General features: G+C 71.4%; 45 protein-coding genes. 27 read left to right on the plus strand and 18 right to left on the minus strand.

What is annotated here, in order from left to right; translation table 11 throughout:
* Positions 1-78: 78 nt before the first annotated feature.
* Both AC156L_RS00060 and AC156L_RS00065 read right to left on the minus strand, forming a co-directional pair.
* Complete coding sequence (locus tag AC156L_RS00060) at positions 79-558, minus strand: hypothetical protein (protein WP_330883455.1); 480 nt, start codon at positions 556-558, stop codon at positions 79-81.
* 4 nt (positions 559-562) lie between these two features.
* Complete coding sequence (locus AC156L_RS00065; RefSeq protein ID WP_330883453.1) at positions 563-895, minus strand: hypothetical protein; 333 nt, start codon at positions 893-895, stop codon at positions 563-565.
* Positions 896-1,079: 184 nt separating this feature from the next.
* On the opposite strand from AC156L_RS00065, the gene AC156L_RS00070 reads away from it, so the two are divergent.
* Both AC156L_RS00070 and rfbB read left to right on the plus strand, forming a co-directional pair.
* The gene (locus AC156L_RS00070; RefSeq protein ID WP_330883451.1) at positions 1,080-1,772 is read left to right on the plus strand and encodes an SMI1/KNR4 family protein; all 693 of its coding nucleotides are present in this window, start codon (positions 1,080-1,082) and stop codon (positions 1,770-1,772) included.
* A 10-nt stretch (positions 1,773-1,782) separates the two neighbouring features.
* Positions 1,783-2,778: a dTDP-glucose 4,6-dehydratase gene (rfbB, locus tag AC156L_RS00075; protein WP_330883449.1), complete on the plus strand. Its 996-nt coding sequence runs from the start codon at positions 1,783-1,785 to the stop codon at positions 2,776-2,778.
* 599 nt (positions 2,779-3,377) lie between these two features.
* Here rfbB and AC156L_RS00080 read toward each other — a convergent pair.
* Positions 3,378-5,813, minus strand: a complete 2,436-nt coding sequence (locus AC156L_RS00080; RefSeq protein WP_330883447.1) for a hypothetical protein — start codon at positions 5,811-5,813, stop codon at positions 3,378-3,380.
* Positions 5,814-5,957: 144 nt separating this feature from the next.
* Here AC156L_RS00080 and ahcY point away from each other — a divergent pair, with 144 nt between their 5' ends.
* The gene (gene ahcY / locus AC156L_RS00085; protein ID WP_330883445.1) at positions 5,958-7,430 is read left to right on the plus strand and encodes an adenosylhomocysteinase; all 1,473 of its coding nucleotides are present in this window, start codon (positions 5,958-5,960) and stop codon (positions 7,428-7,430) included.
* A gap of 132 nt (positions 7,431-7,562) precedes the next feature.
* Here ahcY and AC156L_RS00090 read toward each other — a convergent pair whose 3' ends face one another.
* A complete protein-coding gene (locus AC156L_RS00090) occupies positions 7,563-8,549 on the minus strand; it encodes a hypothetical protein (RefSeq protein ID WP_330879572.1) in 987 nt (328 codons plus the stop codon).
* 161 nt (positions 8,550-8,710) lie between these two features.
* Between AC156L_RS00090 and AC156L_RS00095 the strand changes: the two genes are divergently transcribed.
* The 7 genes from AC156L_RS00095 (at position 8,711) to secA (ending at position 19,087) form a co-directional block, all read left to right on the plus strand.
* Complete coding sequence (locus AC156L_RS00095; RefSeq protein ID WP_330879573.1) at positions 8,711-9,355, plus strand: dTMP kinase; 645 nt, start codon at positions 8,711-8,713, stop codon at positions 9,353-9,355.
* Between the two features lie 272 nt (positions 9,356-9,627).
* Positions 9,628-10,305 (plus strand): MtrAB system response regulator MtrA, encoded by a 678-nt coding sequence (mtrA, locus tag AC156L_RS00100; RefSeq protein WP_259627158.1) that lies wholly within the window; start codon positions 9,628-9,630, stop codon positions 10,303-10,305.
* A 19-nt stretch (positions 10,306-10,324) separates the two neighbouring features.
* Positions 10,325-12,238, plus strand: a complete 1,914-nt coding sequence (gene mtrB / locus AC156L_RS00105; RefSeq protein ID WP_330879574.1) for an MtrAB system histidine kinase MtrB — start codon at positions 10,325-10,327, stop codon at positions 12,236-12,238.
* Positions 12,235-13,986, plus strand: coding sequence for an LpqB family beta-propeller domain-containing protein (locus tag AC156L_RS00110; protein WP_330879575.1), 1,752 nt, complete (start codon positions 12,235-12,237; stop codon positions 13,984-13,986). Before mtrB ends, AC156L_RS00110 begins: the two co-directional genes overlap by 4 nt.
* Before the next feature lie 37 nt (positions 13,987-14,023).
* Positions 14,024-14,686 carry a ComF family protein gene (locus AC156L_RS00115; RefSeq protein ID WP_330879576.1) on the plus strand — a complete coding sequence of 221 codons (663 nt, stop codon included), beginning with the start codon at positions 14,024-14,026 and terminating at the stop codon, positions 14,684-14,686.
* Between the two features lie 576 nt (positions 14,687-15,262).
* Entirely contained in the window at positions 15,263-15,949 is a 687-nt protein-coding gene (gene hpf / locus AC156L_RS00120) for a ribosome hibernation-promoting factor, HPF/YfiA family (RefSeq protein WP_330879577.1), read from the plus strand.
* Positions 15,950-16,228: 279 nt separating this feature from the next.
* Complete coding sequence (gene secA / locus AC156L_RS00125) at positions 16,229-19,087, plus strand: preprotein translocase subunit SecA (protein ID WP_330879578.1); 2,859 nt, start codon at positions 16,229-16,231, stop codon at positions 19,085-19,087.
* A gap of 635 nt (positions 19,088-19,722) precedes the next feature.
* On the opposite strand, the gene AC156L_RS00130 is transcribed toward secA, so the two are convergent.
* Positions 19,723-20,151: an Rv3235 family protein gene (locus AC156L_RS00130; RefSeq protein ID WP_414720066.1), complete on the minus strand. Its 429-nt coding sequence runs from the start codon at positions 20,149-20,151 to the stop codon at positions 19,723-19,725.
* Positions 20,152-20,205: 54 nt separating this feature from the next.
* On the opposite strand from AC156L_RS00130, the gene AC156L_RS00135 reads away from it, so the two are divergent.
* Both AC156L_RS00135 and AC156L_RS00140 read left to right on the plus strand, forming a co-directional pair.
* On the plus strand, positions 20,206-20,616 hold the full coding sequence (locus tag AC156L_RS00135) for an HAD-IA family hydrolase (RefSeq protein WP_330879579.1): 411 nt from the start codon (positions 20,206-20,208) through the stop codon (positions 20,614-20,616).
* Between the two features lie 36 nt (positions 20,617-20,652).
* The gene (locus tag AC156L_RS00140) at positions 20,653-21,144 is read left to right on the plus strand and encodes a cysteine hydrolase family protein (protein WP_330879580.1); all 492 of its coding nucleotides are present in this window, start codon (positions 20,653-20,655) and stop codon (positions 21,142-21,144) included.
* Between the two features lie 352 nt (positions 21,145-21,496).
* Here the strand turns inward: AC156L_RS00140 and AC156L_RS00145 are convergent, their stop codons facing one another.
* Positions 21,497-22,255, minus strand: a complete 759-nt coding sequence (locus AC156L_RS00145; RefSeq protein ID WP_330879581.1) for a TrmH family RNA methyltransferase — start codon at positions 22,253-22,255, stop codon at positions 21,497-21,499.
* A gap of 65 nt (positions 22,256-22,320) precedes the next feature.
* On the opposite strand from AC156L_RS00145, the gene AC156L_RS00150 reads away from it, so the two are divergent.
* Genes AC156L_RS00150 through AC156L_RS00160 form a run of 3 tightly spaced genes read left to right on the plus strand, consistent with a single transcriptional unit; the run spans position 22,321 to position 24,935 of the window.
* The gene (locus AC156L_RS00150; protein WP_330879582.1) at positions 22,321-22,998 is read left to right on the plus strand and encodes a phosphotransferase; all 678 of its coding nucleotides are present in this window, start codon (positions 22,321-22,323) and stop codon (positions 22,996-22,998) included.
* A 54-nt stretch (positions 22,999-23,052) separates the two neighbouring features.
* Entirely contained in the window at positions 23,053-24,435 is a 1,383-nt protein-coding gene (locus tag AC156L_RS00155; RefSeq protein WP_330879583.1) for a WS/DGAT/MGAT family O-acyltransferase, read from the plus strand.
* Positions 24,432-24,935: a DUF6912 family protein gene (locus AC156L_RS00160; RefSeq protein ID WP_330879584.1), complete on the plus strand. Its 504-nt coding sequence runs from the start codon at positions 24,432-24,434 to the stop codon at positions 24,933-24,935. The genes AC156L_RS00155 and AC156L_RS00160 overlap by 4 nt, the downstream gene beginning before the upstream one ends.
* A 43-nt stretch (positions 24,936-24,978) precedes the next feature.
* Here AC156L_RS00160 and AC156L_RS00165 read toward each other — a convergent pair whose 3' ends face one another.
* Entirely contained in the window at positions 24,979-25,365 is a 387-nt protein-coding gene (locus tag AC156L_RS00165) for a VOC family protein (protein ID WP_330879585.1), read from the minus strand.
* Positions 25,366-25,516: 151 nt separating this feature from the next.
* Between AC156L_RS00165 and AC156L_RS00170 the strand changes: the two genes are divergently transcribed.
* On the plus strand, positions 25,517-26,437 hold the full coding sequence (locus tag AC156L_RS00170; protein WP_330879586.1) for a sigma-70 family RNA polymerase sigma factor: 921 nt from the start codon (positions 25,517-25,519) through the stop codon (positions 26,435-26,437).
* Entirely contained in the window at positions 26,434-27,006 is a 573-nt protein-coding gene (locus tag AC156L_RS00175; RefSeq protein WP_330879587.1) for a TIGR03086 family metal-binding protein, read from the plus strand. The genes AC156L_RS00170 and AC156L_RS00175 overlap by 4 nt, the downstream gene beginning before the upstream one ends.
* Here AC156L_RS00175 and rsgA read toward each other — a convergent pair.
* Positions 26,969-27,982, minus strand: a complete 1,014-nt coding sequence (rsgA, locus tag AC156L_RS00180; RefSeq protein WP_330879588.1) for a ribosome small subunit-dependent GTPase A — start codon at positions 27,980-27,982, stop codon at positions 26,969-26,971. The two genes, AC156L_RS00175 and rsgA, sit on opposite strands and share 38 nt — an antisense overlap.
* Before the next feature lies 1 nt (position 27,983).
* Positions 27,984-29,252, minus strand: coding sequence for a 3-phosphoshikimate 1-carboxyvinyltransferase (gene aroA, locus AC156L_RS00185; RefSeq protein WP_330879589.1), 1,269 nt, complete (start codon positions 29,250-29,252; stop codon positions 27,984-27,986).
* A 102-nt stretch (positions 29,253-29,354) separates the two neighbouring features.
* On the opposite strand from aroA, the gene AC156L_RS00190 reads away from it, so the two are divergent.
* The gene (locus AC156L_RS00190; RefSeq protein WP_330879590.1) at positions 29,355-30,119 is read left to right on the plus strand and encodes an SOS response-associated peptidase; all 765 of its coding nucleotides are present in this window, start codon (positions 29,355-29,357) and stop codon (positions 30,117-30,119) included.
* On the plus strand, positions 30,116-30,730 hold the full coding sequence (locus AC156L_RS00195) for an alpha/beta hydrolase family protein (protein ID WP_330879591.1): 615 nt from the start codon (positions 30,116-30,118) through the stop codon (positions 30,728-30,730). Before AC156L_RS00190 ends, AC156L_RS00195 begins: the two co-directional genes overlap by 4 nt.
* Before the next feature lie 320 nt (positions 30,731-31,050).
* Here AC156L_RS00195 and ybaK read toward each other — a convergent pair whose 3' ends face one another.
* Entirely contained in the window at positions 31,051-31,527 is a 477-nt protein-coding gene (gene ybaK, locus AC156L_RS00200; protein WP_330879592.1) for a Cys-tRNA(Pro) deacylase, read from the minus strand.
* 179 nt (positions 31,528-31,706) lie between these two features.
* Between ybaK and AC156L_RS00205 the strand changes: the two genes are divergently transcribed.
* Both AC156L_RS00205 and rsrA read left to right on the plus strand, forming a co-directional pair.
* On the plus strand, positions 31,707-32,339 hold the full coding sequence (locus AC156L_RS00205) for a sigma-70 family RNA polymerase sigma factor (protein WP_330879593.1): 633 nt from the start codon (positions 31,707-31,709) through the stop codon (positions 32,337-32,339).
* Positions 32,336-32,641 carry a mycothiol system anti-sigma-R factor gene (gene rsrA / locus AC156L_RS00210; protein ID WP_330879594.1) on the plus strand — a complete coding sequence of 102 codons (306 nt, stop codon included), beginning with the start codon at positions 32,336-32,338 and terminating at the stop codon, positions 32,639-32,641. Before AC156L_RS00205 ends, rsrA begins: the two co-directional genes overlap by 4 nt.
* 96 nt (positions 32,642-32,737) lie before the next feature.
* Here the strand turns inward: rsrA and AC156L_RS00215 are convergent, their stop codons facing one another.
* Positions 32,738-32,812: a 50S ribosomal protein bL37 gene (locus AC156L_RS00215; protein WP_096498094.1), complete on the minus strand. Its 75-nt coding sequence runs from the start codon at positions 32,810-32,812 to the stop codon at positions 32,738-32,740.
* A gap of 96 nt (positions 32,813-32,908) precedes the next feature.
* Here AC156L_RS00215 and AC156L_RS00220 point away from each other — a divergent pair, with 96 nt between their 5' ends.
* A complete protein-coding gene (locus AC156L_RS00220) occupies positions 32,909-34,387 on the plus strand; it encodes a sensor histidine kinase (RefSeq protein ID WP_330879595.1) in 1,479 nt (492 codons plus the stop codon).
* Positions 34,388-34,539: 152 nt separating this feature from the next.
* Here the strand turns inward: AC156L_RS00220 and AC156L_RS00225 are convergent, their stop codons facing one another.
* Together AC156L_RS00225 and AC156L_RS00230 are read right to left on the minus strand one after the other, a co-directional pair.
* Positions 34,540-34,794, minus strand: coding sequence for a WhiB family transcriptional regulator (locus AC156L_RS00225; RefSeq protein ID WP_015104912.1), 255 nt, complete (start codon positions 34,792-34,794; stop codon positions 34,540-34,542).
* A gap of 225 nt (positions 34,795-35,019) precedes the next feature.
* Positions 35,020-35,976 (minus strand): diacylglycerol/lipid kinase family protein, encoded by a 957-nt coding sequence (locus AC156L_RS00230; protein WP_330879596.1) that lies wholly within the window; start codon positions 35,974-35,976, stop codon positions 35,020-35,022.
* A 260-nt stretch (positions 35,977-36,236) separates the two neighbouring features.
* Here AC156L_RS00230 and AC156L_RS00235 point away from each other — a divergent pair, with 260 nt between their 5' ends.
* The 4 genes from AC156L_RS00235 (at position 36,237) to AC156L_RS00250 (ending at position 39,156) form a co-directional block, all read left to right on the plus strand.
* On the plus strand, positions 36,237-36,644 hold the full coding sequence (locus AC156L_RS00235; RefSeq protein WP_330879597.1) for a hypothetical protein: 408 nt from the start codon (positions 36,237-36,239) through the stop codon (positions 36,642-36,644).
* A 174-nt stretch (positions 36,645-36,818) separates the two neighbouring features.
* On the plus strand, positions 36,819-37,562 hold the full coding sequence (locus AC156L_RS00240; RefSeq protein ID WP_330879598.1) for a S1 family peptidase: 744 nt from the start codon (positions 36,819-36,821) through the stop codon (positions 37,560-37,562).
* A gap of 170 nt (positions 37,563-37,732) precedes the next feature.
* The gene (locus AC156L_RS00245; RefSeq protein WP_330879599.1) at positions 37,733-38,533 is read left to right on the plus strand and encodes an SAM-dependent methyltransferase; all 801 of its coding nucleotides are present in this window, start codon (positions 37,733-37,735) and stop codon (positions 38,531-38,533) included.
* A gap of 92 nt (positions 38,534-38,625) precedes the next feature.
* Complete coding sequence (locus AC156L_RS00250) at positions 38,626-39,156, plus strand: DUF4328 domain-containing protein (RefSeq protein ID WP_330879600.1); 531 nt, start codon at positions 38,626-38,628, stop codon at positions 39,154-39,156.
* 51 nt (positions 39,157-39,207) lie between these two features.
* Here AC156L_RS00250 and AC156L_RS00255 read toward each other — a convergent pair whose 3' ends face one another.
* From AC156L_RS00255 to AC156L_RS00265, 3 genes are all read right to left on the minus strand, one after another.
* Positions 39,208-39,594 (minus strand): DUF5684 domain-containing protein, encoded by a 387-nt coding sequence (locus AC156L_RS00255; RefSeq protein WP_330879601.1) that lies wholly within the window; start codon positions 39,592-39,594, stop codon positions 39,208-39,210.
* A 158-nt stretch (positions 39,595-39,752) separates the two neighbouring features.
* A complete protein-coding gene (locus AC156L_RS00260; RefSeq protein WP_330879618.1) occupies positions 39,753-40,238 on the minus strand; it encodes a GNAT family N-acetyltransferase in 486 nt (161 codons plus the stop codon).
* Entirely contained in the window at positions 40,229-40,840 is a 612-nt protein-coding gene (locus AC156L_RS00265) for a histidine phosphatase family protein (protein ID WP_330879602.1), read from the minus strand. Before AC156L_RS00265 ends, AC156L_RS00260 begins: the two co-directional genes overlap by 10 nt.
* 124 nt (positions 40,841-40,964) lie before the next feature.
* Here AC156L_RS00265 and AC156L_RS00270 point away from each other — a divergent pair, with 124 nt between their 5' ends.
* Positions 40,965-41,120, plus strand: a complete 156-nt coding sequence (locus AC156L_RS00270) for a DUF6131 family protein (RefSeq protein WP_330879603.1) — start codon at positions 40,965-40,967, stop codon at positions 41,118-41,120.
* A gap of 63 nt (positions 41,121-41,183) precedes the next feature.
* Here AC156L_RS00270 and AC156L_RS00275 read toward each other — a convergent pair whose 3' ends face one another.
* The gene (locus AC156L_RS00275; protein ID WP_330879604.1) at positions 41,184-41,783 is read right to left on the minus strand and encodes a TetR/AcrR family transcriptional regulator; all 600 of its coding nucleotides are present in this window, start codon (positions 41,781-41,783) and stop codon (positions 41,184-41,186) included.
* Between the two features lie 413 nt (positions 41,784-42,196).
* Positions 42,197-42,698, minus strand: a 502-nt coding sequence (locus AC156L_RS00280; RefSeq protein WP_484406501.1) for a tyrosine-type recombinase/integrase, incomplete at its 5' end; no start/stop codon positions are given.

Genomic DNA, 42,698 nt, shown 5'->3' on the forward strand with positions numbered 1-42,698 from the left:
CGGGGGTGAACCCGCCCGCCGGCTGGTGCCCCGCGGGTGGGGGGGGCTCCCGCGTGGGGGGAGCCGACCACACCGCCGTCAGCCCGTCCTGGCCCTCAGCGCGGTCCACACACCGCTCTCCGGAGCCGGGACGTGCACCAGGATCTCCGCCGCCTGGCCCGGATCCACCCGCGCGACCAGCGCCGCCAGCTCGTCGGGCAGGGCGTCGCCGGGCAGCCAGTGCAGGCCGTGGTCCTCCTTGACCAGCGCCGAGAGGACGGCGGCCTGCGGCAGTTCCGCGGCGTGCCGCAGGTGCACGCCGACCTCCTTGATCAGGTCCGACCCGTGCCGCCGCGGTCGCTTGCCCTCCAGCAGGGCGAGCGCGAGGTAGTAGTGGGCGTGGAGGTTGCGCGGCTCGTTGCGCACCACGTCCTCCAGGCTCCGCCGCGCCTCCGCGTGATCACCTCCGGCCAGCGCCTTCAGCCCGACCGCGAGTCCGTCCCAGTACGGGACACCGATCCGGTCGACCACGCTGTCCGCGTGCCGGAGCAGCCACTGCTCGTCGGGTAACTCGCGCACGCCGTCAGCCGGTCAGCGTCATGACGACGCCCTCGATCACCGCTACCACCGTCGGCGCGCCCGCGGCGATGCCCTTGGCGTCGACCAGGTCGGCCTCGATCCGCTCGACCCGCGGGGTCGGTGCGAGGGCCTCCGCGTTGGCCGAGTCGACCACGGCCGCCAACCTCGATCCGGCGGCCTGGTCGAGGTCGTGCGTCCCCACCGCCCGGTCGACCAGCGACCGCAGGGCGGTGAGTTGTGCGAGCACGCCGGGGTCGAGCTCCCGGCTGTCGGACCGGCTCGGAGCGCCATCCCGGACGTCGTTGTCCTGCTCTGTCCCGATCGTGAATTCGGCCATCCGCTGCCGCACTCCTCGTGCTCTGTGTGTCTGGGCGGTCGGTTCATCGAGCCCGATCGACACCGTGTTACGCCGAGTTCATCGAAACTTCAGAAATTGCCCCGTTCGGGTAAATCCGCCCCGAACGGCGGCATCCGGTGGGGTCACGGCCCGCGCGCCCACCGCGCTTCGTAGGGTTCGGGCCGTGTCGATGGGATCCGCCCTGCTCCGTGCGCTGGACGACCGGGCCGCCGCGTGGACGTTCGTCCGGGACTTCGCGGCCGGGTGGGTGGCGCCGCTGACCGACGCCGACGGGGTCGACGACGCCGAACTCGACGCGGCCGAGGCCCGGCTCGGGCTGCGGTTGCCCGCCGCGCTGCGCGAGGCGTACCGGCTGTTCGGGCGGCGCGAGGACCTGACCGCCAACCAGGACCGGTTGCTGCCGCCGGACGAGCTGTCCGTCGAGCACGGGATGCTGGTGTTCCGCGAGGAGAACCAGTGGGTCGCGCGCTGGGGCGTGCCGGTGGAGGACCTGGAGCGGGACGACCCTCGGGTCGTGGTGCGGGTGAGCCTGGCCGACCCGGACGCGGACCCGATCAGCCCGTGGCTCGACCGGCTGTCGGTGGCGTTCGTGGAACTGGTGCTCAGCGAGTCGCTGTTCGTGCCGGAGGAACTCTCCTGGGGCGACGAGGTGACCGCCGACGAGGTGGCGCTGGTGGAGCGGTGGGCCACGCGGCTGCCCCTGCCGGACTACCCCGCGGACGGGGGCAGCCGGTGGTTCACGGGTCCGGACGTGCTCGTGCGGGTGGACGGAGGGGAGTGGCTCTGGGTCCGCGCCCGCACGGAGGAGGCGCTGGACGGGTTCACCGACGCGCCGGAGGAGTGGCTCCGTCGGTAGCGTCGTCGCCATGACGACCCTCCTCGTGACCGGAGCCGCCGGGTTCATCGGATCGCACTTCGTCCGCCACTGGGTGCGCGAGCACCCCGCCGACCACGTGGTGGCGCTGGACGCGCTGACCTACGCGGGCACCGAGACCAACCTCGCGGACGTGCGCGACCGGATCTCGTTCGTGCACGCGGACATCGCCGACGCGGAGCAGGCCCTGCGGGAGCACGGGGTCGACGTGGTGGTGAACTTCGCGGCCGAGTCGCACAACAGCCTGGCCGTGCTGGACCCGGCGCGGTTCTTCCGCACCAACGTGCTGGGCACGCAGGCGCTGCTGGAGGCCTCGCGGCAGGTCGGCGTCGAGCGGTTCCACCACGTGTCCACGTGCGAGGTCTACGGGGACCTGGCGCTGGACGCGGAGCACGCGTTCACGGAGGAGTCGCCGTACCGGCCGCGCACGCCGTACAACGCCAGCAAGGCAGGCGCCGACCACGCGGTGCGCGCCTACCACGAGACGTTCGAGCTGCCGATCACGATCACCAACTGCGCCAACAACTACGGCTCGCACCAGTTCCCGGAGAAGGTGCTGCCGCTGTTCACGACCCGCGCCCTGGACGGCGATCCGCTGCCCGTCTACGCGTCGAAGGACAACCGCCGCGAGTGGATCCACGCGCTGGACCACGTGCGGGCCATCGAGGCCGTGCTGGACCGGGGCCGCGTCGGCGAGACCTACCACGTCGGCACGGGCGTGGAGGCGAGCGTCGAGGAGCTGGCGGACCTGGTGCTGGACGAGCTGGGCCTGTCACCGGACCTCAAGCGCGAGGTGCCGGACCGGCCGGGCCACGACCGGCGCTACCTGCTCGACTCGACCAAGATCACGCGTGAGCTGGGCTGGGAGCCGCAGGTCCCGTTCGAGCGCGGGATGCGGGACACGGTCCGCTGGTACGCGGAGAACCGGGCCTGGTGGGAGCCGCTGCGCGACCGGTCCCCCGTGGTGGAGAACGCCTGGACGACGTAGTGGCGCAGCGGCCGCACCGGTGTGCGGGGTGTTGCCGGTGCGGCCCGCCGGGCCGGGGTTCCGACGTCGATCGCGGGGGAGTCGCGTACGCCGCGAGCGCCGAGAGCACCACGACCAGGATCGTCGACGGCACGGTGTTGAGGAACGACTTCAGCACCGTCCGGCTGGCCGGCAGGCCCTCGCGGTTCTCCAGGGTCAGCGGCGCGGGCGGCTGGTGGAGACCGTCCACCAGCCGCCCGCGTTGGTGCCGGTCCCGTCGCGCGGCGACGACACAGCAGGCCGAACACCGGCATCGGTCAGAACAGCGCCGCGGGGGGAGCGGCCGTAGCCGGTCGGTCCGAAGTGGACGGTGTCACCAGACCTCGTCCAGCAGCCGGGCGCAGCCGATCAGGCCTGGGGGCGAGTGCACCTGCGGCCGAACAGCTCCGACCTCCGCGCCGGCGCCCGCCGGCCCGGACGGGGAGCGCCCGTCGCCGACGTGCACGACCGCGGTGGTGCCGATGCGCTGGCGCGGCAGGGCGACGGCCCGACGTCGTCCCCTCGCCTCGGGACCGGAACACGGGTCGGGGGAGGCGGCGGTCGCCGCGCACGACCGGACCTCAGGGTGATCGGGGTTCCGAAGGCTGCGGGAGCGGTTTCACCAGGTTGTCGGGGAGCACGGCCCTCCGCGCGACGGGCAGGGCGGGCAGCGAACCGCTCAGCGGCTCGTCGGGGGAGTCGACCCGGCTGAGCCCGGCCGCGATGGCCACGGCCCGGTCCCACTCGGGGTCGGCGGTGTAGTCGGAGTGGCCGCACACCCCGGAAGCCCAGCGCCTGCCGGGGAACGGCCCGCGCGCGGGGTCGGGCAGCCAGTGGTCGCCGCCGAGCACCAGCGCGCCGTTCGGACCGCGCACCGCGGGCGGCAGCGCGCCCTCCGTGCCGTCGGGGAGGTAGCCGACGCCGAGCAGCATCCCGTCGAACACCTGCCTGCCCCACGTCGTCACGGCGCCCCCGAGCGGGTCCGTGCCGCGGCACAGCGCGCGCCACCGGCCGTCGAGACCACCCGCGAGCGCGGCCAGCGAGCTGTGCGGAACGACGGCCGGGAACGCCCTCGGGTACGCCCACTGCAACTGCGACCCCGCGGTCAGCAGGCCGACGCGTTCGCGGTCCTCGGGCGGCAGCACCTCCAGCAGCCGGGCGGCGGCCACGGCGACCAGCAGGCTGCCCTGGCTGTGCCCGGTCAGCACCACGCGGGTGCCCCGGTCCTTGAGGTGCTCACGGGTGCGCGCCACCAGTTCCGGCACGACCTTCAGCGCGTAGCAGGGCGGCACGACGGGGTGCGCCTCGCGCGGCCAGAACGACGCGATGTCCGCGAGGATCCCGAGCCGCCGCCCGGACTGAGGCCTGCGGGCGGCCAGCCAGACCGCGCGCAGCAGCGCGACCGCGAGCAGGCCCAGCACGACGACCCCGAACGCGGAGAGCGGTTTCGTCCACGCGGCGGGCTCGACCCGCCGCAGCCGCAGCGCGATGGCGGGCACGGCGCCCGCGACCAGCACGGCCGCGAGGATCAGCAGCACGTGGTGGCTGTGGTTGCGCTCCCACCGGGCCCACCACCACGCCTTCGACGCCAGCTCCACGTCGCGCGCCCGACCGGAGTGCAGCAGCGACGCCTCGCGCCCCCACTCCCGGTCCCGGCGCAGCGAGTTCCAGCGGACCACGCCGGTGGTCGCGACGACGAGGAGCCCGGCGAGCAGGCCGAGCACGCCCGCGACGCCCCACAGCAGCGAGATGTAGCCGTAGCCGATGGGCAGCGGCAGCCCGCCGCCGAGCAGCCACCGCGCGGTCAGCGCGACCCCGGCGCCGAAGCCGCCGCCCAGCAGTCCCGCCACGGCGAGCACCGGCGCGGCCATCCACCCGCCCGCCCACGGCCGCAGCTCGCGCGGCTGCGCCGACCACGCCGGGCGCGCCAGCAGCGCGGCGGGCACCAGCAGGAGCCCGAACAGCACGCACACCAGCACCAGCAGCGCGGCGAGGACCTGCACGCCGACGTCCACGCCCGGCATCCGCGGCGGCAGGTGCGTGACCAGAGCGCCCGCCACGACCAGCAGCACGCAGGCTCCGAGCACCAGCCCGTGACGGCGGCGGTGTCCCGCGGCGGCGCGCAGCCAGCGGCCACCGCGGTGCGGGGCGCCGCCCGTCGGGTCGTCCAGCAGCATCACGCCGAGCGCGGACACCGCGACCAGCACCAGCCCCAGCACCCACGCGACCGTGATCGCCGCGCCGTGCCCGCCGGGCGCCACCAGCGGGCCGAGCGGACCGCCGAGCACGATCACCACCACCGCCCCGAGCGCGGCGACGACGTGCAGCGACCGCAGCGCCGGGGTGTCCGGGTCGGTGGCGACGTGCGCGCCGGGCAGCACGGACGCCCCCGGCTCGTCGTCGCGCTCCGGCCGGTCGACGCGCCAGTCCACGGTCGACAGCCGGGCCAGCACGAGGACCAGCAGGGCGACGGGCACGAGCCCGACGGCCGTTCGGACCCACGGGACCGTCCGCAGCGACGCGGGCACCGCGTCGGCCAGGCACGCGGAGCCCGGCGCGAGGCACTGCGCGGCCAGCAGGTCCAGCGTCACGACCGCCGTCTGCGCCACCAGCAGCACGGTGAGCAGCAGCGCGGCCAGCCGCAGCAGCGACCGCAGACCGATCCCGAGCAGGTGCGCGGGCGTGCTGCGCTCCGGCACCGGCGGCAGCATCCAGTGCGCCGCGTTCGCCAGGCTGAACGGGAACAGCACCGCCCACGAGGCCCTCGCCCAGCCGCCGGACGTCATCGCGCCCCACACGTAACCCTCGACCACCCGCGTGACCGGACGCCCCTCGGCCTGGAGCACCGGGCCCGGCCCCGGCCTGCGCAACCGGTCGGCGGGCCGCACGATCCGACCCAGCCCGTCACCCGCCACGTCGACCGCGGCCACCGCGTCCACGAGCGAGTGCGGGGTCGTGCCCTGCACGCCGTGGACCCGCAACTCGACGACCCGTGTGTCGGGGCCTGGAATGAGCATCGTCGGTCCTAACTGCAGCTCCGCGTGGTGAGGTCGAAGGGCCATAGTGGGCCATGGGCCACCCGATCACGGCGAACGGACCGGCCCGGCGTGGCGGCGGTAGGGTCGATTGACCCGTTAGTGCTGCTCTGGAGGGAACCGAGGATGACCGCCGACATCGAGGCCGCGAGGCTGCACACCAGCAACGGGCTGGACTTCGCCGTGGCCGATCTGTCGCTCGCCGAGTTCGGCCGCAAGGAGATCCGGCTCGCCGAGCACGAGATGCCCGGCCTGATGGCGCTGCGCCGCGAGTACGCCGAGGTGTACCCCCTCAAGGGAGCCCGTGTGTCCGGCTCCCTGCACATGACCGTGCAGACCGCCGTGCTGATCGAGACGCTCGTGTCGCTGGGCGCCGAGGTCCGCTGGGCGTCCTGCAACATCTTCTCCACCCAGGACCACGCCGCCGCGGCCGTCGTCGTCGGCCCGCACGGCACGCCCGAGGAGCCGAAGGGCGTCCCGGTGTTCGCCTGGAAGGGCGAGACGCTGCCCGAGTACTGGTGGGCCACCGAGAAGATGCTGACCTGGCCCGACGGTGGCCCCAACATGATCCTCGACGACGGCTGCGACGCCACGATGCTCGTCCACAACGGCGTGCAGTACGAGAAGGCGGGCGTCGTCCCGCAGCCTGACGAGAACGACTCCGAGGAGTGGACCGTCGTCCTCGACACGCTGCGCGCCTCGCTCGCGGCGGACTCCTCGAAGTGGACCAAGATCGCCGAGGGCATCCGCGGCGTGACCGAGGAGACCACCACCGGCGTCATGCGGCTCTACCAGCTCGCCGCGGCGGGCACGCTGCTGTTCCCGGCGATCAACGTCAACGACGCGGTCACCAAGTCGAAGTTCGACAACCGCTACGGCATCCGGCACTCGCTGGTCGACGGCATCAACCGCGGCACCGACGTGCTCATCGGCGGCAAGGTGGCCGTGGTCTGCGGCTACGGCGACGTCGGCAAGGGCGCGGCCGAGTCGCTGCGCGGCCAGGGCGCTCGGGTGGTCATCACCGAGATCGACCCGATCTGCGCGTTGCAGGCGGTCATGGACGGCTACGACGTCAAGCGCCTGGAGTCGGTGCTCGACACCGCCGACATCGTCATCACGACGACCGGCAACAAGGACGTCGTGACCGCCGAGCACATGGCGGGCATGAAGCACCAGGCGATCCTGGGCAACATCGGCCACTTCGACAACGAGCTGGACATGGCGGGCCTCGCCCGCTACCCCGGCGTCCAGCGGATCAACATCAAGCCGCAGGTCGACGAGTGGGTCTTCCCGTCCGGCAAGTCGATCATCGTGCTGTCCGAGGGCCGCCTGCTCAACCTGGGCAACGCCACCGGCCACCCGAGCTTCGTCATGTCGAACTCCTTCTCCAACCAGGTGATCGCGCAGATCGAGCTGTTCACCAAGCACGAGGAGTACGACAAGGAGGTCTACCGCCTCCCCAAGGTCCACGACGAGAAGGTGGCGCGCATCCACCTCGCGGCCCTCGGCGGTGAGCTGACCAAGCTCACCAAGGAGCAGGCCGAGTACATCGACGTGGACGTCGAGGGCCCGTACAAGTCGGACCACTACAGGTACTGAGCCGACCGCGGGCCCCCGCGGGGCCGCGTCGGCAGGTCGTTCGAGTCGGGTGGTGACGAGGTCTCCGCCCGACTCGAACGACGTCGGGGCCGAACTGCCCGCTCGCGCCGTCCCCGGAGGAGCGGCCGTGCGTCAGCTCCACTCGACGGAGACACCCGCCGTGCCGGGGCCCACGTCGCTGAAGTAGGCGCTCACCACCCCACCGAGCCCGCACACCAGTTCCTCCACGTCGACCGGCGTCGCCGTCGGTCCGCTGCGGAACTGCTTGGTGCACCGGGCGGGCAGCGCCCGGCGGTGGAAGCCCAGCTGCACGAGGTAGCTGCGGCACGGGTCGCGGAACGTGCGGTGGTGGCCGGGCGTGGGGCCGCCGGTGTCGTCCACGACGGTGTAGCTGAAGACGTGCTCCTCGCCCTCGGCGAGCCGCCGGTCGAACAGCAGTTCCACCGCCAGCCCGCGCGACGCGGCCTGCCTGCGCAGCCGCCCCTGCCGACAACCCTCACCCGGACGGATGGCGGCGCTCTCGATGTGGCTGCCCTCGTCGCCCTGGTGCACGGCCAGGTAGCGGTCGGGTCCGGCGCGCAGCGCCCTGACCACCAGCCGGGTCGTCACGGCGCGCTGCTCGTGCCTGCCGCCGACCAGCACGGCGTCGTGCACGCACAGCACCTCCAGCCCCGCGTTCGACCTCGACGACTCGGGGATGGCGTCGAACTCCGACGGCAGCGGCACGGTGTCCGCCCAGGCCGACGCGAGTTCGGCGAACGCCGAGGGCGTCGGGCGGACGTGCGGTGGGTGGCGGGGGCCGATCAGCGCGGTCAGCGAGTCGGTCGGCAGCTTCAGGACGACCTCCAACGCCCGCACGGTCGGGATCGCCCTGGGCACTTCCGGGTGACGGAGACCCCGTTGCCAGTAGCTGAGCGTCGATTGGCCCACCTGCACGCCGAGCTGCTCGATGTGCGCCCGCAGCCGGGCCAGGGAGAGCCCCCGGTGGGCGATGGCGTCGCGCAGGGCCCGGTGGAACGGCCCGTAGCGGAGCGTTTCGGCAAGTGAGGCGGGCACCTCTCCGGTCGGGAGGCCGGTCGGCTCGTCAGCCGGACCGGCGTGCCCGAAGTCCGCGGTCACCGCGGCACCACCTTCCGCACGCCGAAGTGTTGGTTCACCGTAGTCACTCGATCTGGTGACCGGAAGATCCTGTTTCACCCATGTGGGTTACAGGCTTGGGACGGTTACGGCGTTCGCCTGCGTCCGGCGGTGACGGACCGCCGCACAACTAGGGTGGGCAGGTGGGAAAGCTCGTGGTTATCGAGGGACTTGACGGTGCGGGCAAGCGGACCCTGGCGGGTGCGCTGACCGCGGAGCTGGCCGAGCGCGGCGCGAAGGTGGTGACGGGCGCGTTCCCCCGCTACGAGGAGGACGTGCACGCCGAGCTGGTGCGCGACGCGCTGCACGGCAGGCTCGGCGACCTCACCGACTCCGTGCACGGCATGTCCGTGCTCTACGCGCTGGACCGGCGGGGCGCCGCCGACCGGATCAGGGCCGACCTGGACCAGTACGACGTGGTGCTGCTGGACCGGTACGTCGCGTCGAACGCCGCGTACGGCGCCGCCCGGCTGGGCCAGGGCGCTCGGGGCGAGTTCGTGGAGTGGGTGCGCGCGCTGGAGGTCGACCGGTTCGGGCTGCCGGTCCCGGACCTCCAGCTGCTGCTGAGGGTGCCGACGGCGGTCGCGGCGGACCGCGCGGCCCGGCGCGAGGCGTCCGACGCCGACCGCGCCCGCGACCTCTACGAGTCCGACGACGGGCTCCAGCAGCGCTGCGCCGCGGTCTACGACGACCTGGCCGCCGACGGCTGGCTCGGGCCGTGGGAGGTGCTCGACGGGTCGGCGGACGTGACGATCACCCCTGTCGTGGATCGCCTGTTCGGTCCCTGATCGTCACGCGGTGTTCACCTGCCAGGCCAGCGTTGACCCCGGCCTTCTAGACCGTAAGAGTGGGTTTTCGCGAACGGTTCGGGACCTTCGGTAACGAATAGTGAGCGTGCCGCGTATTAGTCCGAGACAACCGCTCAGCGGCGCTAACAGGGCGAGGTGGCCTGGTGGAACGACGGCACCAGATGGTTACGGATCGAACCCGCGCGACGACCAGCAGCGATGATCGCTGGGCGGTGCGCGAACGGCCGACCGTCAGTGCAACGATGTCGGGCATGAAGGCACGTGTGCTGGTGGTGGACGACGACCCCGCGTTGGCGGAGATGCTGACCATCGTGCTGAGGGGTGAGGGCTTCGACACCGCGGTGGTGGCCGACGGGGCGAGGGCCCTGCCCGCGCTGCGCGAACTCAAGCCCGACCTGGTCCTGCTGGACCTGATGCTGCCCGGCATGAACGGCATCGACGTGTGCAAGGCGATCCGCTCGGAGTCGGGCGTCCCGATCGTCATGCTGACGGCGAAGAGCGACACCGTGGACGTGGTGCTGGGCCTGGAGTCCGGCGCCGACGACTACGTGGTCAAGCCGTTCAAGCCGAAGGAGCTGGTCGCGCGGATCAGGGCGCGGCTGCGGCGGACCGAGAACGAGCCGGCGGAGACGCTGGCGATCGGCGACCTGAGCATCGACGTCCCAGGGCACGAGGTGCTGCGGGAGGGCAAGCCGATCCAGCTCACGCCGCTGGAGTTCGACCTGCTGGTGGCGCTGGCGCGCAAGCCGCGCCAGGTGTTCACCAGGGAGGTCCTGCTGGAGCAGGTCTGGGGCTACCGGCACGCGGCCGACACCCGGCTGGTGAACGTGCACGTCCAGCGCCTGCGGTCCAAGGTCGAGCGGGACCCGGAGCACCCGGAGGTCGTGCTGACCGTCCGCGGCGTCGGGTACAAGGCCGGTCCTCCGTGATGTCCGGGGGGAGCCGGGGATGACGTGGCTCACGCGGCTGCTCCTCCCCGCCGTCCGCAACGGGCGGCGGGTGGCGGAGCAGGCGCGCAGGCGGTGGCTCGCGTTCGGCGAGCTGTGGCGGCGGTCGTTGCAGCTGCGGGTGGTGGTCAGCACCCTCGCGCTGTCCTCGGCCGTCGTCTTCGTGCTGGGAATGGTGCTCCAGATGCAGATCACCAACCAGCTGCTGGAGACCAAGACCAACGCCGCGATCCAGCAGACGAAGGCCAGCGCCGCCGCGGTGCAGCCGGACCTCCTCGGCCTCAACCCCGGCCCGGACACCGTGCGCACGCGCTTCCTCAGCGCCGTGAACAAGCTCAACACCGCCAGCTCCGGCCAGGACGTCGCGAGTTCCGGGGCCGGCGCGTTCGAGCCCGTCTTCGACGACGCGGGCAACATGGGCGTCGACGGCCAGCCGAACTCCGTCGGACCGTACTGGGAGGTGCCCGAGGGCCTCGCCAAGATGGTCCAGAGCGGCTTCTCGGGCAGCCAGATCACCACCGTGGAGCGCGAGGCGGGCCCCACCACGCTGCTCGTCGTCGGCGTCCCGGTCAGCACGTCGGCCCGCGCGATGCAGCTCTACCTGCTGTTCCCGCTGACCAGCGAGCAGGCCACGGCCGAGGTCGTGCAGAACACCCTCATCGTCGGCGGGCTCGTCCTGCTCCTGCTGCTCGCGGTGATCGCGAACCTCGTCACCCGGCAGGTCGTCCGCCCGGTCCGGCACGCCGCCGAGGTCGCCGAGCGGTTCGCCGACGGCAGCCTGGACGAGCGGATGGCCGTGGTCGGCGAGGACGACGTCGCGAGGCTCGCCCAGTCCTACAACGAGATGGCCGAGAGCATCCAGGAGCAGATCCAGCAGCTGGAGGACTTCGGCCAGCTCCAGCGCCGCTTCACCTCGGACGTGTCGCACGAGCTGCGCACCCCGCTGACCACGGTCCGGATGGCCGCCGACGTGCTGCACGCCTCGCGCGAGCAGTTCCCCGGCGGCCTGGCCCGCTCGACCGAGCTGCTGGTGGACGAGCTGGACCGGTTCGAGTCGCTGCTCGGCGACCTGCTGGAGATCAGCAAGCTCGACGCGGGCGTCGAGGAGCTGGCCGCCGACCCGGTCGACGTCCGGGTGCTCGCCCGCCGCGCCCACGACGCCGTGCGGGCCATCGCCAAGGGCAACGGCACGACGATCGTCATGGACATGCCGGACCACGACGTGACGGCCGAGCTCGACTCCCGGCGCGTCGAGCGGATCCTCCGCAACCTCCTCGCGAACGCCGTCGACCACGGCGAGGGCCTGCCGGTCGAGCTGACGGTCCGCAGCGACGGCAACGCGGTGGCGATCACCGTCCGGGACCACGGCGTCGGCCTGCGCGCGGGCGAGGCCGAGCTGGTGTTCAACCGCTTCTGGCGCGCCGACCCGTCCCGCAACCGCCGCACCGGCGGCACCGGCCTCGGCCTGTCCATCAGCCTGGAGGACGCCCGCCTGCACGGCGGTTGGCTGGAGGCGTGGGGCGAGCGCGGCCACGGCGCCCTGTTCCGCCTCACCCTGCCGTGCACGCACGGCCGCGAGATCACCAGCAGCCCCCTGCCGCTGCGCCCGGTCGACGCGCCGGAGCACGTCGTCGGGTCGGACGCGGACGACGCGCCGGAGCAGGTGGAGCTGACCGAGTCCGAGATCACCTGGCAGCCCGCGCAGCCGGTCGGCGACATCGAGCCGGACGAGCAGCCCGCCGTCCAGGAGCCGTCGGACGTCGAGCCGCCGAAGCTCGCGTGGGACTCGGAGAAGGAACCCGTCAAGATCACCTGGGACTCGGAGAAGGCGGTGGACGAGCCCGTCCGGCGGTCCGCCCACCCCGTCGGCGGACTCGACGCGACCGAGCCCTCCGAGCGCGAGGAGGCGCGGTGAAACGGCGCTCGCGAGTGCTGGCCCTGCTGGTGGCGCTGCTCCCGCTGGCGGGCTGCGCGGCCATCCCGACGCAGACCTACCCGAAGCCGCTGGGCCCGTCCGCGGCGCGCCAGACGTCCGTCGAGGCCCCGGAGCCCCAGAAGGACCTGGACGCGCTCCAGATCGTCCGCGAGTTCATCCTGGCGTCGGCCAACCCCGAGGTCGACTACGCCGCCGCGAAGGCGTACCTCACGCCGGACGCGCGGAAGTCGTGGAACACCAAGGGCACGCCGACGATCATCGACAACGCCTTCAACACCGTGCCGAGCACCGGCGACGCCGACCTGCCCGCGGACGCCAAGGAGCGCACGGTCCAGCTGCTGGGCCGCAACGTGGGGCGGCTGGAGCTGGCGGACAGCTCGTTCGTGCAGCAGGGCGGTGACCTGAACGAGCCCGTGCGGGTCCAGCAGGTCGACGGGCAGTGGCGCATCTCGACGCCCCCGGTCGGCGTGCTCGTCACCATCGCGGACTTCACCCGCAACTACCAGCGCGTGGTCCTGTTCTTCTACGACAAGGACCGCAACGTCCTGGTGCCGGACCCCCGGTTCGTGGTCATCCCACCCGCGAGCGGCATCCCGCAGCGGGTGGTCGAACTGCTGGTCAAGGGCCCGTCGAGCGCGATGCGCGGCGCGCTGTTCAGCGAACTCGGCCCGGACGCGGGCATCAACAAGAACACCGCCGAGGCCAACGACGGCGCGCTGGAGGTCGACCTCACCAGACTGGGCGACCCGAGCCCCGCGGTCCGCAAGAAGATCGTCGCGCAGGTCGTGCGGTCCCTGGCGGGGGTCACCAGCAGCCGGGTGCGCGTGCTGCTCGACGGCGACGTCATCTCCACGGAGAAGCCGGACTGGCGGCCCGCCGACGTGCAGTCCGGCGAAGCGCTGATCACCCCGACGGCCGAGGAGCGCGGCATGGTCGCCACCGGCGGCAAGCTCCTGTCGCTGCCGGAGGACGCCCAGGTCAAGGGCCCCGCGGGCACGGGGGAGTACAACGTCGTCAGCGGTGCCCAGTCGCTCGACGGGTCGCAGCTCGCCGTCGTGAGCCGCACCGGCCCGAACGCCGTCCGCCTCCGCGTGGGTCCGGCCGAGGAGGCGCTGCGCGAGGTCGAGCTGCCCGCGGCCAGCCTCACCAGACCCACGTGGATGCCCGGCAACACCGTCGGCCAGCCCGGCACCGAGGTGTGGACGGTCGCCGACGGCACCAACGTGGTCCGCGTGGTCCGCGGCGAGGGCGGCGCGCTGAGCGCCAACTCCGTCAACGCCACCGAGCTGACCGGCTTCGGCCACATCGAGGAGCTGCGGCTCTCCAGGGACGGCACGAGGGCCGCCGTCGTCGTGAGCGGCAGGCTCTTCGTCGTCGCGGTCGTCCGCGGCGAGGACTCCTCGATCGCCCTGCGCATCCCGAGGCCCCAGCCGACCTCGCTGGACGGCGTCGTCAAGACCGTCGACTGGCTGGCCCAGGACGTGCTGGTCGCGGGCACCTCGCTGCCCAACAGCCCGGTGGTCCGGCTCAACATCGACGGCCTGAAGATCGAGCGCTACAACACCTCGAACCTCACCGTGCCCATCACCTCGATCGCCGCCGCGCCCGGCCGCCCCATCCTGGCCCTGGACCGCTCCGGCCTGTGGAGCGCCAGCGAGGTCGGCGACGTCTGGCGCGGCAACCAGGTCAAGCCCGAGTCCACCGGGTACGTCTTCTACCCCGGCTGACCGGGAACTGTCGGTGTCCGGGAGCACCCTCGACCCCGTGCTCACCCAACTCCTGGACCTCGTCCTCCCACCCCGCTGCGCGGGGTGCGGCGGCCCAGGGGCGTGCTGCCCCGCCTGCCTGGCGGAGTTCGGCGCCCCGACCCGCGCGCACCTGCCCGGCCGCCCCGCCTACGCGCTGGCCGACTACCGGGGCGCTCCCCGCGACCTGGTCCTCGCCTTCAAGGAGCGGGGCCGCCGCGACCTCGCCACGAGCCTGGGCGCCCTGCTCGGCCGGGCCCTGCGCTCCGTCCCCGAGGCCCGTCCCGACGCCGACGGCACCTGGTGGCTGGTCCCGGCCCCGTCCCGCCGCTCGGCCAGCCGCAGCCGGGGCGGACCCCACGTGCTCCGCCTGGCCCGAGCGGCGGCCGCGAGCGCCGGTGTCCCGGTGGCCGTGGCCCCCGCGCTCGTCCTCACCCCCGGCACGCGCGACTCCGCGGGCCTCTCCGCCGCGGCCCGCCGCGCGAACCTCGCGGGCCGCGTCCGCCTGACCGGCGCGCTGCCCCCGCCGGGCACCGGCGTGGTCCTCCTCGACGACGTGGTGACGACCGGGGCCACCGCGGCGGAGTGCGCCCGCGTCCTGCGCACCGCCGGGGTCGGGGTGAACGCCGTCCTCGCCCTCACGTCCGCCGCCGCCCACCGGTGGTGGTCACCACCGGGTTGACCCGCTCGACCGGGGCGGGTAGCGGCGCGGGTGCGGTGAATCCCGTTCACCCCGGGCTACGAAGATCCACTCCAAGATCAGGTAGTTCAAACCACCCGCAAGAGTGACGCCGGATAAACATCGACAATGGATCGGATCTATTCCGCTCGGCCGGGAACCTGGCGCCCACGTCGGCCGTTGGCCGGACATGACGTCCATCCGGAGCCGGAACACGGCGGTGACTCAGCCGAGTGGTCTGCGGCGCGCGCTGCGCCATCCGGGTGAGTCCGCGGCGCCGCGCGCTGCCGGCCGTGCCCCCGGTGGCACGGCCAGTGGCCAGTTTCGGTCGCGGAGCGTGACAGGGCGTTTTTCTCCGAGTTCCCCCGCCCCGGGGGCTGTCGCTGAGATGAATACCGGGCTAACGTGCTGCGCTATCAGCGTTCCCGGCCCGGTGGGGAAGGAGGCGAAAAGCCCATGACCCTGGCGCCGGAAGACTTGTTGAGGACGACCCTCAGCGACAATCCGCGACTAATGTTCGCGTTTCCGGTGCCGCACTGATCCAAGCCACAGCTCGCAGCAAAGCGAGGGAGGTCGTGTATGGACATCGTCGTTAAGGGCCGCAACGTCGAGGTGCCCGATCACTACAGGGTGCACGTGACGGAGAAGCTGGCCCGGCTTGAGCGCTACGACCGCAAGGTCATCCGCTTTGACGTGGAACTCTTCCACGAGCCGAACCGCAGGCAGGCGAAGAACTGCCAACGGGTCGAGATCACCGGCAAGGGTCGCGGACCGGTCGTCCGCGCCGAAGCCTGCGCAGGCGACTTCTACGCCGCGCTCGACTCGGCGGTCAGCAAGTTGGAGAACAGCCTGCGCCGATCCCATGACAGAAGGCGCGTACACCACGGGCGACGCGGCCCGACATCCGTCGCGGAAGCGACCAGTGGCCTCGGGGCCGTCGTCACCCCCACCGACACGAACGGGTCCGCGCAGCGCGCGCGGCTCGGGCAGACAGCTCTGCTCGACGCCCCCGACCCCTCGGACGACTACGCGGGTGTGGCCGAAGTTCCTGCTCAGCAGCGCTGGGACGACGTCGAGGACAACCTCCCCGGCCGGATCGTCCGCGAGAAAGAGCACCCGGCCAAGCCGATGACCGTCGACCAGGCCCTCTACGAGATGGAGCTGGTCGGCCACGACTTCTTCCTGTTCGCGGATTCCGACTGCGGCAGGCCCAGTGTCGTCTACCGGCGGAAGGGGTTCGACTACGGCGTGATCCGGCTCGCCTGACCGGTTCGACCGCCCATCGACCTTCGACCGAGATCCCCCGGAGCACCCGCTTCGGGGGATCTCGGCGTTTTCGCGGCACCAAAGCGCACCCTCGACCGTTGTACCGTCGTGCGCGGCGCATCCGGGGACCTGTCACAGCGAGTTCTGGACCGGTTCCTGCCTGTGTCGGTGCACACAGGTCTCGCTCTTGCCTACGATGTCGGCTAGAGCGGGCTTCTCGAGCCTGGTGGAAGGCGCCCTGAACGGGCGCGTCGCGATGAGGTAATGAGGTCGACCCGGATGGTGCTGTCCCGACTGCTCCGCGCTGGCGAGGGCAAGATGCTCAAGCGCCTGCGCAACATCGCAGCGCACATCAACAACCTGGAAGACGAAGTCGTAGACCTCACGGATGCGGAACTCCGGGAGAAGACGAACGAGTTCCGCAGGCGCTACGCCGACGGGGAGTCCCTCGACGAGCTGCTTCCTGAGGCGTTCGCCGTCGTCCGCGAAGGTGCGAAGCGCACGCTGGGCCAGCGGCCCTTCGACGTGCAGCTCATGGGTGGTGCGGCGCTGCACCTCGGGCAGATCGCCGAGATGCGCACGGGTGAGGGCAAGACCCTGACCTCGGTGCTGCCGACGTACCTCAACGCCCTGGCGGGCGAGGGCGTGCACGTGATCACGACCAACGACTACCTCGCCAAGCGCGACGCGGAGTGGATGGGTCGTGTCCACCGCTTCCTCGGCCTCACCGTCGGCGTGATCCTGTCGGAGCTGACGCCGGAGCAGCGCCGCGTGGCGTACAACGCGGACATCACCTACGGCACGAACAACGAGTTCGGCTTCGACTACCTGCGCGACAACATGGCGTGGAGCCTGGACGAGTGCGTGCAGCGCGGCCACTACTTCGGCCTGGTCGACGAGGTCGACTCGATCCTCATCGACGAGGCGCGCACGCCGCTGATCATCTCCGGCCCCGCGGACCAGTCGTCGCGCTGGTACCAGGAGTTCGCCCGGCTCTCGCCGCTGCTGAAGAAGGACGTCCACTACGAGGTCGACGAGCGCAAGCGCACCGTCGGCATCTCCGAGGTCGGCGTGACCTTCATCGAGGACCAGCTCGGCATCGAGAACCTCTACGAGGCCGCGAACACGCCGCTGGTCGGCTACCTGAACAACGCGCTCAAGGCCAAGGAGCTCTTCACCAAGGACAAGGACTACATCGTCCGCAACGGTGAGGTCATGATCGTCGACGAGTTCACCGGCCGCGTCCTGGCCGGTCGGCGGTACAACGAGGGCATGCACCAGGCCATCGAGGCCAAGGAGCGCGTGGAGATCAAGGCGGAGAACCAGACCCTCGCCACGATCACGCTCCAGAACTACTTCCGCCTGTACAAGAAGCTGGGCGGCATGACCGGTACCGCCGAGACCGAGGCGGCCGAGTTCCACCAGACCTACAAGCTCGGCGTGGTGCCGATCCCGACGAACCGCCCCGCGCGCCGCGACGACCAGCCCGACCTCGTCTACAAGACGGAGGAGGCGAAGTTCGAGGCCGTCGCGGACGACATCGCCGAGCGCCACGAGAAGGGCCAGCCGGTCCTGATCGGCACGACGAGCGTCGAGCGCTCCGAGTACCTGTCGAAGCTGCTGGTCCGCCGCGGCATCCCGCACGAGGTGCTGAACGCGAAGCACCACGACCGGGAAGCGCTCATCATCGCGAAGGCGGGCCGCAAGGGCGCCGTCACCGTCGCGACGAACATGGCCGGTCGAGGCACCGACATCGTGCTCGGCGGCAACCCGGACATCATCGCCGACCACGAGCTGCGCGAGCGCGGCCTCGACCCGGTCGAGGCCCCGGAGGAGTACGAGGCCGCCTGGTCGAAGCTGATCGAGGAGGTCACGCGCGACGTCAAGGCCGAGGCCGAGGAGGTCCGCGAGGCCGGTGGCCTGTACGTGCTCGGCACCGAGCGCCACGAGTCGCGCCGCATCGACAACCAGCTCCGCGGTCGTTCCGGCCGCCAGGGCGACCCCGGCGAGTCCCGGTTCTACCTGTCCTTGAAGGACGAGCTGATGCGGCGCTTCAACGCCGCCATGGTCGAGACCGTGATGACGCGGCTCAAGGTGCCGGACGACGTGCCGATCGAGCACAAGATGGTCACCAGGGCCATCCGCAGCGCTCAGACCCAGGTCGAGCAGCAGAACTTCGAGATCCGCAAGAACGTCCTCAAGTACGACGAGGTGATGAACCTCCAGCGCAAGGTCATCTACGCCGAGCGCCACCGCGTGCTCGACGGCGAGGACCTGCGCGAGCAGGTCGAGCACATGATCACCAGCGTGATCGAGGAGTACGTCGACGGCGCGACCGCCGACGGCTACTCGGAGGACTGGGACTTCGAGCAGCTGTGGACGGCGTTGAAGACGCTGTACCCGATCAAGCTCGACTGGAAGCAGCTCGTCGAGGGCGACGACGACATCACCCGCGAGTCCCTGCGGGAGACGTTGCAGAAGGACGCGCTGGAGGCCTACCAGGCTCGCGAGGCCGACATCGACTCGCGCGTCGGGCCGGGTGCCATGCGCGAGCTGGAGCGCCGCGTGCTGCTGTCCGTGTTGGACCGCAAGTGGCGCGAGCACCTGTACGAGATGGACTACCTCAAGGAGGGCATCGGCCTCCGGGCGATGGCCCAGCGCGACCCGCTGATCGAGTACCAGCGCGAGGGCTTCGAGATGTTCAACAGGATGTTGGACGCCTTGAAGGAGGAGATGGTCGGCTTCCTGTTCAACCTCCAGGTGGAGGCGGCAGAACCGGAACCGGTAGCCGCACCGCCCATCCCGGTGTCGCTGAGCAACGGCGCCGGCCCGCTGACCGGCAGCCGAGCCCGCGCGCGCGCCGCAGCGGCCAGCGAGGCCCCCGCCCCCGCTCCGGAGGCACCGGCGGGCCCGGCGCTGGCACAGCTCTCGGCCGGCTCCGCGATCCCCCCGGCGCTGCGCGGCAAGGGGCTGGACGAGCCGGGCAGGCAGCGCCTGAGCTACTCCGGGCCCAATGAGGACGGAGAGGCCGAGGCGCGCGACGCCGAGGCGGGCGACGACACGGCGGGCACCCGAAAGGAACGCCGCGCGGCCGCCAGGGCCCAGGCCAAGTCGGCCAGGAAGGGCCCGCGCAGGTAGGGCTTTCAAGAGCGAGTCAGCGAGAGGGCCGTTCCCGATGGGGACGGCCCTCTCGCTGTGAATGGTGGGGGCCCGTGGTTCGAACTGGAGGCCGAGGCGCTTGAGCTGCGAGGTCGAGTGCTCAAGCCCTGGTAACCGGGGCTGAGACCAAGGGCGGAGCCCGACCCTCCCTCCACCGCGGCAACGACACTGGACCACCTTTTCCACCGCGGCAACGAACCCCACCCACAACCGCCAAGCATCCCTTCCCCACCAGCCCCACCACCCAACCCGGAGCCCTCAACCACCCCAACCCTCCGCCGCCCCGGTCCCACAGCGCCCTCGCGGTTTCCGGAGTTTGTCAAGGCATCTTTTCCGCCTTGACAAACTCCGGAAACCGTACGAGACGATCGCGCGACCGGGGTGGTGGAGGGGGGCCCACGCCCCCGGATCACACAGCGATGAGAACCCGGGCCACCGCCACTCCCAGCGGTGGTGGCCGATGTGACTCGGGGACCCCTGGATTTTGACCCTTTGATCGGGCTGAAGGGCAGGTGGTGTCAAGCAGCCCGATCAGCGAGGGCAAGGATCAAATCCCCGACTGAAATCGGCCACGCTTCAGAGAAGACCCCGACCCGCCTTGGTCGGCCCGCACTCTATTTGATTACTTTGAAGACCGTGCACGTCCAGTGTCCCCCCGTGTGTTCCAGTCTCGCGACCAGTGCGTGCACCCTGTTGTTTCTGGTCAACGTGCCCGATATCTCCGCCGCCGTCGGTGCCACTCGGCACAGGCGGATTCTGCCGAGGCGTACGCGCCCTGTCTCCACCGGCAGTTCTCGTGCTGCCTTTTCGTCCATCAACCCTATGAGTTGTCGTGGTGCTCGGCGGCCGTCCAGGGCTTCCGCCACGAACGTGAGTATTCTGCGTGCGTCTTCCTCGGTCAGGCGGCGTTCCGGTGCTGTTCGCATCGCCGGTATTTCCGTGTTCGCTCGTGGTGGCGGTTGCAGCGACCCCAACGTTCGCAACTGGGACGGCACATCGACTCCTGTGGACCTGGTGATCTGTCGCAGGTACCGAGTGCCCATCGCTCCGAACCGGACCGTGATCACCCGATCCGGTGAGCGGCGTAGGTTGCTCCTGTGCTGCGTGGACTGGTGTTGGACTTCGGTGGGGTGCTCACCGACTTCGGTGATGGGTTCGCCGTCGAGCCGCCGTTGTTGACGGTTGTTCGGGAGGTTCGGGCGCGCGGGTTGTCCACCGGGCTGCTGTCCAACGCGGACGGGTTGTGGGCGCCCCCCGCCGAGTGGGACGGGTTGTTCGACGTCGTGGTCGTGTCCGGCGAGGTGGGGTTGGCGAAGCCCTCCGCCGCGATCTACTCGTTGACCGCCGAGCGCCTCGGCCTGCGGCCCGAGGAGTGCGTGTTCGTCGACGACCTGGCGGTCAACGTGCGGGGTGCGGCGGCTGTCGGGATGGTGGGGGTGCACCACACGTCCATTGCGGTCACTGTTGGCGAACTTGCTGTGCTGCTTGGGTTTCCGCTGCTACCCTGAAGATCAACTCATCATGACGTCAGGTGGTTCAAGCCCTTGCTCAGCGCTCGGTCAGTCCTGGTCCTGGTGGAGCCGCAGCAGCGGATCCTCGACATGCCCCTCGCCCCGATCGGGGGTTCGGCCGTGGTGGACGCGGTGGTCCGGCTGCGCGACGCGTTCGACCGGGCCGCCGCGCCGGTGGTGATCGTGCGGCACCTGCGCGGCGACGGCGCCGACGACGTGGTCGAGTCGCTGGAGCCGGGGCGCGGTGAGCACGTGGTGACGAAGACCGGGGTCGACGCGTTCAGCGGTACGCGGCTGGTGTCGGACCTGCGGGACATCGGGGCGAAGTCGGTGGTGATCGCCGGGGTGTCCACGAAGCACGGTGTCGGCGGCACGGCGGCCAAGGCGTTGGCCCTGGGGTTCGAGGTGACCGTGGTGTCCGACGCGACCGCGAGCGCGTCCGTCGAGGAGCACCAGGCGACGCTGTGGCGGCTGAACGAGGACGGGGTGGCCGTTCTGACGGTCGACGAGGTCCTGGCTCGCTGACACCCTCCGTGAACCGAGCGCGGTGGTCGGGTGCACCCGCGCGGAGCGCGTTGTTCTGCTAGGGGCATTCCGGATGTCCGCACCGGTCACAGCCCGCGAGAGAACCCGCCCCTTTTCGGTCATTGTCCGTCATCACCGCGCCTGCGTAACGTCAACGGCGTCGACGGTTGAGGTGAAGGGGGCGAACAGGTGAACACCAGTCACGAATTGTGCGGTTCCAGCCCCGTGGCTCGAATGCCGCCGACCACGGGACGCTGACACGGGAATTCGATCCGGCGCTCGCCGCGCCGTGGTGGCGATCGTGTCGTGACTCGCTGGACCCGCCGCTGGAAAACGCGGCGGGTCCAGTCGACTACCTACCCGCTTCGCGCCTGCGGACGACCTCGAAGCACAGGACGGCGGCGGCGCTGGCGACGTTGAGCGATTCGACGCCCGCGAACATCGGGATCGACAGCCAGCCGGTGACGTGCGGGCGGACGTCGTCGGAGATGCCGTTCGTCTCGCTGCCGAGCACGAACGCCGCCCGCTCGGGCAGGTCCGCGGTGTAGATCGACTCCTTGGCGTTCGCGTCCAGCGCGAACAGCGGGTAGCCGTGGGCGCGGAGGTTCGCGGCGGCCTCGGCGGCGGTCGCGCAGCGCAGCATCGGCGCGCGGAACGCGACCCCCGCGGACGCCTTGACCACGAGCGGGTCGATCGAGGCGACGCCGCGCCGCGGCACGACGATGCCGTCCATGCCCGCCGCGGTGGCGGTCCGCAGGATCATGCCGACGTTCGCGGGCGTGGTGATCCCGTCGAGCACGAGGACACCGCGCGGTCGCTCCGGGCCGTCCAGCGCCAGGTCGAGGGGGAGCATCCGGGGAGCGACCACGTCGGCGAGAACGCCCTGGTCGTGCCGCCCGTTGCCCGCGAGCACCTTGACCCGCTGCTCGGTCGCGCGCTGCACGCGCACCCCGCGCCGCTTGGCCGCGTCGAGGATCTCCCTGGCCGCCGCGCCGCGCGCGGTCTCGGCGAGCACCACCTTGTCCACGTCCAGGCGCGGGTCGTCGAGCGCTTCGAGGACCGGCTTGCGGCCGTAGACGGTGACGAACTTGTCCTTGGGGGAGATTTCCACGTGCAGAAGGGTGCCATGCCCGTTCAGGGGCTTGCATTGGCGCCGTCAACCATGAGGATCGTCACATGAGCTCGGGCGAGCGCAGCGTTGCGCACCGCGCCCGCCTCTTGGCCAGTGGTCAAGAGGCGGACGTCTTCTTGCGGCCGGACGGCCTCCTGGTCAAGCACAACCGCGACGGCCGGGACCTCGATCCCGAAGCCGAGCTGATGCGCTACCTGCGCAAACGCGGGATTCCGGTGCCGAGGGTCCACGGCGTCGAGGACGAGGGCCTGGTCATGGAGTACGTTCCCGGCCCCCGGATGTCGGTCGAGCTGGACCGCAGGCCGTGGCGCGCCGCCGCGCTCGGGCGCCAGCTGGCCGAGCTGCACCACCGCCTCGACGACGTCCCGGCCCCCGACTTCCTGCCCGGCTCGCCGAAGGGGGCGCTGCTGCACCTCGACCTGCACCCCGGCAACGTCGTGCTGGGCCCGGACGGCCCCGTGGCGATCGACTGGGCGTGCGCCGCCCGCGGCGACCGCCGCGTCGACCTGGCCCTGAGCTGGCTCGCGATGGCCGTCGGCAAGCTCCGCCCCGTCCGCCGCGCCGCCAGGGCGCGCCTGGTCAGGTCGTTCCTCGCCGGTGTCGACGACGCCGTCCGGCAGGCCATGCCCGCCGCCGCCGAGATCCGCCTCGCCCGCCACGACCGCGACCCGGAGGAGGTCAGGGCCGTGGAGGAACTGGTCGAGCGCTGCCGCCGTCCGTGACGGACGACCTCGGTGTTCCCCGGTCCCCGACCGGCGGCGGGCTAACCTGACCCCATGCCCGATCGCCTGTCCGCGTTGGACGCCTCGTTCCTGTACCTGGAGGACGCCACGACGCCGATGCACGTCGGTGGGGTCGCGGTGTTCCGGAGACCGAGGACGGGGTTCGACTACGACCGCCTCGTGGAGCTGATCGAGCAGCGCCTGCCGCTGGTGCCGAGGTACCGCCAGAAGGTCGTGCACGTCCCCGGCAGGCTGGCCAGGCCGGTGTGGGTCGACGACCCGGACTTCGACGTGACCTACCACGTGCGCAGGTCCGCCCTGCCCAAGCCGGGCAGCGACGCGCAGCTGCACGACCTGGTGGCCCGGCTCATGTCCCGCCCGCTCGACCACACCCGTCCCCTCTGGGAGACGTACCTGGTGGAGGGCCTGAAGGGCAACCAGATCGCCGTCATCACCAAGACCCACCAGGCCGTGGTCGACGGCGTGGGCGCGATCGAGATCGGCCAGGTCATGCTGGACGTCTCCCCGAGCCCGCGCAGGCCGCTGGAGAGCCTGTGGATGCCCCAGCCGGAGCCCAGCGGCCTCCAGCTGGTCGCCGACGCCGTGGCCGAGGCCGTGCAACGGCCGGGTGAGCTGGTCGAGAACGTCCGCTCGGCCGCGATGGACACGGTCGCCACCGTGCAGAAGGTCGCTGGCGCGCTGGGCGGTCTGGCCTCCGCCCTCCGCACGGCGTCCACCCCGGCGCCGGGCAGCCCCCTCAACGTCCGCATCGGCCCGGCCCGCCGCTTCGCCGTCGCGCGCGGCACCCTGGAGCAGTTCCGGGCGATCCGCCGCGCCCACGGCGGCACGGTCAACGACGGCGTGCTCGCGGTCCTCTCCGGGGCCATGCGCGCCTGGCTGATGTCGCGGGGCGAGGTCGTCTCCGCCCACACCACCATGCGCGCGATGGCGCCGCTCTCGGTGCGCGACGAGGACGGCTCCAACGGCGTGGCGGCGTTCCTGGTCGACCTGCCCGTGGGCGAGTCGAACCCGGTCGTGCGCCTGCACCACGTCAGCCACGCGATGCGGGCCCACCAGGAATCCGGCCAGTCGGTGGCGGCGGACACCCTGGTCAAGGTCTCCGGCTTCGCCCCGCCGACCCTGCACGCCCTGGGCGCCCGTGCGGCCAGCTCGTTCTCCCGACGGCTCTTCAACGTCGTCGTCACGAACGTGCCCGGCCCCCAGGTGCCCCTCTACGCGGCAGGCGCGAGGATGACCGAGATCTTCCCGGTGGTCCCGCTGGCGAAGAACCAAGCCCTGTCGATCGGCGTCACGTCGTACGACGGTGGTGTTTACTTCGGTCTCAACGCCGACAGGGACGCGATGTCCGATGTGGACGTTCTAGCTGCGATGGTCGAGGAATCCGTGGAAGAACTGATGGGGACGGTATCGGAATGAGGGTCTACCTTCCGGCGACCGTGGCCATGCTGCGCGACCTGGTGGACACCGGTGAGTTCCGCCCGGTGGGCGGCACGGCGTTCGCGCTGACACCGGCACTGAGGGAGTCCTACGCCGCGGGCGACACGGAGGAGCTGGAGTACGCGGCCATGCTCGACGCGGCCCGCGCCTCGATCCGCCTGCTGGCGGCCGAGCTGGGCACGGACGACAAGGCCATGCCGAGGCGGGCGGTCGTCTCGGTGGACGTCGACGACGTGAAGCTCCGCCCCGACCTCGACTTCTCGGTCGTCAAGGTCTCCGGTCCGGTGCCGCTGGAGCTGGTGGCCGCGATCCACCTGGACACCTCGGAGGCCGAGGACGCGGTGCGCGCGGCGGCGGAGGTGATCGACGAGGCCGACCTGGGCGACCCGGACGCGGAGTTCACGCTCGGCAGCGCGGAGGACCACGAACTGGCCTGGTACGCGCGTCAGGAACTCCCGTTCCTGCTGGACCTCATGTAGCGCCCCTCCGAGCGGGGTGGGGAGGGGGTGCTCGAAGTCGGGGTCACATCCCCTCGGCGGGCTCCCACAGCTCGATCCGGTTGCCCTCCGGGTCCACGCACCACCCGAACCGCCCGAACTCCGAGTCCTCGGTCTGGGGCAGCACCTCGACGCCGCGGGCCTTCAGCTTGGCCAGCAGGATCCGCAGGTCGTCCACCCGCAGGTTCAGCATGGCCCGCTGCCCCGGCTCCCCGAGGTAGTCGGTGTTGTTCGCGAACAGCGCGATGGTCGTGGTCCCGGGGTTGTCCTCGGTGGACGAGTCGACCCAGTGGAACGTCACCGTCCCGTGGTCGTTCATGGGCACGCCGAGGTTGTCGCGGTACCAGCCGGCCAACCGCGCGGGATCCCTGGCGCGGAAGAAGACGCCGCCTATTCCCGTCACCTGCGCCATGGCGCGCAGGCTACCGCGCACCCCCGTTCCGGGGACATGGGCGCACCTCCCCGTACACCCGAACCGGTTAACACCCCCATCCGTTCATACGAACCGCGATGAGTTTCCACCCCCGAACGGGTCATCACCACGGACAGAGGAGGTACCCACGATGGCCGACGACTTCATCAGGCTCTCGGACCCGTTCCGCCGCGAGCTGCTCGCGCACTGCTACCGGATGCTGGGCTCGGTGCACGACGCCGAGGACCTGGTGCAGGAGACGTACCTGCGCGCGTGGAAGGCCTACGACCGGTTCGAGGGGCGGTCGTCCCTGCGGACGTGGCTGTACCGGATCGCGACCACCGCGTGCCTGACCGCCATCGAGAAGCGCGCCCGCCGCCCGCTGCCCACCGGCCTGGGGTCGGACTCCGACCCGGAGGACGACCTGGTCGACGGCACCGAGGTGCTGTGGCTGGAGCCGGTGCCGGACGAGCTGGTCGGCGCGGACCCGGCGGCGATCGTGACCGAGCGCGAGACGATCCGGCTGGCGCTGGTCGCCTCGCTCCAGTACCTGCCGCCGCGGCAGCGGGCCGTGCTGGTCCTGCGCGACGTGCTCAGGTGGCGGGCCGCCGAGGTCGCCGAGCTGCTGGGGACGTCGACCGCGGCGGTCAACAGCATCCTCCAGAGGGCGCGGGCGCGGCTGGCCGAGGTGACCGAGGACGCGGTGGTGGAGCCGTCGACCGCGGCGCAGCGCGAGCTGCTCGACCGGTACGCGGCGGCGTTCGAGGCCAAGGACATCCCGGCGATCGTCGGTCTGTTCACCGCCGACGTCGTCTGGGAGATGCCGCCGTTCAGGTCCTGGTACCGCGGTCCGGAGGCGGTCGCCAGGCACCTGGAGATCCGCTGCCCCGGTGAGGTCCGGGTGGTGCCGACGCGCGCGAACGGCCAGCCCGCGTTCGGCCTCTACCTCAGCGGGAAGCCGTTCAACGTCCAGGTGCTGGAGGTCGGGGAGAAGGGCATCACCCACGTGGTCAACTTCCTCGACACGTCGCTGTTCGAGGTGTTCGGCCTGCCGCCCTCGGTGGCGACGTGAGCCACGTCGACCTGCTCGAACGCGCCGTCACCTACACGCTCGGCTGCCTGCACGGGGTCACCCCGGCCGCCCTGTCGCGCCCGACCCCGTGCCGCGACTGGGACCTGCGGGCGCTGCTGCGGCACCTGGTCGACTCGCTGGCGGCGCTGCGGGAGGCCGCCGACGACGGGCACGTGGACCTGGAGCCCGCGGCCGTCGACCACGACGACCCGGTCGCCGCGGCCCGCGACCACGCCCGGCAGGTGCTCGGCGCGTGGACGGCCCGCGACGGCCGTCCCGCGGTGTCCGTCGGCGGGTGCCCGGTGACGACGGACGTCGTGGCGAGGGCGGGCGCGCTGGAGGTCGCCGTGCACGGGTGGGACGTCGCCCGCGCGTGCGGCGACGTCCGGCCCATCCCGCGCGCCCTCGCCGACGAGCTGTACCCGGTGGCGCTGCTGCTGGTCAGCGACGCCGACCGGCCCGCTCGCTTCGCCGCGCCGCTCCGACCGGAGACCCCGGCCGACCGGCTGCTCGCCTACCTGGGCCGCGGCACTAGTCCGGGTACTCCTCCAGGCCCGCGCGCGAGCTGAGCAGGCGGCGCAGGGAGTCCAACCGGCCCTGCGTCGCCACGCCCGTGGTGACCAGCTCGTCCAGCACGCAGTCCGGGTCCTCCGGCGCGCCGAGGTGGCCGCAGCCCGACGGGCACTCCTCGGCCATCTCCCTCATGCCGGGGAACGCGGCCACGATGTCGGTCGGCGTGATGTGCGCGAGCCCGAACGAGCGGATGCCCGGCGTGTCCACCGCCCACCCGCCCTCGGGCAGCGGCAGCGCCACGGTCTGCGTCGACGTGTGCCGCCCCTTGCCGACCCCGCTGACCACGCCGACCGCCCGGTTGGCGCCCGGAACGAGCTGGTTGATCAGCGTCGACTTGCCGACACCGGAGTGCCCGATCAGCGCGGACACCCTGGTGGCCATCTGCTCCCGCAGCGGCTTCGGGTCCTCGTCGGACCTCGTCACGACCACCACGAGGTCCAGTTCGGCGTACGCGGCGAGCAGCTCGTCCGGGCTCGCCAGGTCGGCCTTCGTCAGGCACAGGACCGGCGTCAGCCCACCCGCGTAGGACGCCACCAGGCACCGGTCGATGAACCCGGTGCGCGGCACGGGGTCCGCCAGCGCCGTCACGATGATCAGCTGCTCGGCGTTGGCGACCACGACCCGCTCGAACGGGTCCGTGTCGTCCGCGGTGCGGCGCAGCACGCTGCTCCGGTCGGCGACCTTCACGATGCGGGCCAGCGTGTCCGGCTGCCCGGACGCGTCGCCGACCAGACCGACCCGGTCGCCGACGACGACCGGCGTCCGCCCCAGCTCCCGTGCCCGCATCGCGGTCACCAGGCGCTCCGGGTCGTCGTCCAGCGCGCACGTCCACCGCCCGCGGTCCACGCCGACCACCATCGCGGGCACGGCGTCCGCGTGCTCGGGGCGCTTCTTGCTGCGCGGCCGGGTCCCCTTCCCCGGCCGCACCCGCACGTCGGACTCGTCGAGCTTGTGCCAGTCGCCACGGCTCACGTCAACGGACCTCGTTGAGCATCGTCGCCCACATTCCTGGGAAGTCGGGGATCGTCTTGGAGGTGCTGCCGATGTCGTCGACCTCGACGCCCGGCACGACCAGGCCGATGATCGCACCCGCGGTGGCCATCCGGTGGTCGGCGTACGCGCGCCACGGCCCGCCGCGCAGCGGCTTCGGGTCGATGACCAGGCCGTCCTCGGTCTCCTCCGCCGCTCCGCCGACGCCGTTGATCTCGGCGACGAGCGCCGCGAGCCGGTCCGTCTCGTGGCCGCGGATGTGCGCCACGCCGCGGATCCGCGTCGGCCCGTCCGCCAGCGCCGCCAGCGCGGCGACGGTCGGGGTCAGCTCGCTCTCGTCGTGCAGGTCGATGTCCAGGCCCGCCAGCCGCTCCGGCCCGCGCACGGTCAGCCCGCGCTCGTCCAGCACGACCTCGCAGCCCATGCGCTGGAGGATGTCGCCCACCGCGTCGCCCGCCTGGGTCGTCTCGGTCGGCCAGCCGGGCACGGTCACCTCGCCCCCGGTCACGGCCGCCGCCGCCAGGAACACCGTCGCGTTGGACAGGTCCGGCTCCACGTGCCACTCGCGCCCGCGCACCGGGCCGGGCGCGACGGTCCAGGTGTTCGGCTCCCGGTCGTCCACCTCGACGCCCGCGGCGCGCAGCACCTCGACGGTCATCGCGATGTGGGGCAGCGACGGGACGGGTTCGCCGTCGTGCAGGACCCGCACGCCCCGCTCGTAGCGCGCACCGGACAGCAGCAGGCCCGAGACGAACTGCGACGAGCCGGACGCGTCGATCGTCACGTCGCCGCCGCGCAGGGAGCCGGTGCCGGTCAGCGTGAACGGTAGCCCGTCGCCCGCGATGTCCGCGCCCAGCGCGCGCAGCGCGGACAGGACGGTGCCCATCGGCCGGAGCCGCGCGTGCGGGTCGCCGTCGAACCGGATCTCCCCGGTCGCGATGGCCGCGGCGGGCGGCAGGAACCGCATCACCGTGCCCGCGAGGCCGCAGTCGACGTCCGCCGGTCCGCGCAGCTCGCCGGGGGTGACGTGCCAGCTCCCGTCCTGGCCGTCGGTGACGGCGACGCCCAGCGAGCGGAGCGCCTCCACCATCAGCGTGCTGTCGCGGCTGCGCAGGGGCGCGTGCAGCACGGAGGGGCCGTCGGCCAGCGCGGCCAGCAGCAGCAGGCGGTTGGTGATCGACTTGGAGCCGGGCACGGGTACCGTCGCGCGGACGGGGCCGTTGGCGGTGGGAGCGGACCACTGCTGAGTCATGGGTCGATGATTGCGCATGGGGCGGTCGAGGGGTCGCACCGGTGCCGGCGACGTGCGACGATGGCTTGCCCAGAAGTTGATCTGGCGCGGAGGTGATCTGGAGTGTGCGGTAGGTACGCCTCCACCAAGGACCCGGCGCTGCTCGCGGCGGAGTTCGACGCGGTGGACGCCACGGAGGGCGACGCCCCCGGTCCGGACTACAACATCGCCCCCACCAAGAACGTGCTGGCCGTGGTGGAGCGGCACCCCCGCGACGCCGACGGCGAACCCGACCCGACGGTCACGGAGCGCAGCGTCCGCGTGATGCGCTGGGGTCTGGTGCCGCACTGGGCGAAGGACATGTCCGGGGCCGCAAAGATGATCAACGCGAGGTCGGAGAGCGTCCTGACCAAGCCGTCCTACCGGGACAGCGCCGCCAAACGCCGCTGCATCCTCCCCGCTGACGGTTGGTACGAGTGGCAGCCGGGCGAGGGCAGGAAGCAGCCCTTCTTCATCAACCCCGACGACGGCTCCAGCCTGGCCATGGCGGGGATCTGGTCCGTGTGGTGGCAGCCGGACGAGGAACTGGGCCGCAAGGCCGTCATCACGTGCGCGGTGCTGACGACGGACGCCGTCGGCGAGATGGCGTCGGTGCACCACCGGATGCCGCTGCTGCTGCCCGCGTCGCACTGGGGCGCGTGGCTGGACCCCGACTCCGCGGACCCCTCCGCGCTGCTGGCGCCGGACGAGGCGCTGGTGGACTCGCTGGAGCTGAGGCCGGTGTCGATGGCGGTCAACAACGTCCGGAACAACAGCCCCGAACTGATGGACCCGATCTCGCTGTCGCCCGCCGAGATGCCTGAACCGACGCTGTTCGAGCTGTCATGACCAGCACCCTCGTCGACACGCCGCACGGTCCCGCTCGGGCCGAGCTGCACTGCTCGGCCGAGGGGAGGGCGGCCCTGCTGCTGGGGCACGGGGCCGGTGGCGGGATCGGGGCGCCGGACCTGGTCGCGGCCACGCGGGCGGCGGTGGACGCCGGGGTGCACGTGGCGCTGGTCGAGCAGCCGTACCGGGTGGCCGGGCGGAGGGCCCCCGCGCCCGCGAAGCAGTTGGACGTGGCGTGGTTGGCCGTGGCCGAGGACCTGGGTGTGCGCTGGTTCGACGGGATGCCGCTGCTGTTCGGGGGGCGGTCGTCCGGGGCTCGGGTGGCCTGCCGGACTTCGGTGGAGGGGTTGGCGGTGGCCGTGCTGTGCCTGGCCTTCCCGGTGCACCCCCCTGGGAAGCCGGAGAAGAGCCGGGCCGGGGAGCTGGCGGGGGTCGAGGTGCCCACGTTGATCGTGCAGGGGGAGGCGGACCCGTTCGGGAGGCCTGAGACGGCTCATCACCGGGAGGTGGTGCTGTTGAAGGGGGACCACTCGTTGAAGGCTGATGCCGAGGGGTTGCAGAGGGCTGTTACCGGGTGGCTGGATCGGGTGTTGCGGCCGCTTGAGGTGTGAGGGTGGTTGTGGGGGTGGGCCGTGGGTGTCCGGCTTCCGGCGTGGGTGGGGCTGTGGGTGCCCGGCTTCCGGCGTGGGTGGCCGATTTGACCCGGGGCCCCTCGATTTGCCCCTTTGCCGGGCTTGAAGGGGCAGGTGGGAAGCCCTTGCCCGACAAATTTCAAGGGCAGATCCCCGAGTAAGATCGGCCACTGTTGCGTGGTGGGGTTGCGCTCCGTAGCTGGTCGGCAGTCGGTCCCTGCTGGTCCTCTGCGGGTCGCCTCACGTTGCTGGTGCTGCGGGGTGCTGGTGCTGTGGGCGCTGCTCGTCTTTGGCGCTGCTCAGGCTGAGATATTGGCTACCGCCGCGTTGGTCAGGCGGGTCAGGTCTGCTGGGGCGATCTCCACCTCCAGGCCCCTGCGGCCCGCGCTGACGAAGATCGTCCCGAAGTTCGTCGCCGAGGTGTCCAGGACCACCGGTAGGCGTTTCTTCTGGCCCAGTGGTGAGATGCCGCCCGCCACGTAGCCGGTGGCCCGCTCTGCCGCTGCCACCTCGGCCATCTTGGCCTTCTTGCCCTTGAGGGCCGCGGCCAGTGCTTTCAGGTCCAGCTGGTTCGTCACGGGGACCACGCCCACTGCCAGGCTGCCGTCCAGGTCCACCACCAGGGTCTTGAACACCTGGTTCGGCAGCAGGCCCAGGGCTTCCGCCGCCTCCAGCCCGTAGGACTCGTGGCGGGGGTCGTGTGCGTACGAGTGGAGGGTGTGGGCCACGCGCTGCTCGTCCAGCAGGGCTGTGGCGGGGGTCCCGCGTCCGGCCATGGAGGAACGATATCGGGGGGAATGCCGGAGTTCCGCGTCGCGTTCGGAGGAGTGTGGTTACCGAGGTGATGGAGCAGCGGCCGGTGGACGGCCCGGCGGACCAGGTCCGCGTATTCTGGGACCCGTCCCAGCCAGCAGTAGCCGTCGCGCCATCATCGGGTCGGCGGGAGAGGAGCGCGGTGCCCGCCACCCGTTCGCAGGCCAACCCGACGGATGAGACACCCGCGGAGCGGGCTGCTCGCTTCGAGCGCGACGCGATGCCGCTGCTCGACCAGTTGTACGCCGCCGCTCTGCGGATGACGCGCAACCCGGCCGACGCCGAGGACCTCGTGCAGGAGACGTACCTGAAGGCCTACGCCGCCTTCGCCTCGTTCTCGCAGGGCACGAACCTGAAGGCGTGGCTGTACCGGATCCTGACCAACACCTACATCAACGGGTACCGCAAGAAGCAGCGGCAGCCGTTGCAGCAGCCCACCGACGAGATCACCGACTGGCAGTTGGCGAAGGCCGAGAGCCACACGTCGCGCGGTCTGCGGTCGGCCGAGGTCGAGGCGATGGACCTGCTCCCGGACAACGACGTGAAGGAAGCGCTCCAACGTCTTCCGGAGGAGTTCCGGATCGCGGTATACCTTGCTGACGTCGAAGGCTTCGCGTACAAGGAGATCGCCGAGATCATGGGCACCCCCATCGGCACGGTGATGTCCCGGTTGCACCGGGGGCGTCGCCAGTTGCGCGAGCAGCTCTCCGACGTCGCGCGCGAGCGCGGTTTCCTGCGCAACGGTCAGCCCGAGGAAGAGGTGGCGGGGCGATGAACTGCGGCGAACCCCACGACACCGACTGCTCGGAGGTCCTCTCCGAGGTCTGGTTGTTCCTCGACCAGGAGTGCGACGTCAAGCGCAAGGAGCTGCTTCAGAAGCACCTGGAGGAGTGCCACCCGTGCCTGGAGCAGTACGGCATCGAGGAGCACCTCAAGATGCTGCTGGCCCGCAAGTGCGGGGGTGAGCACGCGCCCGAGACGTTGAAGGAGCGGTTGCGCGCGCGCATCCACGAGACGCTGGCGCAGCACGGCGCCGTCGAGGTGCGGTCGACCACGATCAAGGTCGTCGAGGAGTAGCGCTCCTCCGACCGCCGCCGTCCACGTGGGACGTGCGACCGCGGAACGCGAAAGGCCCTCCGGGACAGTCCCGGAGGGCCTTTCTTCGGCCTGCGATCAGGCGTTGGGGCGCTTCCCGTGGTTAGCGCCACCCTTTTTGCGATCGCGGCGCTTGCGGGCACGCTTCGACATGGGTGTCTCCTTGAGCATCTGGTCAACTGCTTCTCCTCAGTGTGACACGCGCTCGACCGGGCACTGGCAGGGGTCTGAACCGTGGTTGTATGACGCGTGTCCACCCTCACGGATCTGCTCGCCGAGCACACCAGGCTGTCCGGCGCGGCAGTCGACCACCTCCAGCTCGTCGTGGCCGAGTGGCAGCTGCTCTCGGACCTCTCCTTCGCGGACTTCCTGCTGTGGGTGCCGCTGGACGACGCCACGTTCCTCTGCGTCGCGCAGGCCAGGCCGACGACGGCGCCGACCGCGCACCCCGAGGACGTCGTCGGCAGCTCCATGCAGGTCGAGGAGCACCCGCAGCTCCGGCGCGCGATCATCGAGTCGCGGATCTGCCGCGAGGAGGACCCGCTGTGGCACCTCGGGGTGCCCGTGCGGCGCGAGACGATCCCCGTGCGGCTGGGCAAGCAGGTCATCGCGGTCATCAGCCGCAACACGAACCTGGCCGTGCCGCGCGTGCCGAGCCCGCTGGAGATCTCCTACCTCGGCAGCGCCGCGGACCTGTGCCAGATGATCGCGGACGGCACGTTCCCGACGACCGAGCCGTCGCCGGACGTGCACACGAGCCCGCGCGTCGGCGACGGGTTCATCCGGCTCGACGCGGCGGGCGCCGTGGTGTTCGCGAGCCCCAACGCGCTGTCGGCGTACCACCGCATGGGCCACGCGTCCGACCTGGTGGGCGTGCACCTGGCGCCGCTGACGCGGTCGCTGATCGACGACCCGTTCGACGCGACCGAGATCGCGCACCGGTTCCGCGCGGCCGTGGACGGCAACCCGTCCATGCGCATGGAGGCCGAGTCGCGGCGCGGGGCGTCCGTGCTGTTCCGCGCGCTGCCGCTGAGGCCGCGCGGCAACCCGGCCGGTGCGCTGGTGCTGTGCCGCGACGTCACGGAGGTCCGCAGGCGCGACCGGGCGCTGATGTCGAAGGACGCCACGATCCGCGAGATCCACCACCGGGTGAAGAACAACCTCCAGACCGTGGCGGCGCTGCTGCGGTTGCAGTCGCGGCGCACGAGCAACGAGGAGGCGCGCGAGGCGCTGGCCGAATCGGTGCGTCGGGTGACGTCCATCGCACTCGTGCACGAGACGCTGTCGATGTCCGTGGACGAGCGCGTGGACCTGGACGACGTCGTCGACCGGGTGATTCCGATGATGAGCGACGTGGCCACCACGGAGACCCAGGTGTCGGTCCGCCGGGAGGGGCCGTTCGGGGTCGTGGCGGCCGAGTTGGCGACCCCTCTGGTGATGGTCCTGACCGAGCTGGTGCAGAACGCGTTCGAGCACGCCTACGCCCCTGGCCAGCGAGGGGAGGTCGTGGTGCACGCGGAGAGGTCGGCCCGCTGGCTCGACGTGGTGATCGCCGACGACGGCAAGGGACTGCCGCAGGGGTTCTCGCTGGAGCGCACCGAACGGCTCGGTCTCCAGATCGTCCGGACCCTCGTGGAGTCCGAACTCAGGGGTTCCTTGAGCTTGCGGCGGAGGCCGCGAGGCGGTACTGAGGCGGTCCTGCGCGTGCCGCTCCGGGGCCGGCGCTAAACTGTTCTCCGTGCACACGTGGCGACCCGCCTCAGCGGCGCCTCGTGGTCATGCGGGAGGGTGTGCAAACAAAAACTGAGGGCCCGACACCTGGCACGGTGTCGGGCCCTCAGTTTGTCCTTGGTTTCGGTGCCAACTGCCGGTCTTGCGACTCAGGCGTTGCTCCGGGCCCGCGTGCGGGCGTTGCGGCGCTTGAGTGCGCGACGTTCGTCTTCGCTCATCCCGCCCCACACACCGGCGTCCTGGCCGCTCTCGAGTGCCCACGCGAGGCAGTCGGAGACGACGGGACAGCGGCGGCAGACGGTCTTCGCCTCGGCGATCTGCAAGAGCGCAGGACCGCTATTCCCCACGGGGAAGAACAGCTCGGGGTCCTCGTCGCGGCAGATTGCGCGGTGGCGCCAGTCCATTGGAACTACTCCTCAGCTAGGCGCGCTCGAAGGCACGCCGATCGTCAGCGGTCGTTTTGGGGTGCTTGTGAATGCTTTCACGAACGGCGGGGATGTCAAGGGGTTAGCACTAACCCGGTGAGTGAACTCACCCAAAAGATCGACACCGTTCACCAGCGGTTTCACTCTACGAAGTTCGCGTCCGATCGAACATCGCAGGTCGGTCGCAAGATCATCACGCAGAGGTCACACGGCGACCGTGAGAGCTTCACGAACGGACGTGAACTCGACTTCGGTGCAATCGCCGAGCAGGTCGCCGTCCACCTGGAGGTTGACCGGCTCCTTGCTCGTCACCCGAACATATTCAACGTCGTCGCGGCGCAGGAGGTTCCCGCCCTTGGGATTTCCTTCTCGCACGAGCAGGTGGCCCACGTACCGCAGCACCGTCGGCAACCCGAGGTTGCGCAGCGCGAAGAGGCCGAGGTCGTTGTCGAACGACGTGGACGGGTTGAGGCGGATCGCCTTGCCGCCCAGGTAGGTCCACGGGTCGGTGTTCGACACGAACGCCATCCGCAGGTCCGTGATCGGCTCCTCGTCGGGGATCCGCACCGTGAGCGAGGGGGTGCGCCTGCGCTGACCGACGTAGCTGGCCAGCGCGGTGCGCGCGTAGAGGGAGGGGCTGGCCTCGCGGCCCTTGGCGCGCTGCTCCTCGACGTTCGCGACCACGTCCGCGTCCCAGCCGACACCGGCGTTGAACGTGAACCAGCGGTCGTTGTCCGCGGTGGTGGAGGCGGGCGGGCCGCTCGACGCGACCCTGCCGAGCCCGACGCGGCGGCTCGTCCCGTGCTCGATCGCCTGGAGCAGGCGGTAGGTGGCCTCCACGGGGTCGCGCGGCAGCCCGAGGGCGCCCGCGAAGACGTTCGCGGACCCGCCGGGGACCACCCCGAGCATCGGGAGGTCCGGCGAGAGCCCGGCGCGGAGCATGCCGTTGACGACCTCGTTGACCGTGCCGTCGCCACCGTGGGCGACGACCATGCCGTACCCGTCGAGGACGGCCTGGGCCGCGACGTCACCCGCGTGGCCCCGGTACCGCGTCTCGACGACGTCGAGCTTCACCGTGCTGGCCAACGCGTGCGCCAGCACGTCCCGGCCTCCGGCCGTGGTCGAGGTCGCCTGTGGATTGACCACCAGAAGTGCGCGCACACTTGCAGAGTAGGACAGCGCGTGACCGCGGACGGTCCGCGCATCCCTCGTCCGAGGGGCGCCATGCGCACTGGAGTGGTCCAAATCTCCTTTCCACCGCGTCGCAGCCCCGTCTACGGCAAGTGCACCCCAGCGGACCGCCGGCAAGCCGAAGACCCCTTGATCTTCGCCCCTCCGGCTGCCGGATGGGAGGCCCGGACGGGTGGCCTACGATCCGTGACGACCACAGACCGTTATGCACCGTTGTGAGGGGCTCGCAGGTGGCGATCCAGACCCAGGTCCCGGCGGCCGTGCGGGTGGCCGGGGCCATGACCGCGCTCCAGGGGCTCGCGGGCATCGCGTTCGCCGTCGCGCTCGTCGTGCGGGCCTTCGGCGGCGCCGAGTCGACCGGCAAGGTCCTCGGTGAGGCGGCCTACTTCACGGTGCTGTGCGCGGGCGTGCTCGCCGCGGGCATCGGGCTGGTGCTCGGCAGGCGCTGGGGCCGGACGCCGTCGATCGTCGTGCAGCTCCTGCTGCTGGGCGTCGCCTGGTACGCCTACGGCCCGTCGGGGCAGCAGCTCGTCGGATCCCTGATCGGCATCTACGCCGTCGTGGTGATCGCGCTGCTGTTCACCAACCCGGTTCGGCGCTGGACCCTCGGGGTGGACGAGCCCGACGCGGAGGAATAGGCCCGTTCGACTGGTTCTTCCGCCGGAATAGCCCGATTGGTGCGATTGGTGCTTTTGGCTCCCCTCCGAAGGTCGGATGGTTCGCCAACTATCGGAGGGTGTCCCGTGTCACTCGAAAGCGTGACGCTGAGGGTGGTGAATTCACCACTCCCTGCGTTCGTTAGGTGACATCACATGCGATTCAAGCGCACCCTGTCCGCGCTGATCGGTGGAGCCACGGCACTCGTGGCCTTCGCCTCCCTGGCGCCCGTCGCCTCGGCCCAACCGGCTCCCGGCGACGTGACCCCGTTCATCATCGGTGGCGGCACCGCGTCCAACGCCCCCTGGGCGGCCCGGCTGTTCGCCAACGGCCGCGAGAACTGCTCGGCCACGATCATCGCGCCGACCTGGATCCTGACCGCGCAGCACTGCGTGGCCAGCTCGGCCACGTACACGTTCCGCGTCGGCAGCCTCGACCAGACCAGCGGCGGCACCGTGGTCAACGCGGTCAGCATCACCCAGCACCCGTCGGCGGACCTCGCCCTGGTGCGCATCGACCGCTCGGTGGGGGGCACGTACGCGCCGCTCGGCACCACCACGGCGGTGCGCGCGGGCCAGACCGTGCAGCTCTACGGCTGGGGCGCGACCTGCACCAACCAGCCCGAGATCAACTGCCAGTCGCGCTACCTGAAGGTCGCGGACACCACCGTGACCAGCGTGACCGGCCGCGACTACCGCGGTGGCATCGCCGTGTCGGTGCGCCGCGGCAACGGCATCGCGGCGGGCGGTGACTCCGGCGGCCCGATGTTCGCCACGAGCCCGGCCGACGGCCGCTACTACCAGGTCGGCGTGGCCTCCACGAGCGACCGCGCGACCGTCTCGAACTACACCAACATCACCCGCTACCGCCCGTGGATCCAGTCGCTGGCAGGCGTCTGACCGGTTCGCCCGGCCGAGGGGTCTTCCCTCGGCCGGGTTGGCCAGGCGGCTTCCACCAGTAATAATCACCCTACGTGTTCACTTTTGGCGGATGGACACGAACGGAGTAGCCGGATACCGTGCGACGACGAGTTCGCGCTGCTCCGGGACGTTCCAGGGTGAGGTGTGCGGTGCAAGAGCGCCCGAAGCGGGTGTCGGCCGGTGGTGGCGTCGAGCGCCCGAACCTGGCCCGGCTCTTCGACTACTACCTCGGTGGCGCCCACAACTTCGCCGTCGACCGCGAGTTCGCCGAGCGCTCCATCAAGTTCTTCGCCGCCGACGACGCCGCCCGCACCACCCGGTCGTTCCTGCGCCGCGCCGTCCACCTCTGCGCGACCGCGGGCATCCGCCAGTTCCTCGACCTCGGCTCGGGCATCCCGACCGCGGGCAACGTCCACGAGGTCGTCGAGCGCGTCGACCCGAGCTGCCGGGTCGTCTACGTCGACAACGACGCGGCGACCGTCGCGCACGGCCGGACGATGCTCCGCACCAGCACCACCGCCGCGGTCGTGCACGCCGACGTCCGCGACCCCGACGCCGTGCTGAACGCCCCCGAGACCGCTCGGCTGCTGGACCTCGACGAGCCCGTCGCGGTCGTGATGGTCGGCATCCTCCCGTACCTGTCGGACGACGACCGGCCCGCCGACGTGGTGGCGAAGTACCGCGAGGCGGTGGTCCCCGGCAGCAGGCTGGTCGTCTCGCACCTCACCGCCGACCTCGAACCCGAGATGATGGGCAAGCTCGTCCACCTCGGGACGCTCGCGGGCACCACCCTCACCCCGCGCGGCGAGGCCGCCGTGGCGGAGCTGTTCACGGGTTTCGACGTGCTCGCGCCCGGCGTCGTCCCGGCGGGCACGTGGCACCAGGACGGCGAGGACACGAGCCCGTCCTCCTGCCTGTCCTACGGTGCCGTCGGCGTCCGGCTGCCCTGAGCCGAACTGGTCGGCGGATCGCCGCGAACCTCCGGTGGACCTACGATCCAGGCTGGTCGGCACTTCGGAGGGGGAATGCCGTGGACTCCGCGATGACCCTCAGGCCCCACGTCGTGTCGACCCAGGCGGGGCTGCTGTGCGCGCTGCTCGCCGCGCAGGCGGGCGTGCAGCTGCTGTCGATCGCCGTGCCGTTCCTGCGGTACTTCGCGGTGCTGCTGTTCACCTGCGCCGCGCCGGTGCTGCTCGTGTGGCTCTACCGGGTCCGGCGCAACGCCGAGGTGCCCGGCCGCGTCCACCGCTGGAGCCCCCGCTGGGTGGTCGGGATGTGGTTCGTGCCCGGTCTGAACCTGTGGGCGCCCCACCAGGCCGTCGCCGACGTCGCCGCGGCGGGCGTTCCGGAGTCCCGGCGCGGCGAGGTGACCCGGCAGGTCCTCGCCTGGTGGCTGTCGTGGCTCGTCGGCCTGGCCGCCACCGCCGGGAGCGCGTGGCCGCCCACCGCCCCGCTGCTGCCGCCGTGGGTCGCCGCCGTGTTCCTCGCGCTGGCCAGCGCGCTGCTGATCGTCGTCGTGCGGAGGCTCACCGCGTTGCACCCGGTCGACGAGAGGTTGATCGGGGGGAGGTGACCGGGTTCCCCCGCACGTGTTGCCCCCACGTGCGGGGAAACCGCTTCCAGGTCAGGCGCGCGCGGCGGCCGGGCCCCGGTAGGTCGCGCTGCCGAAGCCGAGGATCGAGTAGCCGATGACGCTGAGGAAGCCGAGCAGGACGATGCCGAACGCCGCACCCTTGCCGAAGGACTTCGCGATGTCCACGAACACGATGAAGGAGATCACGATGTTCACCAGCGGGATGAAGAACAGCACCAGCCACCAGCCGGGACGGCCCGCGACCTTGAGCATGGTGTAGATGTTGTAGAACGGGATGATCGCGGCCCAGCCGGGCTTGCCCGCCTTCGAGAAGACCTTCCACATCGCGATGATGGTGAGGAGGCCGAAGAGACCGCCGATGATGCCGGGGACGATGAAGGCAGAGCTGTCCACGGTAGCGGTGGTTTCGTAGTTCACGAGGTGTTCCTTCCGAAACCCTGGCAGCGAGTTCGCGGACACCTGTCGCCGCGATCGGGGTCCCGCTGCCGGGCACGGCGCGGAACGCTGCCAGAGCGCCGGGCGTGCTGTTCGGGGAATCGACGTTTTCGTGAGCATTTCGAGACTTGCGGGGTGGATCAGTCGGATGATCCCAGTGCCGCGAGCGCCTCGTCGGTCAGGCGGAACACCGTCCACTCGTCCATCGGCACCGCGCCGAGCGACTTGTAGAAGCCGATCGCGGGGGCGTTCCAGTCGAGCACGGCCCACTCCAGGCGCGCGTAGCCGTTCGCCGCGCACTCCCGCGCCAGCTCGGTCAGCAGCGCCCTGCCCAACCCGGAACCGCGCTGGGACGGCCGCACGTACAGGTCTTCGAGGTAGATGCCGTGCGTGCCCCGCCACGTCGAGAAGTTGAGGAACCACAACGCCATCCCGACGACCGCACCGTCCACTTCGGCCACGTGGCCGAACAGAGCGGGGGCCGGGCGGAACAGGGCGTCGTGCAGCCGCTCGACCGTGAGGTGGCAGTCGGCGCGGGCCCGTTCGTACTCGGCCAGCTCCTCGGCGAGCCCGACCACGGCGGGCACGTCCTCCGGGCGGATCCGGCGGACCGGCACTAGTCCCAGTCCCACGACGGCACGTTGAGGTGGCGCACCTGCGCGTCGCCGCGCTCGTCGCCGAGCACCGACGTGCCCGCCGGGTCGAGTCCGAAGTGGACGCCGTCGCGCGGCCCGAGGCCGAGCCAGGTCGCGATCAGCACGCGGCTGAAGTGGCCGTGGCCGACGAGCACCACGTCACCGCCGAGCAGCGCCGTCCGGACCCGCGCCACGACCGCCGACGCGCGCTCGCCGACCTGGTCCGCCGACTCTCCGTTCGGGATCTCGTGCGTCCAGACCGTCCAGCCCTCGACGGTCTCCCGGATCTCCGGCGTCGTCCTGCCCTCGTAGTCGCCGTAGTCCCACTCGGCGAGGTCCTCGGTGATGTCGTCGACCGCCAGACCCGCCAGCTCGGCGGTGCGCAGCGCGCGCTGCCGCGGACTCGTCAGCACCAGCGCGGGCGGCACCGACGTGCCGCGCAACCGTGCCAGCACCGCGCCCGCCCGCCGGGCCTGCTGCTCGCCCTTGTCGGTCAGCGGGACGTCGGTGCGACCGGTGTGCTGCCCCGATTCGGACCACGCGGTCTGGCCGTGGCGCAGCAGGTAGACGGAGTAGCGACCATTTGTGCTCACCGTCCGGATCCTAGTGCGGCCCGCACGCCGGCCGCCCTATGGCAAAACCCACTGTGATGTCACCCGTTGGTGTTTGGCCCGCTGTGCGCTGGGTATCCACCTCTCAAGACACATGGAGGTTCTGATGATCGTTCTTGGTTTGATCCTGCTGGTCGTCGGTTGGTTGGCCGGGATTTCGATCCTGACGACCGTCGGCACCATCCTGCTCGTGATCGGCGCCGTTCTCGCCGTGCTCGGGGCGGTGGGCCGTCCGATCGGCGGTCGGGCGCACTACTTCTAAGCCGACCACGCACGCACGCACCACCAGGGGCGTCCCCGTACCGGGGGCGTCCCTGGTGGTGCGTCACTCCAACGGCACCGTGAGCAGGCCGCGCAGGTAGGCCCGCAACGAGCCCACGAGGTCCACCCGGTCGCTGTTCGACAACCACTGGACCTGCAAGCCGTCCATCAGCGCGACGAAGTTCAGCGCCGCCACGTCCGGGTCCACGCCCTCGCGCAGCTCCCCCCGTTCGGCGACCACCCGGAACGACGCCGCCGCGAACCGGCGGGCCATCCGGTAGTGGTGCTCGAAGTAGTCGTGCGCCGGGTGGTCGGCCGCGACGGCCTCGGCGGCCAGCCGCGAGTACAGGTCGACGATGCCGGGGTGGCGGACGTTGTGCGCGGCCAGCGCGACCAGCCTGCGCAGCGCGTCCAGGCCGGGCGCTCCGGACAGCCGAGCGCCGTCCTCGGTGTCGCGCCGCTCCAGCACCGCCGCGAGCAGCGCCTCCTTGCTGGGGAAGTAGTACAGCAACCCCGCGTGCGTCATCCCGACCCGCCGCGCGATCTCCCGCAGCGACGAACCCCGGTAGCCCGCCTCGGCGTACGTGGCCACCGCGGCCGCCAGGATGTCCTCCCGCCGCAGCCGCCCCTTGAGATAACCCTCGCTACTGTCGGCGGCGCGCACCCGCACATCATGCCGCAGTGGGACCGAGTGCCAGGGCGACGGCTTGCTGCGGTTGTCGGGTCCCGGTCCGGTGTCGGGTTCCCTCCGGTCGTTGGGTCCGTCCGGTGTCAGGTCCCGTTCGGTGTCGAGTCCCGTCCGGTGTCGGGTCTGTGTTCTTCGTCCAGTTCCCGTTCTGCCCAGTTCCGGGACGTGCTCTCGCCGGGCGGCAGGTCTCCGAGGTGGTGCGAGGCCCCTCGGGTGGACTGTGCTGGGCCGTCGAGGTGGTTCGGGCGGCCGATGCCGCACATGCGGAACGACGCCGGTCAGCGAGAGGTCGTCTCGCTGACCGGCGTCGTCCAGAGGCCGCGGACTACGCGGCCTTGGTCTCCCAGAAGATCTTGTCGATCTGTCCGCCGACCGCCGCTGACCAGGCCTTATGGCTCATTTCGGTCTTCTGGGCCATCGTCGGGCCGTCGCGGGCCGCCACGCCGGGCGTAGACACCGTCGATCACGCCCTTGGTCCGGTTGTCGCTTCCAGGCATCAGGTGCGTGTAGGTCGCGAGCGTGAAGGCCGGATCGGAGTGGCCCAGGTACTCGGCGACCGCCTTGATCGACTCGCCTTGGTCGAGCAGCACCGAGGCGAAGAAGTGCCGGAGGTCGTGCATCCCGTTCTCGTACCGCCCGTACGGCACGCCAGCAGCCTTGAGCGCCTTCTTCCAGTAGTTGCGGTCGAAGTCGTTCGCTCGGACGGCCAGGTGGTTGACCGACGTGACGACCAATTCCGCGGTGACCCGCTTGCCGTCCGGCACCGCCCACGGCAACGTGATTTTCACCGGAGGGAACCGCCGCATGTGCTCGTCAAGCGCTTGGCTCACCGGCACCGACAACGGCACCTCGCGTTCCTTGTCGTACTTCGGCAGCGCGAACACGAGCTGG

It is taken from the genome of Umezawaea sp. (genome assembly GCF_057122925.1).

What these genes read in the sequence shown, in the direction of transcription:
- AC156L_RS00065 (WP_330883453.1), bottom strand. Translation starts at nt 895, where the DNA reads ATGGCCGAATTCACGATCGGGACAGAGCAGGACAACGACGTCCGGGAT.
- rfbB (WP_330883449.1), top strand. Translation starts at nt 1,783, where the DNA reads ATGACGACCCTCCTCGTGACCGGAGCCGCCGGGTTCATCGGATCGCAC.
- AC156L_RS00080 (WP_330883447.1), bottom strand. Translation starts at nt 5,813, where the DNA reads ATGCTCATTCCAGGCCCCGACACACGGGTCGTCGAGTTGCGGGTCCAC.
- ahcY (WP_330883445.1), top strand. Translation starts at nt 5,958, where the DNA reads ATGACCGCCGACATCGAGGCCGCGAGGCTGCACACCAGCAACGGGCTG.
- mtrA (WP_259627158.1), top strand. Translation starts at nt 9,628, where the DNA reads ATGAAGGCACGTGTGCTGGTGGTGGACGACGACCCCGCGTTGGCGGAG.
- mtrB (WP_330879574.1), top strand. Translation starts at nt 10,325, where the DNA reads ATGACGTGGCTCACGCGGCTGCTCCTCCCCGCCGTCCGCAACGGGCGG.
- hpf (WP_330879577.1), top strand. Translation starts at nt 15,263, where the DNA reads ATGGACATCGTCGTTAAGGGCCGCAACGTCGAGGTGCCCGATCACTAC.
- secA (WP_330879578.1), top strand. Translation starts at nt 16,229, where the DNA reads ATGGTGCTGTCCCGACTGCTCCGCGCTGGCGAGGGCAAGATGCTCAAG.
- AC156L_RS00130 (WP_414720066.1), bottom strand. Translation starts at nt 20,151, where the DNA reads ATGGGCACTCGGTACCTGCGACAGATCACCAGGTCCACAGGAGTCGAT.
- AC156L_RS00150 (WP_330879582.1), top strand. Translation starts at nt 22,321, where the DNA reads ATGAGCTCGGGCGAGCGCAGCGTTGCGCACCGCGCCCGCCTCTTGGCC.
- AC156L_RS00155 (WP_330879583.1), top strand. Translation starts at nt 23,053, where the DNA reads ATGCCCGATCGCCTGTCCGCGTTGGACGCCTCGTTCCTGTACCTGGAG.
- AC156L_RS00160 (WP_330879584.1), top strand. Translation starts at nt 24,432, where the DNA reads ATGAGGGTCTACCTTCCGGCGACCGTGGCCATGCTGCGCGACCTGGTG.
- AC156L_RS00165 (WP_330879585.1), bottom strand. Translation starts at nt 25,365, where the DNA reads ATGGCGCAGGTGACGGGAATAGGCGGCGTCTTCTTCCGCGCCAGGGAT.
- AC156L_RS00170 (WP_330879586.1), top strand. Translation starts at nt 25,517, where the DNA reads ATGGCCGACGACTTCATCAGGCTCTCGGACCCGTTCCGCCGCGAGCTG.
- aroA (WP_330879589.1), bottom strand. Translation starts at nt 29,252, where the DNA reads ATGACTCAGCAGTGGTCCGCTCCCACCGCCAACGGCCCCGTCCGCGCG.
- AC156L_RS00195 (WP_330879591.1), top strand. Translation starts at nt 30,116, where the DNA reads ATGACCAGCACCCTCGTCGACACGCCGCACGGTCCCGCTCGGGCCGAG.
- ybaK (WP_330879592.1), bottom strand. Translation starts at nt 31,527, where the DNA reads ATGGCCGGACGCGGGACCCCCGCCACAGCCCTGCTGGACGAGCAGCGC.
- rsrA (WP_330879594.1), top strand. Translation starts at nt 32,336, where the DNA reads ATGAACTGCGGCGAACCCCACGACACCGACTGCTCGGAGGTCCTCTCC.
- AC156L_RS00225 (WP_015104912.1), bottom strand. Translation starts at nt 34,794, where the DNA reads ATGGACTGGCGCCACCGCGCAATCTGCCGCGACGAGGACCCCGAGCTG.
- AC156L_RS00240 (WP_330879598.1), top strand. Translation starts at nt 36,819, where the DNA reads ATGCGATTCAAGCGCACCCTGTCCGCGCTGATCGGTGGAGCCACGGCA.
- AC156L_RS00250 (WP_330879600.1), top strand. Translation starts at nt 38,626, where the DNA reads ATGACCCTCAGGCCCCACGTCGTGTCGACCCAGGCGGGGCTGCTGTGC.
- AC156L_RS00270 (WP_330879603.1), top strand. Translation starts at nt 40,965, where the DNA reads ATGATCGTTCTTGGTTTGATCCTGCTGGTCGTCGGTTGGTTGGCCGGG.